Here is a 56,312-nt window from a genome sequence, read left to right on the forward strand (position 1 = left end):
AGTAAAATGGCTGTAGGACATGGTGGGTTCCTTTCCGTAGTGAGTGTTGGTCGCGCTTCACACACTACCAGAAAACCATCATGTCCTGCTTTTTTATCACGTGGTGCACTTACGAATAGAATCTACCTGTGAAAATCGGACGGTACTATTTCACCCATGCCAAGAATAGCCCGCATCATAGCACCCGGCTACCCACATCACATAACGCAACGCGGCAATAATCGCGCTACAGTATTTTTCGATGATGAGGACCGGCTGACATATTTAAAGTTGCTGGCAGATTACACTCAGAAGCATCATGTGCAGATCTGGGCTTATTGCCTGATGAGCAACCATATTCATCTGCTCACCGTTCCCGAAACGGAAACCTCTCTGTCGCGTGGTATCGGCCTTGCTAACCAGATGTATACCCAGTATCTCAATCGAAAGCTCAACCAGTCAGGCCGCATCTGGCAAAATCGTTTTTTTTCTTGTGTCGTCGAAAACGAGCGCTATCTTTGGGCCGTTGCACGCTACATTGAGCGCAACCCGATTAAAGCAGGACTCGCTGCAAAAGTTGAGGGGTATCGGTGGTCCAGCGCCAAGGCCCATGTGTCAGGCACACATGACCCATTGCTTGCGGCAGAATTTTGGCTTTCACCGCAGGAACAGAATGCGTATCGGGAATTTGTGGCCTTTGAAGATGAAGAAATGGATAACGCCATCCGCAAGGCCACTAACTCCGGCCGGCCTTTTGGATCGGAGTCTTTCGTTGATATGCTGGAATATAGGTTGAATCAGGTACTCAAACCAAAGAAACCAGGACGACCTAGAAAGAAAACCGGGGAGTGTCCCTAATTTTTCATTCCGATGCGCCGCTCTTCCCGCTCAAGAATCCGGGCATCGTCTCGGTGCCGATCGGCTTCCTGGTCACGATTGTTGCCACCCTGCTCTTCCGCAACAAGCGTGAGGAGGAGATGTTCGAAGAGCTCTTTGTCCGCCAGACCACCGGTTATGGGGTAGCCAAAGCAGCGAGGCATTGATTCGCCACTATTGCATTGTCATGGAATGTGATGCAGGGGCAGGAATTCCCGTGGGTTCCTGCCCCTTTCTCTTCGATCTTGGAACTTGCGCTCGGCAAAGAAGCGGGCAGATACATATCAGGAATGGGTGGAAGGATCGATTCCGGAAGGCGAATGGGAGCTAATCCGGCAATCCCTTCAGCGAGGACAGCTAACCGGCAGCATTAGATTTGTGGATGAGATTGAGCAGAAGATCGAAAAGCGGGTGGAGTCTCGGGGACAGGGGCGCCCGAGGAAGATTATAAAATAAATCTTTCCCCTTTTTCCCAAATGAAAGTCCAAAATCAAGAAGCCGCCCGAAAAGGCGGCTTCACAAAGACAAGGATTACGAGTGCTGCGGCACCAGCTTTATCTCCAGTTTGCAGTTGACAGCGGCAGCGTACTTGCGAAGCATCTCAAGAGACGGGGAATGACGGTGAGAGCCAAGTGAAGCTTCTACCCTCGCCAATGATGGTTGAGAAACACCCATTTTTGCCGCCACCTGTTCTTGAGTAAGCCCCGCTTGCTTGCGGGCCGCAAGAAGAGCATCCAGAGCAGCAAATTCATCATCCAAGGCTTCCCATGCTTTCTTGAAATCGGGGTCTTGAAGGTCTTTCTCCAATTTTTTCTTGGGGTGATACGAAACCGGTTTATAGCTCATGATTCATTACCTCCTTTTGCCGGGTGAGCGCTATATCGAGTTCCCATTTTGGTGTCTTGTCCGTCTTTTTAATGAAACTGTGAAGAATAACGATCTTTCTTCCGACCATAGTGCAGAAAAACGCTCTACCGATTCCTTCTTCTGCCTTGGCACGGATCTCAAAAAGGCCATTACCAAGCGCACGTGTATGCGGCATTCCCAAGTTGGGACCGTATTCTTCCATGCGTAAGGTCAATGCTCGAAATCGAGCACGCAAGCCAACAGGCCAAGCATCAAGCTCATCCTCAACAGCTTCGTTGTAAAACAAAAGACGGAAAGTCATGGCATCAATATACCACACATGTTATAAATGTAAAGAACTTTGAAAGTGCAGCCCCAACCATCGGCAAAGCATCACTGGGCCTTCTAACGACAAAAAAGCACCCTCCGAACGGAAGATGCTTTTTTTGCATCAAAAAAATCCCTCAGCGTCAACCCATCACCGGCAGCAGCTGCAAAGCTGCACCTCTCCATCCTGCACAGCCTCGTTGCGCAACCGGTAATAATCCTCCAGAGTATTGATATTGGCGAGGAACAGAACTCAGGATCAAACCGCGCCGCTTCGGTGGCCGTCACCTCCCGAACCCTGACCTTGGGGAGCAGCGAGATCACCCGTTGCTCCCCCTTCTGCATGAGATCTTCTAGCACCGGCAGAGCGCACAAGATCAGTTCATAAGGTCAATCCGCCTTCCTGATGCTGCACAACAGCCCCTTCCACTGGGGGTAGCCCATGATCGGCTCCCGACAGTTGCAATCGGTCAGGCGGTTGCAGTTGGCCTCCCTGGGCCAGCCGTGGGGCACCAGCACCACCCCTTCCATGGTCCGGTCGCTCACCTCCGCCTTCATCTTCACCCACCCCCGGTCGGTCTCGATGATCACGTCATCCTGATGGGCAAGGCCATATTTGGCCGCCGTCTCTGGACCCATTTCGGCGCGGGGATAGGGGTCGAACTTGCGCATGGACTCCACGTTGTGCATCTGAGAGCCGTTGTAGTGGAGGTAGCGGGTACCGGTGGAAAGCACCAGGGGGTATTTTTCTCCCAGTTCCGCCCAGCGTGACCCCTGGGGGCTCTTTTCCGGCTCCTGGTAGGTGGGGAGCGGACTGGCGCCGACCTTGGCGAAGGCCTCGCTGTAGATCTCGATCTTGCGCGTCGGCGTGGCAAAGGAACGGTCATTCAACGTGTAGTTCTTCTCCTGATAGACCCCCCCCTCCGGATTGTCCCGCAGGTAATCGAAGGAGAGGCTGCAGGGCCCCAGCTCATGGGCGACCAGCTCTTCATCGGTCTGCCAGGGAAACTGCTCGCCGAACCCGCACGCCTCGGCCAGCCCCTTGTAGAATTCCAGGACCGTCTTGGTCTCGTGGAAACGGTCGGCTGCCGGCGGCCGCAGCATCAGGTACGGCAGACAATGGCAGACGTTGTAGTTGTAGCCGAGCCCCCAGAATTCCAGCTGGTTTGCAGCCGGAAGCACATAGTGGGCATGCTCTGCCGTCTCGGTCATGAAGAGATCGTAGACCACCAGCAGGTCCAACTTTTTGAAGGCATCGGTGAGGGCGTTGGAGTCGGGCATGGTGACCAGCGGGTTGCCTCCGGCGACGATAAAGGCCTTGATCTTGCTGGGGATGCTCTCCGGCACCAGGTTCATGACCGCGTAGGGGCTGGTCCGGTCCCAAAGCTCGTAGAAGAGCGGATATTCATCGGCCCCGAGGGGCTTGCCCGGGAAGGGGAGGCTCACGTCGGCCAGGCTTAGCCGGGGGCTGATCACCCAGCCGCCGGGGACGTTGATGTTGCCGGTGATGGACTGGAGGATCGCCATGGCGCGGTCGGTCTGGCTGCCGTTGGCCTGCTGGTCCTGGGTGCAGGTGCCGTGGCAGATGCTCGCTCCCTTGGTGCTCGCGAAAAGCCGCGCCAGCTTGCGGATGTCGTCGGCCTTGACCTCGGTGATCGCCTCGGCCCATTCAGGTGTGTACTGCTGGATATGGGGCACAAGCTTATCGAAGCCGTAGGTCCACTTCTCCACGAACTCGTGATCGTAGAGGTCCTCGTTGACGATCACATGGATGAGGGCCAGGGCGCCGTCGGTGCCGGGCCTGATGGGCAAATACATCTCCGCCTGGTCGGCAATGGCGATTTTGCGCGGGTCGATGACCACGACCTTTGCACCCTTCTTTAGGTTTTCCTGGATGGCCAGGGCGAGGGCGAAGTCCGATGCGGCCGGGTTGTGGCCCCAGAGCACGTAGAGGTTGGAGTCCATTTCCTCCACCGGATACTTGCCGAAGGTGATCTGCCTGGCCCGGATCCTCATGCGGAAGCAGATGCTCTCCACGGAAAAGAAATTTGGGGAACCGAAGGCGGCCTTGAAGCGATGGGTGAGCGAGCCCATCTCCAGGTTCTCCACGCCGATAGAGCCGCAGAAGAAACCGAGGGATGACGGGCCGAACTCCTCCTTAAGACCATTTAGCTTGGCGCCGATCTCGCTGTAGGCCTGCTCCCAGGAAATCTCCTGCCATCCCCAGTCCACCTTTTTCAACGGGCGCTTGATCCGGTCTTTATGATAGAGATGCTCGATCATGGCCTGCCCCTTGGCGCAGATCTTTCCCTTGTTCATGGGGTGGGAATCCTGCCCCTTCACCCCGACCACCTTGCCGTCTTCAACTGTTACCTCCACACCGCAGCTCTGGTAACAAAGACAACAGGCGGTATAAAACGTTTTCCTTTCTTTCTCAGCCATCTTTTCCCTCCAGTTTTGTGGTGTGCATGCCTTTCATAACATCATCAATGCCTGATCTGCTCCTTGTATCCGACCTCCGTTTCCGTGGATTGTTTTCAATGTCCCTCCCTGTTCATTCCCGGCAATCCTTGATCTGCCTCTTGCCGGTGCCGGTGGTGAACCAGCCGGCGGTGTCGAAGGTAATGCTCCGCAGGACCAGGGCCTTCTGCCGGAAGAGGGGAGCCACCGGCTCCTTGCGCAAAAGCATGGCAACCGCCTCCCTGGCGATGCGCTCTTCCTCACCGCCACTAACCTGCAGGCAGAGGTGGAGCTGATCCTGGTCGGCAAACCTGCGCACCTCGGCAGCAAAGTTGAGCACACCGTCGATGGCGAAGAGGGCCTCATCCAGGATGGGCATGTTCAGGCTCAGCCCTTGGGCAAGGGGCACGGCCGCCTCGAAGCGCCCCCGGACCGGTCCCAGTCGTCGCAACACCGAACCGCACGGGCAGGGCTCGGTAAGCATGCGCGCCCGGTCCCCGGTACGGTAGCGAATAAGGGGCATGCCGGTCCGGGTCAGGGTGGTGAAGACCACTTCCCCTTCGACGCCATCAGCGACCGGCTGGCCGGTGAGGGGATCGACAATCTCCGTGTAAAGATCCGCCTCCCGCAGGTGATACCCTCCCCGCGCCTCGCACTCGACCCCGCCACCAAGGCCGGTTTCGGTCATACCGTAATGGGTGAATACCCGGCAGCCCCAGCGTTTTTCCAGCCGTTCCCCAATGGCCGCCGGTACATAATCGGTGGACAGGAGCACGCTTTTCACCCAGCCGGCCGGGATTACGTCGCTCCCAGCGCCGCAGGCCAGGGAAAGGATCTGGGTGGGTATGCCCACCAGGCATGCCCCCCGATGGCGCATAATTTCAGCACGGGCAGCTGCGTCGTCCCGCACCGGCCCGTGGATGACCACTTTCATGCCGGTACGGTCAAGACCCCGCGACAGCAGATCCCCGACGCTGTCCGGTTGCTCCCCCGGCAGGAAAATGATGACCGTCTCCCCCGCCTCCACCATGGTGGACATGCCGTTGCTGAAGAAATCGATGGTCGATTCCAGGTCCCCGCCGGTGAAAAAGAGCCGTTTCGAGGCGCCGGTCGTCCCCGAGGTCTGCAGGGTGACGATCCGCTTGATCTCCCCCAGGGAGGTGCAGACCATGCGCATCCCCTGTTCCCGGACATGGGCAGGGGTCGTGAAGGGGATCCGCTCAAAGTCCGCGAGACTATTCATGGGGCCGATGTGGGCAAAAAGCTCGCGATAGAAGGGGCTCCGCTCCCGCGCATAGGCCACCACCTCTTTGAGCTTCTCCAGCTGGTATGCGGCGATGGCCGAAGAGGTAAGCGGCGCATGCACCGCCAGCCGTTGCCTGATCCAGTTTTCCAGGGGGGTCTTTGTTATGACCTGGTTCCCTGCCGGCTCCGGCCGGATACCACGGAAGATTTGCTCCTGTTTTCGGGCCTGTTCAAGGATTACCATGGCCCACCTCCTTTGGCCACGCCGGCTGTGGATGCCAAAATCTCCCGGACCTTTGCCAGCGTCGCGATGAGGAGCAGGGCACAGGCCCGCTTGTCTGGGCTGGCCGTGAGGATCTCCCCACAGGTGATGCCACCGTAGGAGCGCTCCGCCTCCAAGGCGAACCAGCCGTTAAGCTCATCCAACAGCAGGGGAAGCTGGCTGTCCGACAGGTCTTGCTCCCTCCCCTCTACCAGACCGTGGGATAATGCGCAGGCGGCAGCGGTGAGGATGCCGCAGATCCCGGCCGATTGGCCGCCGCCAAAGCAGAGGGCGGCCATGGACCGCACCAGTCCCGGGTTGTCCTGCCCCTGTTCCTGCAGGAGCAGTTTCACCAGTATCTGGCTGCAGCAATACCCCTGATGACGCAGGGACAGCATCTCCAGGTAGGGGCCGTCCAGTTGAATCGGATTCGTCGGTTTGTCATTCATGGCAGCTCTCCTGCATAAAAAATTTCACCCCTCGCTATTTGTCTTCCAGCATCCGCTCCGCCATGGCCATTTTCACCACGGCGTTTTCCTCGCTCACCAGCACCCGCTGGCAGGCCGGGCAGGCAGGCAAATCGGCAACGAAGGTCTCGTCCAGGTAGGCCAGTTTCACCGCTGCCCACTCCAGGGGCAGGTCGCAGGCTGCACAGATCCAGTCCACCTTTTCCCCTTCTTTGCGGGGGGGCATGTTGAAGCCTTCCAGGATCTTCATCCGATGTGAATAGGCGGTAAAAATCCGGTAACCACCATCTTCCTGAACATACTCCACCCAGTAGGTAACCTTGCCCGGAGTGGCATGGGCCAAACGATGCCCCGTTGTCCGATGGCTGTGGAAGCGCCCCTCCCCTTCGGCAACCGCCAGCACCTGGCGCAGATCCTCTTCCCGGATCCCCCGATCCTCCAGCAGCTTGCGCACCGCCGGTTCCATATACAGTTTCCTGTTGTCATCGTTGTTCATGCTTTCCATCCTTTCCCCTAAAAACCCAAAAAGGCCTTTCACATGGAAAGGCCCCGCGACGGTCCCGGATACTACCGAGCCGTTGGGTCTCCTTTGCATAATGGAAGGCAGCGCCGTTTCCCGCGCTACCCATAGGCCGGACCGCCGTGAGGAGTTATCCTTTTAGGCGCCGCGGCTCGGAGATCGTTTTATTCGGTTTTGCGGAGGAAAACCTCCGGTGTTTCACAACGGGCTTCAGTTAGCCCTATCAGGTTGTTGAAAAACGTCATGAGGAGGTTGCTATGCAAGGCTCAAGCGAGCGAGGGAACGAGGCGTACCCACTGTACGTTGAGTTTCCGAGCGAGCGGCAACGCAGCAGAGCGACCCCGCAATAGTTTTTCAACAACCTGTTATTCCCCGTTCGGGTCGCTGTACCTCAGCCGATAATAGTCCTCAGGGGTATTGATGTTGACGAACGAGTCGAACCCCGGATCGAAGGCCGCCAATTCTTCCGCCTCCACCTCCACTACCCTGACCTGGGGGAGGAGTGCCAACATTCGTTTCTCATCCCTTTGCAGCAGCTCTTCCAAAGCGGGCAAACACCCCTTGCCGTAGATGGCGTGGATCGGTTCAAACCCTCCGGCGCTTCTGGGGATGACCACATCCTCCCCCTGGTACCGTTCGGCCAGATGCCTGATCAGTCTCGGGTTCAAATGTGGCATGTCACAGGCAACGGTGAAGATGGCCGGCTCGCGACACTGGCTGAGCGCCCCGTGGATGCCGGCGGGCACCCCTTTTCCCGGGTAGAGGTCGGGCACTTTCCGGCAGGGGAGGAACTGGTAGACCTGCGGCGTGTTGGTGACGATGATCACCTCGTCGAAGAGTGCGGCGAGGGTGTGGTAAATCCCTTCGATCATCCGCCCCCCCCGGTGCATGAGGAGCGCCTTGTTGTTGTTCCCCATCCGGCTCGATGCCCCACCTGCCAGGATCACCCCGGTAATTCCCTTTATTTTCCCGCTCTTTTTGGAACATTGACCGGCGGCATACATTACCTTATCTTCCCTTAAGGCGACGTTCACGACGACCTCCTTCCGTTGCAGGTTGTTATCATGCAGCGGCAGAAATCTTGCGCACCGAGCACATGAGTGATTTCACGTCCGGATAGCCGAGGATCTTTTCCCGGCAGTCGGTATCGGTAAGCAGGTTGGCATTGGCCTCTCCCGACCAGCCGTGGGGAACGAAGATGCATCCCTCCGCCACCCGCTCGTCCAGGTTGACCTTCATCTGGATGCTACCCCGGTTGGTTTCGATGAGGATGTCGTCGCCACTGGTAAGGCCAAATTTCGTACCAGTGGTGACCCCCATCTCGGCAACCGGGCCGGGAGCCTCGGCCTTGAGCTGGTCGATGCTGCGGAACTGGCTGTGCACGTAGTAGTAGTTGCGATGGCCGGTGGAAAGGATCAGCGGGTATTTTTTCAGGAACTTGTCGTTGCTGTTCCTGGGGCTGCGCTCCGGCTCGATGTATTCCGGCAGGGGATTGGCACCCACCTTGGCCAGGGCGTCGCTGTAGATCTCGATCTTGCCGGTCGGGGTGGCGAACATGCCATCCTTGACCACGTATTTCTTTTCTCCGTAATAGAGCCCTTCCGGGTGGCCGTGGAGCATTTCTTCAAAGGTGATGCCGGTCGGCCCCAGTTCGAACTGGATCAACTCCTCTTCGCTCTGCCAGGGAAACTTATCGCCGATGCCGAGACGCTTCGCCAACTCGGTGAAGACCTTCCACTCCGACCAGCTTTCGCCGATGGGCTCGATACACTTCTTGCGCAGCATCAGGTATGGCAGACAATGACAGACGTTATAGGTATAGGCGAGCCCCCATTTTTCCAGGTGGGAGCAGGCAGGAAGCACGTAATGGGCCTCTTGAGCGGTCTGGGTCATGAACATGTCGTGGACCACCAGGAGATCCAGGCGGCGGAAGGCCTCGCGGAAGGCGTTGGAATCAGCCATGGAGACGAGTGGATTGCCCCCCACCACGTAGAAGGCCTTCAGCTTGTCGGGGATCGCCTCCGGCACCATGGTGATGACGCCGTAGGGGCTCTTTCTTCCCCAGACCTCGATGAAGAGCGGATACTCGTCCATGCCGAGGGGGTCCCCCTCCACATTGAGCCCCACATTGCCGAAATTGGGGCGCGGACTGATCACCCAGCCGCCCGGGACGTTGATGTTGCCGGTGATGATCTGTAGAACGGCAAAGGCGCGGCTGTTCTGGGTGCCGCCGGCGGTCTGGTCCTGGGTGCAGGTACCCTGGAAGATGGAGGCACCCTTGGTGGTGGCGAAGAGCCGCGCCAGTTCCCGGATCTTGTCTGCAGGCACCCAGGTGATCGCCTCGGCCCACTCGGGGGTGAACTGCTCCACGTGGGGAATCAACTTCTCATAGCCCATTGTGAACTTGTCGATGAAGTCATGATCCACCAGGTCTTCCTTGACGATCACATGGAGCATGGCCATGGCCATGGCGCCATCGGTACCGGGGCGGATCTTCAGGTACATGTCCGCCTGGTCGGCCAGGGGGATGCGCCGGGGGTCGATGACCACCAGCTTGGCCCCCTTGGGCAGGTTGCGCTCCAGGGCCAGCTTCAGGGGAAAATCGCTGGCGTCGGGGTTGTGCCCCCAGAGGATATAGAGCTTGGAATCCAGCTCCTCGGTTGGATACTTGCCGAAGGTGATCTGCCGGGTGCGGATGCGCATGCGGTAGCAGATGCTCTCCACTGAGAAAAAGTTGGGGGAACCGAAGGCCGCCTTGAATCGCTGAGTGAGCTGGGCCATCTCCAGATTTTCCACGCCGATGGAACCGCTGAAGACCCCGAGTACGCTGGGGCCGAACTGTTCCTTGAGCTTGAGGAGCTTGGCGGCGATCTCGTCCAGGGCCTGGTCCCAGGAGATGGGGACGAATTGCCCGTCCACCTTTTTCAGCGGCGTCTTGATGCGGTGGGGGGAATAGACATGGGTCAACGCCGCTTCACCCTTGGGGCAGAGCTGGTCGGAGTTGATCGGGTGCCCCGGCAGCCCCGCCACCTTGACCGCCTCGCCGTCCTCGATGGTAACAGTGGTGCCGCAGCTGTGATAACAGAGGGTACAGTCGGTGAATACCTGCATTGATGAAGTCATAGGTGCTCCTTCTCCGGTAGTATCGGCATCGGCATGTCCAGCAAGAAGCGATGCGTACCAAAGGAAGAGCAACGGTTGTGCCAAATAATGTTTTAGCTATTGAACACATAAAGGCAAGGCGGAGTTAGTGGAATTTGCAGCGCTTTTCGGGAAAAACATAGGGGCAGGATAAAACGATGGTGTGTTTCTGTGGTGGACGAGTTGTCCGAAATTAGGACAAGTGTCTGTTTTCCGGACAAACAACCGGATAACTAGCGGTCGGCACCCAGCTTTTCGTAGAGCTTGGAGCGGCTGATCCCCAGAAGCCGTGCCGCCTTGGACTTGTTCCCCCCCGCCTCGGCCAGGGCCGCCTGGATCGTCTCCATTTCCATAGCCGCCAGGGTCTGGGTATTCTTTGCCGCCGCTTTGCCGGGGCGGCCGACAATCTCTTCGGGAAGGTCCTGCAGTTCTATAAGGCCGCTTTCCCGGTAATTCAGCATCCGCTCGACGACATTTTCCAGCTCCCTGATATTGCCGGGCCAGTAGTACCGGGTTAAGGCCTCCAGTGCCTGGTCGGAGAGCCCCTCCACCCGCCGGGTAAGGAGATTGTTGTATTTTTTGATGAAGGTGTCGGCAAGGAGCGGGATATCCTTGCGCCTGTCACGTAGAGGGGGGATCTTCAGCTCGACCACGTTGATGCGGAAATAGAGGTCCTCCCTGAACGTCCCTTCCGCCACCATCCGTTTCAGGTCCCGGTTGGTGGCGGCGATAATCCGCACGTCCACCTTTCGGGATTTGACGCCGCCGACCCGCTCGATCTCCTTGTCCTGAATCACCCGCAAGAGCTTGCTCTGCAGGACCAGGGGCATGTCGCCGATTTCGTCGAGAAAGATCGTACCCCCGTCGGCCAGTTCGAATTTCCCAGGTTTCCCCTGCCGTCGCGCGCCGGTGAAGGCACCGTCCTCGTAGCCAAACAGTTCCGCCTCGGCCAGCTCGGCGGGAATTGCGGAACAGTTGACCTTGACGAATGGTTCCTTGCGCCGATTGGAGGCATTGTGGATGGAGTGGGCGAAGAGCTCCTTGCCGGTGCCGCTTTCGCCGGTGATGAGCACAGTGGAGTTGCTCCGCCCCACTTGCAGGACCTGGGATTTAAGAGTGGCAAGACGCTCGTCCCGGCAGACGATGCTCCCCACGGTGTAGCTGGTGCCATTGACCTTGTAGAGCTCGTCCTTGTAGTAGTTCAACTGGATATTGATGCGGTTGATCTGCTGGACGAGATCGGTCAACTGGTCCAGGTCTTCGTAGATCTTGACCACCGAGCCCTTGACGTTTCCCCCCTGGGTGATGGGGAGGGTCGAGACGACGCACGGCGTGCCATTTACCTCCAGAACACCGATGGGGGGCCGGTCAGGGGCCACAGGGATGAAACGGTCGATTTTCGTGCCAATGACCCGTTCTTTCCCCTCCCCCACCTTGTTGCAGAAGCGGCCGTTGGCCAGGGTAATTATGCCTCCCTCGTCCACAACCGCCACCCCCTCGTAGGCCACCTCCAGTACCGTCTCCAGGGTCATCTTCAGCTCCTTGACCGTTTCAAGCTCGTGGGCAACCCCCTCCACAGCGGTCATGTCCTGGATGACGAAGATGGCTCCCTTATTCCTGGTGTGCTGGTAAATGGGAACGGCGGTGGCGATCAGTTTCAGGGCGTTGTGCTCGATCTTGCGGGGCAGCATCCAATCGCCGCTGCTGACGGGGGAAAAATCCCTTTCCAGTTCGCGGAGATAGTCGCCGATGTAGCGCCCTGTTTCGATTCCGCCGAGGATATCCTGGGCGTAGTGGTTGGCCATGGTGACCAGACCCGTGTTGCTGGTGGTGAGGATGCCGGCCGGCACGTTCTCCACGACTCCGGAGAGCTCGCGGAAGAGATAATCGGTCCGGTCCAGGAGCTCCAGCACCGTTCCCGCCTGGGTGGCGACACCGATCGGCTCGTTGTCCCGGTTGACGACGATGGTCTGTCCCACCCGGCAGGACTGCAGCCACTTGGAGAGAGCTTCAAGGCTGTCGTAGGAGGTATCCTCGCAGGCGCTCACCACCTCCCGGATGTAGTACGGTTCGATGGGGGCATTGATGTCGATCCCCTTGAGGAGGCATTCGTAGAGATGGGACTTGGAGAAATAGCCGATCAGCTTACCCTGGTCATCGACCACCGGCACCCCATTCAGCCGGGACGCCTGGAGCAGCTCCACAGCCCTGCGGATGGTGTCGCCGGGCCGGATCTGCACCCTGGTTGCCAGCATGATTTCGCTAACCCGCATGGATCTTTTCTCCCTCTTTGTATCGCGTCGATTTGTTCGCAGAACATAGTTATACCATGTATCTATGAATAAGATAAGAGTTACCTGCCTGGCAGCTCCAGACAGTCGCGACATCGTCCGTTCGCTCTGTCGCCACAGCTGCGGACCTTGCGGTGCCGCCCGCGTAATCATCGACGACGCTGCAATCGGCGGCTTCTCACCGTTCCACATGCGGCGGGTGTCCGCTCGCCGCTGTGGCTCGTCGCTCTCTCCCGATGCCACGACTGCCTTCCCAGAAATGCCTACTGAACGTAAAAAAGGCGGAACACTGCCATGTCCCGCCTGACCACATCACAACAATGATCAAGTTACTTAAGATATATAGGCCGCCAAAGCGATGGTCAGCAGCATGGTATCCGCCGAATCGGACCGGGAGGTGAGGACGATGGGCGCCTTTGCCCCCATGACCGCCGTGGCGATGCGCTGCTGGGTGTAGTAGACCAGGCACTTGCGCAGGGGGTTGGCCGAGAGCAGGTTAGGCATCATGATGACATCCGCCTGGCCGGCCACCTCCCCCTTGATCTTCTTGTATTTGGCAGACTCGAGGGAGATGGCGTTGTCGAAGGCCAGAGGTCCTTCGATGAGGCACCCTTCGATCTGACCGCGCTCGGCCATCTTGCTCAGGGCCGCCGCCTCGATGGTGTCGGGCATGGCCGGGTTGACCACCTCCACCGCCGAGATGACCGCCACCTTAGGCAATTCGTTCCCCAGCTTGTGGGCCAGGCCGACGACGTTTTCGATGATCTGCTTCTTCTCGTCCAGGGTCGGCGAGACGTTGATGGCACAGTCGGTAATGAAGCGGAACCCCCCTTCCTGCGCGTCAACGATCTTTTCGTAGATGGTGATCTCGCTGATGACCTTGTTGTCGTTCAGCCCCTTCTGTTTGTCGAGGATGGCCCGCATGAAGACGGCGGTGGGAAGATTCCCCTTCATGATGGCGTTGGCGCTTCCCACCACCACCAGCCGCACCGCCTCCTCGGCTGCTTCCTTCTGGTCGGGGATGTTGATGATGTTGATCAGATTCGAGTCGAAACCCACCTCTGCCGACATGGTCTTGATGACCTCTTCGTTACCGACCAGGACGAATTCCGCCAGTTTCATCTCCAGTGCCTGCTTGACCAGCTTCATCACCGTCGATCCTTCCGGGCTGACGATGGCAATCTTCTTCTTCGGTTTTTCCTGCACTGCGGCAATCAGTTCATTGAATGATTTGAGCATTTCTCCTCTCCTTTCAGTATTGTGAGAGTGCTTCCGCACCCGTAAAGTAGCGCATGGCGCCGGCCGCCAGGGCAGCCATTTCGTTTTCTCCCGGATCCAGGTGGACATCGGCAATGAAGGAGACCTTCTGCCTGAGGCTTTCGGTGAGACGCGCCGAGTAGGCGAGGCTGCCGGTGAGGGCAATGGCATCCACCTTTCCCTCCAGCACTGCCGCACACGCCCCGATCTCTTTGGCCACCTGGTAGGCCATGGCCTCGTAGACCTCTGCGGCAACGGTATCCCCCTCGACTATCCGCTTTTCTATCTCCAAACCGCTGGTGGTGCCCAGATAGGCATTCAGCCCGCCACCCCCCTGGATCAGCCTGAGCACCTCCCCCAGTGAATACTGTCCGCTGTAGCAGAGCTTGACCAGGTCCCCCGCCGGCAGCGTCCCCGCCCGCTCGGGAGAAAACGGGCCATCTCCATCCAGGGCGTTGTTCACATCCTCCACCCTCCCCTTGCGATGGGCGCCCACGGAGATCCCCCCTCCCAGATGGGCGACGATCAGGTTGACCTCTTCATACGCCTTGCCCAGCTTCGCTGCGATCTTTCGTGCCGTCGCCTTCTGGTTCAGGGCGTGGAAGCTGCTCTGGCGCCTGATCAAGGGGATACCCGAGTAGCTGGCGGAGACACAGAGCTCGTCCACGGTGGGTGGATCGACGGTCAGCGCCGGAATCTTCAGCCTCTGCCCCAGCTGATAGGCGACGATGCCGCCGCACATGTTGGGATGCTGGCCGTATTTGCCGCTCTTCATGTCGTCGATCATGGCCGGGCAGATTGCATAGATGCCACCTGGGATTGGCTTCATGTTCCCCCCCCGGCTCGCAATGCCGTCCAGTTGCTCCAGGGGGACATTTTTTTCCGCCAACACTCCGAGGACTGTTTTTTCCCGCAAATCGTACTGGTCGATGATGGTCTTATATTTTTTCAGCTCTTCTGCCGGATGGGGCACCGACTCGGTGAAGAGGATCTCTGCAGATTTACTCACTGCCACCTTGGTCGAGGTGGAACCCAGGTTGATGACCAGTACCGTTTTCTCCATTGCCGCTTCCTCCTCCTGCCGGTTGGTAGACCGGCAGCATCAGGAAATGGTGCACCGGTCATTCTATAAAATTATGTTTTGCAAAATGCGATCCACTTCTTTCGATAACCTCATCAAGGCTTTAGTTGCAGGCAATTACGTTGTTTTACCTGTGCAGCGCAGAGCATCTCTGCCGAGCACTGTTTTACCAAATGATCAAATTTTCCCGAGCCCATGTAAAATTGTGAAGTGCAGATGTAAAAAATTGAGGGGGAAGGTGCCGCCGGGAATGGGGCAATGGGGATGAGCCTAAGGGGAACAGGGGGCAGGATGGGCGGCGGCCGGGAGCCGGCAGGCAGAAATTGATTTGTTTTTAGCTCTTTTCGTCGTCCTCCAGGCCGTATTCCTTAATGCGCCGGTCGAGAGTCGGCCTGGAGATGCCGAGGATCTCGGCAGCCCTTTTCTTTTCGTTGCGGACGTAGAGCAGCACGTTCTGAATGTGTTCCCGCTCCACCTCGTGGAGCGGCTTCAACAGAAGCGGGAAGCGAGTTGCTGAGTCGTTCTCCGCCTCCAGGTGCAGCGATTCGGGCAAGAGCATGTTGCCCGGCGAGAGGATCACGGCCCGGCGCAGGGTGTTTTCCAGTTCCCGCACATTGCCCGGCCAGGAGTGGCCGAGGATCTTGTTCATGGTTTCCTGGGGAATGATCTCCACAGCTTTACCGGTCTCATGGTGCAGCTTTTCCAGGAGGAATTTGACCAGGATGGGAATATCCTCCTTCCGCTCCCGCAGGGGAGGCAGCTCTATGGAGACCACCTTGAGGCGGTAATAGAGGTCGTTGCGGAAGATGCCGTTTGCCACCAGGGTGGAGAGGTTCTTGTTGGTGGCGGCGACGATGCGCACATCAGCCTTGATGGTTTCGAGCCCCCCAACCCGTTCGAACTCCCGCTCCTGGATGAAGCGGAGCAGCTTCACCTGGATCTCCGGGCTGATCTCGGAAATCTCGTCCAGAAACAGGGTCCCCCCCTGGGCCAGCTCGAATTTGCCCGGCTTGGTACGAATGGCGCCGGTGAAGGCCCCCTTCTCGTGACCGAACAATTCGCTTTCCAGAAGGGTCGGGGAAAGGGCCGAACAGGCCACGGCAATGAACGGCCGGTTGCGGAATTGGCTATTGAAGTGGATGGCACGGGCGACCATCTCCTTGCCGGTACCGCTTTCCCCCTGGATAAGCACCGTCGCCCGTGAGTCGGCTACGGCGCCGATAGTCTTGTAAACCTCCTTCATGGCACGGGTCCGGCCGACCATGATGTTCTGCTCGAAATGGGGATCGAATGAATCGCTGAAAGCAACGCCGGTGCGGGAAAGGGCACTCATTTCGAAGATTTTGTCAATGACCTCGTCCAGGTGATCCAGATCCACCGGCTTGCCCAGGTGGTCGATTGCCCCCAGGCGAATGGCCTTGATGGCGGTCTGCATCTCATCGTAGGCTGTGATCATGATGACCGGCAGAGAGGCTTTTTCCTCCTTGATGCGTGTCAGCACCTCGAAGCCGTCCATACCTGTCAGGCGCAGGTCCAACAGGACCAGGTCGATGTTGTGACCGATGGCATTGTCGCCGAGGGCCAGATTGACCGCATCTGGGCCGTTGGCGGCGGTGACCACCCGGTAGCCCACCTCCGTGAGGTGCAGTTCCAGGGTACGGCGGATCGCCTTGTCGTCGTCGGCAATGAGGATCGTCTTCATGGTGCTGTATCTCCTGTTTCGGAAGGTCCCTGCAAGGGCAGGGTCACCGTAAAGGACGCCCCCTGCCCCGGTTCGCTCTCCACGGCCACCGTCCCCCCATGGCGCAGAACGATGGTCTGAACGATGGAAAGGCCGAGCCCGCCGCCGGATGCCCTGGTGGTAAAGAAGGGATCGAAGAGCTGCTCCAGCTTGTTCTGCGGGATTCCCGCACCGGTGTCGCTGACCGTGATCTGGGCCATGCCATCGGCACTGCGGGCATGGATGGTCAGATGCCGCTCTCCTGCTGTATCCCCCATGGCCTCCATGGCGTTGAGGATCAGGTTCAGGAACACCTGATGGATCTGCTCCGGGTCGCAGATCAGCTGAATGGGCGACTCCATGCGGACGGTGGTCCTGATCAGCTGCTCTTCCAGCCGCTGGGACAAGAGTTGCATCAGACGGCCGATGAGTTCTTTCAGTTCCGCCTGCTGCAGATGCAGAGAGCGGGGGCGGGCGAAATCCATGACATTCTTGAGCAGCCGGTTGAGCCGCTGGATCTCCCCATCGACAATGGCGAAATTTTCCCGCAGGGTCCCCGCCAGATCGATCTTTTTGCGGATCATCTGCATGTTCATCTGAATCGCCGAGAGGGGATTACGGATCTCGTGGGCCAGCCCCAGGGCCAGATGCCCCACCGCCGCCACCTTTTTCGCCACCAAAAGCTCATGGAAGGTCGATTCCAACCGGGAATGGGCCTCACTCAAGGCACCGGTGTGGTGTTTGACCTGAGCCGAAAGGACCCGGTTCCAGTTGAGGAGCAGCCCCAAGAGCAGTGTTGCTACGCCGATAACGGTCACCAGCAGCGTATTGGCAAATGTCTCCTGTCGGTGCAGAAAGGTGGAGAGCATTTCATCCACCTCATGTTCGGGAGTGGAAATGCCCAATGCCCAGAGGCGGTTTTCGATGCGGATCGGATGGTAGCTGCCGATCTTGCGCACCTGGTGCTGAAAGGAGCCCGGATCCAGGTAATCGTACCAGTCGCTTCCCGGTTGGCCGTTTTCCATGGAAAGGAGCAGCCGGTAGAGGCGCGGCCAGCGGGGGAGAAACGCCTCCTCGAAGGTGAGTCCCACCAGGCGGCCGCTGGGACCGACGAGCATGGTCCGGTTGCTGATGTCGGCCAGCCAGGCATGCCCCTCCTTGCCGATATGAATGGGGAGGATGTGCTTCTTCGCCAGGACATCGAAATCGATGGCGCAGATGACGACACCGAGAAAGGTCTCGCCGGGTCCGTAAATCCCCTCGGCAACGATGACCGCCTTGTTGCCGCGCTGCACCCCCCCCTGGAGCCGGGCATAGGGGGAGAGGTACATCTGCCCGGGGCGCCCCATCTCCCTGGCCCAGTGATAGTAATCCCGCCAGGCGTAGCTGCGCCCCAAGGTGTAGGCATCGTAGGGTTCGACGCCGATGGCGATTCCCCTGTTGTCGAAGATCACCATGTCGATAACCGGGGTATTGGCCAGGGAGCCGTAGATCTTCTCCAGACTCCCCTTCACCTCCCGGGCCCGCTCCCTCGTCACCGCTTTCCCCTCGAAGAGGTTGACCACCAGGTCCAGGTTACGGTGATAGGTGGCGAAGAGCTCCTCCAGGGTATGGGAAGCGAGTTCGGCCATCAGCGATTGCTGACGGTTGTATTGCTCGATGAAGCGGGCGCGCGCCTCGGCCCGCACATCCCTGCTCGCCCGCTGGATGAGCAGCAGGGCGGCAACGGCACCGATCAGGACCGCCACCAGGGCGAGCGGCAATTTATGTCTGCGTAAAATAAAGATCATCTTAATCACATGGCAAGTTTCATGGTACCTTTATCGCCTTGGCTGCCGCCTGCCTGGCGATGGAACCTTTTCCAAGGCTTATAAAACAAGGTTATACTATCATCACAAGGCGCCACTTGCAAGCGGCAAAATGGTACTTCAATACTACAAGGTACGCGAATAACATCGTCTCTCAATGCCAAAATATCTGAAGCATAGAAGGCTGTCATCAGCCGGAGGAGCATTCACACAAGATATTAAAAAACATTGACACCGGCTCACAGAAATGGTAGCAATGCCGGAAATTATTCGACGATAGACGATAATACTTAACCATTTGCAAGAATGGGGCGGAAAGCCTATAGGGTCTCACCGAGACAGCCGGGTTGCCGAAATATCACAGGATATTCGGTCCCGGCTTTTTTTGTAGTTCAAACACTGTCGAAAGGTGTCGCATTTAACCACATGTGCCGAACAGTTGACCTGTCATTCTCAGCCAGTTTCCCGCTCCGCCTCATGGCACTATGCATGGTCATCGGATCGCTCACCGGATGCGTTGCCATGCAAAGGGCCCCGGACGCGCCACTTCCTTACAACCTGGAACAATCTTCCGTCCCGGCAAGGGAGATTGAAAAGAACAGGTTTCGCGTTGCCCGGGGCGACGAAGTCATCGGCCGGTTGGGCGTCATCAAGCTTGAAAAGGGGGATACCCTGCCGGATGTGGCACGGCACTTCAGTCTGGGTGTCACGGCAATCAGTGCCGCCAATCCGGGGGTGGACATCTGGGTGCCCAAGGCAGGGGAGCAGGTGGTTCTGCCGCTGCGCTTCCTCCTGCCCGACGCCCCCCGCAAAGGCATCGTCGTCAACCTGGCCACCATGCGGCTCTTCCACTACAAGGAGGATAAAAACGCACTGGTGGTCACCACCTATCCGGTCGGGATCGGCACCAAAGAGCGTCCCACCCCCATGGGCCAGATGTTCGTGCAGCGCAAGGTAAGCCGGCCGACCTGGTATGTGCCGGCATCGATAGCAGAGGATCATCGGAAAAAAGGGGATCCTCTGCCCGCCAAAGTTCCGCCAGGACCGCTCAACCCCCTGGGGGAATGCGCGCTCTATTTGAACAAACCCAGTTATCTGATTCACGGCACCAATAAACCGGCCAGCATCGGCCTTAATGCCTCCAATGGCTGCCTGAGACTCTATCCGGAAAACGTCAAGATGCTCTACGACGACACTCCGCTCAAGACGCCGGTTGTCATTGTCAACCAGCCCTATCTCGTCGGTCAGGATAATGGGGTCCTTTACCTGGAGGCCCATAAGCCCCAGGAAGGGACGGGCGCCCTTGAACTGGAAAAGATCTATGCAAAACTAAAAGCCATGGAAAAGAAAGGGGTACGCAGCCTGGACTGGAAAAAAATCAGTGAAGTTCAGGCAGAGGCCCGGGGCATTCCTGTCCCCATCGAGATGGGTCAAGGAGATGGAAAAGAGGCTGAGAAGCCGGTAGCTGTCGAACATCCGGCCAAGTTGTACGGCAAGCCGGAAGTTCCCGAACTGAGACCTGACGCCTGGTATGTCCTGGCTGCCAAGACGAAGGATGAAACCGAAGCGCTGCGCCTTGCCGCCATCATAAATCACCAGGGGCCGCCGATTCCGGCACTGGTGTTGTCGAAGAGCGAAGGCCACCGGGTCCTCGTCGGCCCCTTTGACAGCAGCATTGCTGCCAAAGAAGCTGCCAGAAGGCTGAAAATCGATCTGGAGATCGACGGCATAGTGATAGAACCAGACAAGAAGATATAGCGATCCCATCCCCCGGGTGGGAGTTGTGCATTTGTGAGTATTCCCTCTTCTTGCAGAGGGAAATTTCAACAAAAAAGGAGGAGTTGGCAATGGGAAAACGTCTTTCGATTATCGCAATAGGGCTCGCTTTTGCCGCATTGACGGGATGTGCAACAACCGGCGAGCTGGAGAAGGTGCAGTCCCAGCAACAGCTTGACAGTGCCAAAGCTGATCAGGCAGTTCGCGATGCACAAGCCGCCAAGGCGGCAGCCGATGCTGCCAAGCTGCAGGCCGATGCTGCCGCAGCCCGTGTCGAAAATGCCATTAAACTGGCGGAGGAAAGGGAAAAGGCTGCTGCGGAAAGGGAAAAGGCCGCAGATGAAAAAGCGGCAAAAGCTGAAGCCATTTTCCAGAGATCCATGAGGAAGTAAGTCTACGGATAAAGAATTGGCAGGGTCGCAAAGCCCTGCCAGTTCTTTATCTATCATGTTGGTTTAGAGGTCTGGATAGTGGAACCCTGCAATTCAAGTGTAAAACCAAGGCCGGGCAGGATGTGTTATCTCTGCATCTGCATTATTATGATGCTGATCTGCGGCTGCAGTCATTTCAGCGAAGAATACAAGGCCAGGCCCACCTTCGCAGAAGCGAACAAGCTGTTCAGCCAGGGGAGTTACCCCACCGCCCTCGGCAAGTACAAGCAGATCAAGGAACAGTATCCCGCCATGGGGGACAGGGCGCTGTTCGAGATGGGCATCATCCATGGGCATCCGCAGAATGCGCAGAAAGATTATGCTAAAGCCCTGGAATGCTTTCAGCAACTGGTCAGGGATTACCCTGGCAGTGGCTACCGGCAAAACAGCGAGATGATGATCTTTTACATCAACAATGTCACCCTCAAGGACCGGACCATTGCCACACAGCAGCAACAAAACGAGTCCCTCCGGCAGGAGACTGCAACGCTCCAGCGCCAGGTGAAGGACAAGGAAAACGAGATTGCCCTGCTGCAGAAAAAGATCGAAGGGCTGGAACAGAAGATCTCCAACCTGGCCATGCAGAAAGCGACGGCAGACAGGATTCTCATAGAAAAGAAACAGCGACGTTTGACCTTGTTCTCCAAGGGGGAAGTGCTGAAAACGTACCGGATCGCCCTGGGTGGGAACCCGGACGGCCCAAAAGAACGGCTGGGGGATAACAAGACCCCGGAAGGTGTCTACGCCATCGATTCAAGGAACAGGGACAGCCGCTATCACCTGGCTCTGCATCTTTCCTATCCAAACGAGCGGGACAAAAGGCGGGCAAAGGAGCTGGGGGTGGATCCGGGAGGAAACATCATGATCCACGGCCTCAAAAATGGTTTCTCCTATGTTGGCGACCTGCATACCAAGGCCGACTGGACCAAAGGCTGTATTGCCGTAACCGACGAGGAAATTGCGGAAATTGCCAAGGCAGTGCCGAACGGTACGATTGTGGAAATACGGCCATAGAGGGCCTCTTTTCAGGCTCTGGAAATTCAGCCGGCCTGTACGATGGCAGGAAGACTCTGGTGGGAGGAAATCAGGCGGTCGGGATAATGGGACGACAGGGAAGCGCTATCGCCGGCCCCGGTAAGCACACCCACAGCATAGACGCCGGCGGCGCGGCTTGCCATGATATCGATGGGCGCATCACCCACGTACAGGGAGGCGGTCGGTGGGACGTCGAGTTGGCTCAGGCATTTCAGGATGCCCGCCGGATCGGGCTTTCTCGTGGAGACATCCGGGCCGAGCACGACCGCGTCGAACCGGTCCAGGATGCCATTAGGGCGCAGCAGTTCCAGCACTTCCTGCCGGGCTCCGCTGACGATGCCGAGTTTGATCCCTAGCCCCTTGAGGACATCGAGGGTCTGCAGGACCCCGTCAAAGAGCCTGCCCTGCTCCCGAAGGATTTGCGGCCACTCTCTGGCGGCCTGGGCACCTATGGCTTTGACGACGGCATCCACATCACTCCGCTCCTTGGATACGGCTCCGCGCCAGAAGCTGGTACCGGCGGCCAGCGCCGCACGCACCTGCTCCTCCGTCACTTGGATACCGAAGGGTGCGGCTGCGACCTGCGCCAACTTGATGTACGCCTCGACGGAATCGACGAGGGTGCCGTCAAGATCGAAAAGCACCGCCTTTACGGAAATGGGGCGGCACAATTCCACGCTGAGATGCGCTGCCGGAGCAAGGGTGAGATGCCTGCGGATCGGCAGCGCGGCAACCAGCTCGACCTTGTTGTGTGGATAGTTTGCAACTTCCGGTAACAGCACTGCGGCCGGAATACGCCCCATCACCTGTACTGGGTAGCAGTGCGCCCGGCAGAAGGCCGCAGTCACTGGCTCAAGGGGGTAACCCGGCATATCCTGCCACTTTCGCCATCGCGCCAGATTGATCTCATCATCCAGGGTCAGATTGAGAGTGCCGGGAAAGGGATCGATGCCGACAGTATCCATGAGCCGGCAACGCACCCAGTCGAGCCCGGTAAATGCCGCACCCCGCCCCAGCCCGTCAGCCAGGCGACCTTCAAGCACCATGGCGGTTCGTATCCTTTCCGGCCGAAGTTACATCCACCTCCTCCCGATGGCCTAGACCGAGGGAATTATCGATGAAGTAGAGGCGGCGGGGGGTGATCCTGTACCAGCGTACTTTGGCCAGAGCCTTGACAATTGCCGCGGGAGCGTGATCGAGCATGCCAACCAGGGGAAATTTATTGCCGTAGAGGCGGCGGGCGTGTTCCTCTTCGGCTCCGGCCAGCTCCCGGGCCTCCCCTTCCATCTGCACCCCCTTGATCTTCAGCCAATCGGTCTGGTTCTCCTGGATCGTCACCGCCACGCGAGGATCGACGGCCAGTTCGAGCGCATGCCGGCTTGTGGGGGAGGAGAGAAAATAGAGGGTGTAGCCGTCACTGGCATAGAATACCGCCGCTCCCAACGGCCCTTCGCTGCCGAATGTGGCCAGTGTGGCAACATGGTGGTCCTCCAGGTAGCGCGCCACCTTCATGCCCAAGGCGTCCATCACTGCGCGGCACCTGCCGCCGCTTCCATGAGCGGCGCCGCTCCATCCTCCCGCCGGGGCTCTTCCCCCTGCAGGCGCTTCAGCCGGTAGGCCAGTTGCGGCCGGGTCACGCCGAGAATGCGGGCCGCCGCCGAAAGATTCCCCTTTGCCTTCTGTACCGCTGCCTCGATAAGCCTTGCTTCCGCCTGATCCAGGCTCACGGTGCCGTTCAGGACCTCGTCCTGAAGGTTCATCCCCCCCTCCGCCTGATCCATACCCAGACTGCCGTTGCTCTGCAGCCCGAACTCCATGGCATGTGCATTTTCGCTGGCGGAAAACATCTGCTCCAGCTCAATCCTGCCCCCATTGGGAGTGAGGATCACCCCCCGCTCCACCATGTTCATCAGTTCCCTGATATTGCCCGGCCACTGGTATGCCAGGAGTCCGCGCATCGCCTTGTCGGTGAAGCCGTTGATCTTCTTCCCATGCACCGCCGAATATTTCTCCACGTAGCGGTTGGCAATGAGGGGAATGTCCTCCTTGCGCTTGCGCAGGGGAGGGATGTCGATCTGGAAGGCATTGAGCCGGTAGAACAGATCAGAGCGAAATTTCCCCTCCTTGACCAGCTGCTTCAGGTCCACGTTGGTTGCCGCCACCAGCCGCACATCGATCTTCCTCACCTTGTCGTCTCCAAGCCGTTCGATTTCCCCCTCCTGGAGGACGCGCAGCAGCTTCGCCTGGGCCGAAAGAGGCAGATCACCTATTTCGTCGAGGAAAAGGGTACCGCCATGGGCACGCTCGAACCGTCCCGGCCTGGAGTTCAGGGCGCCTGTAAAAGCCCCCTTCTCCACGCCGAACAGTTCCGACTCCACCAGGTCGTGGGGAATGGCGGCACAGTTGATGGCGATGAACGACTCGTTGCGGCGGACTCCCCGGTTGTGCAGGGCACGGGCGAAAACCTCCTTGCCTGACCCGGTCTCCCCCAGGAGCAACACGGTGATCTGCGTGGCGGCGGCCTGCTGACACAAGTCATAGGCAGCCCGGAAGGCAGGGGAGTTGCCGATGATATCGGAAGGGATTTTCTCTTTTTCCCCAATTGCCGAGCGGAGCTGCACCACCTGGGTCTGCAGGTCGATCAACTGCTCGGCGATGGATTCCTTGTTGAAAAAGCGGCTGTATTCGGCAGCATCCTCCCACTCCTCCAAAGGTTTGCCGATGATGCGGCACTGGCTTCCCCCCGTGCCGGCGCATTCCACCTCTTTGTAGAGAATCGGCTTGCCCATGAAGGCCGAGGCATAGGCGCAGGCATAACCCACCTGGCTCCAGCAGACCGGCTCTGTGTAGGTGCCGTGGTAGTGCTTGTGCCACTCGCTCTCCCAGGAATAATCCCAGATAATATCGGCGTAAAAGGTCCCTGCGCTGCGGTCATATTCCAGGGCGATGATGGAGGAGCGGGCAATTCCCTCCAGCATGTGCAGTTCGGGACCCGCCATGAATGCCCCCACATCCCCATCGCTGCCGGCCCGGGTACGGGCAAGTTCGAAGTCGCGCAGGCCTGCCGCATATCCCATCCGGGTCAAAAGTCCCCGCGCCCGGTCCATGCCCAGCGTGTCGATCAACTCCCGGCGCAGTGAACCCTGGGCCTCGGCGTGAACGAGCAGCATGCGATGCTCATGGAGCCAGATCTGTCCGGTTTCGCTGCAGAAGCGCAAACGCGCCCGCAAATCCTCCGTATTCGTTTCGCTGATCGGCCTGATCTTGCCACTGTATTTGTACATAGGCTCACTTTCCCCATGTTTAATGCATAAAAGCAGATGTCCGACCTGAAATCGGGGACCGTTACACAGATAAGCAAATTGTCAAGATTGTTTTAAAATATAACTAACATTGTTATATTACATCGCCTAACCGCCCCATGCAAGGAAGAAATATTTCTTCGACCTCCCTCTCCCGGATCAGCCGTAAGATTGCCCAATTTCACCAAATGATCAAAAAAACCTCCCCCCTCCCGGGCCAATTTAACCAATTCGTCAAAAATGGGCCCGACACTGACACCTTGGAATCACGACCCACCTCGGACGCTTTTCCGGAATCTTGATAAATTTACCCAGTCAATCCAAGAAGTTGTAATTTTTTTCACAATAATACAACAGTGTTTTGGCATATGCCGTGCTTTTTACAAGACAAGAAGACAGGGAGTTGATCATTTCGACAAAAACAAGAGAACATTGTTTTATCGGTTCAGAATGACAGATACCTACCCCTTTCGGAGGTGAATTGAATGGCAACAGTTGAAGGAAATTCAAGTTACCGATGGCTTGTTCTGCTGGCAGGCTGCATGGCGATCTGCTCCATCTATATGGACATGATCGCTTACGCCCCCATTCTCGGGGACATTGCCAAGGATCTCCGCATCGAGATGGGTGCGGCCACCAACCTGATGATGGGCTTCGTCCTCTCAGTGGCCTGCGTGCTCATCTGGGGCGGAGTCGTCTGTGACAAGTTCGGCATCACCACCGCCCTGGTCTTGGGCCTTTTGTGCTCGACGGTGCCAACAGCGCTGATTCCCCTGATCGGCAACAATTTCGGGGCAGTAATGGTTGCCCGCCTGGTACAGGGGGCATCGGTAGGCTTCGTTTTCGCCACCATCGGTCCCATTCTCGCCCTCTGGTTCCATCCCCGGGAGCATGGCATGGCCAGTGGGCTCCTGATCGGCTCCATTTCCCTCGGCTGCGCCATCGGCGTCTTCGTCTCCCCGGCAATTCTGGGCATGACCGGCAGCTGGCAGAAAACGATCTTCACCCTCGGCATCCCCGGCTGGGTGGCCATTCTCCTCGCCGCCATCGCCACGAGGAAAAATCCACCGGCTTTGGCCGCGACAAATGCGGGTGCACCCGCCGAAATTCCGGCAGCAACCGGCAGCTTTGCCAGCGCCGTTGCTTCCCCCATCACCTGGCTCGGCTCCCTGATCGTCTTTTGCAATGCCTGGGCCATGTACGGCCTCTATAACCTGGTTCCACCCTATCTGGCTGCCGAGGCGCCCATGGGGCTCGGCCTGGGACCTGCCATGTCCGGCAAGCTCTCCATCGCCGTCACCATCATCGGGCTCTTCGCCACCATCTTCGGCGGCCTCTTTTTCGACAAGATCGCCAAGGGGAACTCCCGCATAGCGGCTATCATCGGTTTTCTCATCTCCGCCTGCGTCATCGTCATTCTCTTGCCGGCGGTCTCCAAAAGTATCGTCGTCCTGGCGCTCAGCCTGCTGGTGGTCGGCTGGGGCATTCCCTTCATGGGTCCGTCCCTGAGCGCCTTCATCGCCATGAACTACCCGCCGCAGATCGTCGGCCGGATGATCGGCTGGTGGTTCGGCTTCGGCACCTTCGGTGGCGCGGCCGGCCTCTATCTGGGAGGGATGAGCATCAGCAAATCGGGCAATTTCTACCTGGCAATCGGCATGATTTCCATCGCCTCCATCATCGGCGTGCTGCTCTCCATATTCCTGAAGAGCAAGTTGCAACCGGCTGCCGCACAGTAACCCAAGCCACCAAGAGGAGGAAACGATGGCAAACCTCAACGGCAAATATCAGGTACGCGTTCTGGGACTCGAGGACTACCAGGCCCTGACCGCCTGCCAGAACGCCTGCCCCCTGGGCACCGACACCAAGCGCTATTTAAAAGCCATCACCGAAGGGGACTACGAGAAGGCCTTCCTCATCGCCCGGCAGACCAATCCCCTCGTCTCGGTTTGCAGCAGGGTCTGCACCGCCCCCTGTGAGAAAAACTGCCGCAAGGGTGCGGAAGGAAGCCCGGTGGATATCCGCGCCCTGAAGCGCTTTGCCTGCGACCAGCATGGTGTGGCCTCCCCCCGGGACGTGGCCCAAAGGCTCGACGAGTACACCCGCAACGATGAATTGCTCAGCGACCGAACCGGCAACCATATCCTGACCATCTCCAAATGGGTGCAGAAAGCCAGGGAAAAAATGGTAGCGGATAAACCGTCGCCACGGGTGGCGGTCGTCGGTTCGGGTCCCGCCGGTTTGGCTGCTGCCCACGACCTGGCCCTGCTCGGTTACCGGGTGACCATTTTCGAGGCGGCACCACAGCCCGGCGGCCAGCTGATGACCGGCATCCCCGGTTTCCGTCTGCCGAAGGAGATCGTCATGCAGGAAATCGATGCGATTCTCAAGCTGGGCGTAGAACTGAAGCTGAACAGCCCCATCGGCGGGAATGTCTCCCTAGAGGACCTGCGCAGCCAGGGCTACGAATCGATCTTCATCACCGTCGGCCTGCAGGACCCGTTGAAGCTGGCCCTGGAAGGGTCGGACCTGAAGGGTGTCTACACAGGCATCGAGTACGTGCGGGAGCATGACCACATGATCGTCGGCAAACGCTGCCTGGTCATCGGCGGCGGCGGCGTCGCCATCGACTGCGCCCAGCATGCCATCCGCCAGGGAGCGGCTCAGGTTTCCCTCGCCTGCCTGGAATCCTGGGACACCATGCCCGCCAGCCTCGCCGACAAGGAAGACGCCCAGGAAGAGGGCATCGCCTTTTTCCCTTCCCTGGGGCCCCAGCGAGTCATCGGCCAGGACGGCTCGGTGACCGGGGTGGAGTTTCTCCGGGTCAGCTCCGTCTTCGATGCCGACGGCAAATTCAACCCCACCTTCATCCCTGACAGCAAGACCATCCTCCTGGCCGATACGGTGATCCTGGCAGTGGGGCAGGCTTCCACCATTCCCTCCCTCAAGGGGATGTCAGGGCTGGAACTGACCCCCAACGGGCTGATCCGCGCCCACGACGATCTCTCCACCAATCTGCCCGGGGTCTTTGCCGGCGGGGATGACCGCTGGCGCTTCGGCAGGAACGCCACCGACGCCATCGCCGACGGGCAGAAGGCAGCCCGGGCCATCCATGGCTATTTGAGCGGAAACAAGGTCCAGGTCAGCAAGAAGGGCTTTTTGCGGCCGGTATCGTCGGATTTCGTCAACACCCGCTGCGAAACAATCCCTGCGGCCAGGATTCCCAAGCGTGAACCGGGGGAGCGGATCAGAAGCAAGGAGGAAATCACCCTGGGCTTTGCCGAGGAAGAGGCTCGGCACCAGGCGGCACGCTGCCGCCAGTGCAACATCCAGACGGTCTTCGACCCATCCCGTTGCCTGCGCTGCGGCACCTGCGTCGACACCTGTGCCAACGGCGCACTTAGGCTGGTCCGACTGGCGGACATCCAGGGAGACGACAAGGTGGCCAAAGTGGCCGGCAGCGTCGCCAAATCAGCTGCCGGCAAGGGTATGACCGCCATCATCAAGGATGACAGCCGCTGCGCCAGTTGTGGCATGTGCGCCCGGCGGTGCCCTGGCGGGGCAATCGTCATGGCCGAGTTTTACTGCCAAGAGGAATGGGAATAGCCAACCAGTCACGTGCTGTGCACGACATGGAGAAAAACTATGAACGATGCAACCTACAGCGTCAAAGACGCCATCAAGCAACTGCCGACAAACATCAAGCAATCCTTCACCCGGCGTGAAGCGGGAACCGCGGAACAGGAACAGGCAGCCACGGTCTTCGGCAACCTCTTCCTCCACCTGCATCCGGTACGGGTCCACGCCAACGCCCTGCGCCCCTCCTACACCATGGGACTGGGACTGATCTCCTTCTTCCTGTTCCTCATTCTGGTCGTCTCGGGAATCCTGGTGATGTTCTACTACACCCCGTCCACGGAACTGGCCTACCGGAATATGAAGGACCTGGAATTCGCCGTCTCCTTCGGCATCGTCCTGCGCAACATCCACCGCTGGTCGGCCCACGCCATGGTGGCCATGGTCTTCCTGCACATGTGCCGGGTCTTCTACACCGGTGCCTACAAGGCTCCGCGGGAATTCAACTGGGTGATCGGCGTCTGTCTCTTGCTCGTGACGCTCTTCCTCAGCTTTACCGGCTATCTGCTGCCCTGGGACCAGCTGGCCTTCTGGGCCGTTACCGTCGGCTCCAACATCGCCTCCTACATGCCGTGGATCGGCGACAAGATCCGCTTCCTCATGCTCGGCGGCAACGAGGTGGGGCAGATGGCGCTCCTGCGTTTCTACGTCATGCATGTGGCGCTGCTCCCCCTGGTTGCCGTGGTCCTGGTGGGGGTGCATTTCTGGAGGATTCGCAAGGATGGCGGGTTGTCCCGGCCAACTGAAGAATAGAGAAACAACGGAGGAGGATCAGCCATGCAATTAGCGAGAAAAGAAGAAATATTTGCCAAGGACGGCAACAAGACCTATTCCCTGATGGCCATTGTCGAGGGGGAATCCCTCCATGTGGAGCGAGGACCTGAAAATACCGTGCAGACCTGGCCGCACCTGATGGTGCGGGAACTGCTGCTCTTCCTGGTGGTGCTGCTGGCCATTCTCGGCGTGTCGCTCCTCTTCAATGCCCCACTGGAGGAGGCCGCCAACCCGCTCCACTCCACCAATCCGGCCAAGGCCCCCTGGTATTTCGTCGGCATCCAGGAACTGGTGAGCTACTCGGCCTTCCTCGGGGGAATCCTCGTTCCTGCTGCCATCGTCGTCGGGCTCCTGCTTCTCCCCTACCTGGACCGGAGCCCCAAAGGGATCGGCGTCTGGTTCTCGGCGGACCGCAAGCTCGCCAATACGCTCTTTACCGTTTTTGTCGTTGCCATGGTGGTGCTGATCTTCATCGGCCAGTTCCTCAGGGGGCCGAACTGGATCATCCGCTGGCCCTGGTAACTCCAAAACCTTTGAAAAAGGAGAAAATGATATGGAATCGGGAAGCTCCAACGTAACGGCATTGCCTCTTAAAGCCGCAGGCGAGGCGGCAGATGAGAATCGCCGCGGTTTCGTCAAAAAATTCACCCTCTCGGCACTTCTGCTGGGGATCGGCGGTTCGGTCCTCCAGTTCGGCCGCTTCCTGAAGCCCAACGTGCTCTATGAACCGTCCCAGACCTTCAAGGTCGGCGAATTGAGCAAGTTCCCCTACGGCAGCCGCACGGTCATCGAGGGACGGGGCATCGAAATCGTCAGGGAAAAGGACGGCATCCATGCGGTGTCACTGGTCTGCACCCACCTGGGCTGTTTGGTGAAGCCGGTGGATAACGATTCGGAGATCGGCTATGCGTGCCCCTGTCACGGCTCCACCTTTGCCCTCAAGGGAGAGGTCCTGGGCGGCCCAGCGCCGAAAGACCTCCCCTGGTATGAAGTCTATGTGGACAATTCCGGAACCCTCGTGGTGGATACATCCAAGGTGAATCAGAAACGGACCAAACTCGTCGTTTAGTTTGCGGAGAAACGGAGGATCGAATGGAAAAAGCAGCTTTGCAAAAACTTACCGTGCTCTGCCTTATCTGCGCATTTGCCGTGGTCGCCCTGCTTGGGGTAACGGCTTTCAGCGACGGGAAGCGGGAATGGAAGGATTATCAGCTCCAGTACAAGGACGAGCTCCTGAAAAAGATGACCCGGGAGCGTAACCCCGCTTATTACGATCGGATTGCGGGGATGCAGCCGGAAATCAAACAGGTGACCGTGGACGAATGGAAGACAGTCGACCGCTGCATGAGCTGTCACATGGGGACGGAAGACCCCCTCTTTGCCGATGCGGCGTCCCCCTTGAAGACACACCCCTATCCGGAGCTCCTCAAGAAGCATCCAGTGGAAAAATACGGCTGCACCATCTGTCATGGCGGCCAGGGGCTGGCAACCACCTACCACGGCGCCTCTCACAAGACCATCGCCAACTGGCCCTTTCCCATGGTGCCCAAGGGATTGATGCAGTCCCGTTGCGGCTACTGCCACAAGGATTTCGAAGCCATCGGCGCCGACAAGCTGGTCAAAGGACGGCAGCTCTACCAGGAAATGCACTGCTCAGGCTGCCACCAGATCGACAACCAGGGGGGCGCCGTCGGCCCGGATCTGAGCAACTTCGCCGACAAGGACCCGAGCAACTTTTCCTATGACAAGCTCGACGGCAATCATTCCAAACAGGTCTGGGTCATGGAGCACTTCAAAAGCCCGCAGAAGGTCAGCCCCGGCACACCCATGCGCACCTACGCCTTGAACAACGAGCAGATCGAATGCCTGAGCAGCTATGTCCTGAGCCTGAGCCAGCGGAATCTGCAGCGGCAGTATACTCCGGCGGTGAAGGCGGGCTTCGTGGCACCCAAGGTGGACGTTACCGTCCCCGAAGCCGACCTGTCCCTGGAGGATGGTGGGGAAGAGGAGTAGTTTTCCCCCTCGACCTGCCCATGTGGGAAACGACCTTACAGTGAGGAGTGAGCAATGAACGGAAAAAAATCGATAGTCACGGCAGCGCTGGCCCTGGGAATCTTATCGGGGACAATCGTCCGGGCCCAGGAGCCGCCGAAAATGCCCTACGTCTTCGGCATGTACTGCTTCATGTGTCACAAGGAAGGGGTGCAGATCGGCCCCATGGGCATGTTCGACATGCTCTCCAAGTCGGGCAACCCCCTGCACGAGCAGTTTATCCGCAACAACGTCCGCTTCGGCATCAAGGCCATGCCCGCCTTCCGCCTCTCCGAGGTGAGCCCGAAGGAGTTGGACGGCATCGTCAGGTACCTGAAGGATTTGGCCGCATACCGCAAGACGCATCCCAATTACAAGCCCGCACCGGCCCAGGAAGGAGGGGCAAAATGATGATTAACCAGAGCAGAAGAGCGTTTTTCAAAACCGTCTTCACGGCGGGGGCGGCCATTGCAGCCTCCGGGATCGCCACTCAGACCGGTACGGCCGAGGCGGTCAATCCCTGCCGGATCAAGGGGGTCTGTCTGTTCGTCCCTTCTCTGGGCAAGGCAAATGAATTCGTCGCCGAAATGAACAGCAGGGCACCGGGGGAATGGACGGCCCATCCCCTCAAGGGAGAGATGATGGACTGCTATCTGGAAGCCGGTCGCCTGTACGAAGAGGCGAAGGGGACTGCCAATACCTTTGTCGGGGTCGTCGATCCTGCCACCTTCGGCGTAGTCCACGAGGCCATAACCAACAACGGCGGCAGCTTCCATTATATCAAATACGAAGAACGGAACAGGGTGACCTTTTCCGCACAGCTGTAATCCGAATTCCGAGGAGGTAGAAAATGAGTCGTTTCGTTGCCCTTCCCCAGGGAGTGTCGGAAGCAACCTTCGCCAAGGCGATCCAGGAGTATCGCGCCCTCCTGGGCGAGGGGAGGGTCCGCACCGACCCCGCTTCCCTGCAGTCCTATATGAAGATCATGATCCCGGAAACCGAGGAACTGCACAAGCCTTCGGCGGTCATTTATCCGAAAACGGTCAAGGAGATCCAGGCGATCGTCACCATCGCCAACAAGTACAAGACGCCGCTCTGGACCGTCAGCACCGGCAAGAACATGGGCTACGGTTCAGCCGCACCGGCGACGCGCGGTCAGATCGTCCTCGATCTGAAGACCATGAAAAAGATCCTCCATGTGGATGAGGAGCTGGGCTATTGCCTGGTGGAACCCGGGGTGACCTACTACGACCTGCAGCAGTACTTCAAAAAGCACAAGATGAACCTCTGGGTCGATGTGCCGGCTCCCTCGGCCATGGCCAGCCCCATGGGGAACACCGCCGACCGCGGCGTCGGCTATACCCCCTACGGCGAACATTTCCTCTTCTCCTGCGGCATGGAGGTGGTGCTGGCCAGCGGCGACGTGGTCCGAACCGGCACCGGCGGGGTGCCCAATACCACCAGCTGGCAGGCCAACAAGTGGGGCTACGGCCCCTATGTGGACGGCATCTTCACCCAGTCCAACTACGGCATCCTGACCAAGCTCGGGGTCTGGCTGATGAAGGGACCTCCCCCGGGGGGCTATTTCCCCTTCCTGATGAAATTCCCCAAGGTGGAGATGCTCGCCGACATCATCAAGACCCTTATGCCGCTCCGCCTTGCCCAGATCATCCCCAACGCCTGCATCGTCGTCAATGCCGGCTGGGAGGCAGCCGGTTACTTCACCTACGACAAGAACGGCAAGGGGACCAACCGGGAAACTTTCTACAAGGGGAAAGACAGCCTCCCCCCCAAGGTCTTCCAGCAGATCATGGACAAGTACGGCGTCGGGGCCTGGAACTTCTATGCCGCCGTCTACGGCTCGCCTGAACAGGTAGCCCTCAACTGGAAATACGTCTCCGGCTCGTTTAAACAAAAGTTCGGCGACCAGGTGAAGATCATCACCCAGAAGGAGGCCGGGGACGATCCGATCTTCGAATACCGGCGTCAGCTGATGATGGGGGGCAGTACCCTGCAGGAATTCGGCCTCTACAACTGGCGCGGTGGTGGCGGTTCCATGTGGTTCGCCCCGGTGGCGGCAGCCCGGCCGTCGGAATGCGACCGGCAGATGCGGCTGGCGACCGACGTGCTCAACAAGTATGGCTTCGACTACGTCTCGGAATTCATCGTCGGCTGGCGGGACATGCACCACATCATCGACCTTCTCTATGACCGCACCGACATGGAAGAGATGAAGAAAGCCTACCGGTGCTTCGATGAACTTTTGACCGTCTTCACCAACAACGGCTGGGGCACCTACCGGACCAACACCGCCTTTATGGATAAGGTCTCCCATTCCTACGGCCCCGGCATGCGCGATATCCACTACCGCCTGAAGCGGGCCTTGGACCCCAACAACATCCTGGCCCCAGGCAAATCGGGAATCGACCTCAATCCACGCAATCCGGGGTATGCCTTCAACGAGGGGCTGAACCGGGGCAGACCCCTGGATATCCCCTGACGGTACCGGAACAGGTGATGAAAACCGGAGCGTTCCCGGTCGGCAAAGCCGAACCGGCATTGAGGCCGGAAAAGAGACGCAACCAGTCGAGGAGGCATTGATATGAGCAGCTTTATTGCACTTCCCCAGGGAATGAATGAAAACACCTTCACCAGAGCCATCAAGGAATACCGTGCTCTGCTGGGGGACAGGGTCCGGACCGATCAGGCCTCCCTGCAACCGTATATGCGAAGCAGCATTGCCGATAGCGGTTCCCGCAAGCCCTCGGCGGTCGTCTATCCTTCGACACCCGCCGATGTCCAGAAGATTGCCAAGATCGCCGTCAAGTACCGGACACCGCTCTGGACCTACTACGGCGGGGAGAACGAAGGCTACGGCTCCGCCACTCCCGCAACCAACGGTCAGATCGTCCTCGACATGAAGAACATGAAGAAGGTCATCGAGGTGGACAAGGAATTGGGCTACTGCCTGGTGGAACCGGGGGTCACCTACGGCGAGCTGCAGGACTACCTGAAGAAAAACAACATCAACCTCTGGCTCGATGCACCTGCCGCTTCGGCAGGGATGAGCGTGGTCGGCAACATCCTCGAACGGGGGGCCGGCTATACCCCCTACAGCGAGGATTTCCTCTTCTCCTGCGGCATGGAGGTGGTCCTTGCCGACGGCAGTCTCCTGCGCACCGGCATGGGGGGGATTCCCAAGTCCACCAGTTGGCAGGTCTTCAAATGGGGCTTCGGCCCCTATGTGGACGGGCTCTTTTCCCAGGGGAACAACGGCATCGTCACCAAGCTCGGGACCTGGCTGATGGGAGCACCCCCTCCGGGCGGCTACATGCCTTTCTGCATTAAATTTCCGAAAGTGGAGATGGTCGGCGAGATCATCAAGCCGCTCATGTTCCTCAGGGAAACACAGATCGTCCCCAATGCCGCGGCGCTGGTCAATGCCGGCTGGGAAGCGGCCACGATTTTCAGCGCCAAAAACGGCAACGGCAGCTTTTTACGGAACGGCGGCAGTCCCCTGCCCGTAAAGAAGCTCATGGACAGCTACCGGGTCGGGGCCTGGAACCTTTACGGCGCCGTCTACGGTTCACCTGAGCAGGTGGCCCTCAACTGGATGTATGTCTCCGGCACCTTCAAGCAGGCCTTCGGCAACAAGATCCAGATCATCACCGAGAAAGAGGCCAAGGGAGATCCTGCTTTCGAATACCGCAAGCAGCTGATGATGGGGGGGGTCACGCGACAGCACCCCCTGGACAGGTGGCGCGCCGGCGGCGGCTCCATGAAGTTCTGCCCTACAGCGGCGGCACGGCCTGCCGAATGCGCCAAACAGGTCAAGGTGGCGACCGAGATCGTCAACCGCAACGGCTTCGACTATCTCAGCGAGTTCAGCTTCTTCTGGCGCGACGCCCGCCATGTCATCGACCTGCGTTTCAACAACGGCGATGCGGCGGAACGGAAGCGCGCCATGAAGTGCTACGACGAACTGGTGAGCGCTTTCATCAAGAACGGCTGGGCGATCAACCGCACCAACCCTGCCTTCATGGCCAAGGTTGCCAAATCGTACGGTCCGACCATGGGAAGACTTAACCGGACCATCAAACAGGCGCTCGACCCGAAAAACATCCTGGCCCCCGGCAAATCGGGCATTAACTTGGTGTAATTATTCAGGGACTTACCTACAGGAGGCAACAATGAAGCTGATTACTCGTTTGATACTGAGCATCTGCCTGACCCTCTCCCTCTCCGCCGGCGCCTGGGCGTTCAACTCCAGCTCCTTCAACGGCACCGCCGATTTTTATGCGGGGGCCGCGCCGCCGCCGGGGATACACCTGATCGACTACAACGTCTACATGGACATTCGTAAGGTTGAAAACAAGGGCCAGGGACTGGTCGATGGCAGCGGCACCCTCACCGCTCTCGCCTTCCGTCCCATCTATGTTTCCGAAAAGGGGCTTCTGGGCGGCAATCTCCTCTTTCACTCCATCATCCCCCTGTTGAGCGTGGAAGCCAAGGTAACAGCCAATACGCCGGGTGGGCCGATCACCGTAGATGGGCATGACGGCGGCCTCGGCGATGTCTACTTCGGCATCGGCAACGCCTGGCATACGCCCGTCTGGCATTGGCTGACGGTCCTGGACGTCATCACCCCCACCGGTCGTTTCGACCCTAACAAACCGATCAATGCCGGCAACAATGCCTTCATCATCGAGCCGGTGGTGGCCGTGACCGGGCTCTTCCCCAACGGCTTCGAGACCAGCGCCAAGTTCATGTACTCCATTCCCACTAAGAACGGCGACTACGTGGAAGCGGGAACCGGCCTCAAGGGCTACAAGACCGGCCAGTCATTCCATATGGACTACAACGTCAACTACGCCCTGACCAAAGATCTTAAGCTGGGGGTCACCGGCTGGCTCTGGCAGGGGCTGCAAAGCGACGAGATCGGCGGGGTGAGACGCCACGACACGAAGGACTTCGAATTCTCCATGGGTCCTGCAATGCGCTACCAGAACGGCAAGTTTGGACTGGTGGGCAAATATGTGGTGCCTTTAGCCGCCGAAAACCGTATCGAGGCAAACCAGCTCTGGGTCGACCTGGTTTATTCCTTCTAACAAGACAACTCGGCCCTTATTTCAACAGGCACCACAGGGGGGAAAGACATGACATGGGATAAGAAAATACTGATCGTCAACCCGGGCTCGACCTCAACCAAGATCGGCGTTTTTACCCAGGGAAAGATGATCGTCAATCAGTCGGTCAAGCATGACGATGCCGAGCTGCGCAAGTTTCCCACCATCTGGGACCAGTACGACTTCCGCCGGGACGCCATTTTCAAGGTCCTGCAGGACAATGACCTCTCCATGGGCGAGATGGACGCCATCGCCTGCCGGGGAGGCAACGTCAGGCCGCTGCCCGGTGGCATCTACCGCATCTGCCCGAAGATGATCGAGGATATGAAGAGCGGCATCTACGGCGGTCACCCCATCAACGTGGGGGGGCTTGTCGCTTTCGACCTGGGCAATCAGTTCAATATACCGGTGCTCACTGCCGATCCCCCCATGACCGATGAACTCTGCATCTCGGCCCGGTACAGCGGCATTCCCCAGATCAGCAGGCAAAGCAGCTTCCATGCCCTCAACCAGAAGGCGACCGCCAGGAAGATCGCCGCCGAGCTGGGTAAAAAGTACGAGGAAATCAACCTGATCGTCACCCATCTGGGTGGCGGCATATCCGTGGGTGCCCATCGACGGGGAAAGATCATCGATGTGAACAACGCTCTGGACGGGGACGGGCCATTTTCCCCGGAACGGGCCGGGTCGCTTCCCGCAGGTGACCTGGTCAAGCTTTGCTTCAGCGGCGAGTACAGCAAGACGGAGATTCTGAAAATGCTCACCGGAGGTGGTGGTCTCTATGCCTACCTGGGGACAACCGATGCCCAGGAGATCGAGCGGCGTATTGCCGCCGGAGATCAGAAGGCGGCGGCGGTCTATGAAGCCATGATTTATCAGGTGGCTAAGGAGATCGGCGCCTGCGCTGCAGTGCTGGAGGGGGAAGTGGATGTTATTGCTCTCACCGGCAGCCTGGTCTACTCAAAGGTGCTCCTGAACAGCCTGCAGAAGAAGATCGCCTTCATCGCTCCGGTCATGCTCAATCCTGGTGAAAACGAGATGGAAGCCCTTGCCGATGCGGCCATGCGCTATCTCAACAATGAAGAGGCACTGTCCATCTATAGCCAGGAGCAGGCGGCATAAACCGAATTACTGGCAAGAATTCAACAAAATAAAGGAGATGCATCATGGGAAAATTATCAGGCAAAGTAGCAATCATCACCGGCGGGGCACAGGGAATCGGCGCAGCATATGCCGTGGGGCTGGCCAAGGAAGGGGCAAAGATCGTCATCGCCGATGTACTTGACGGAACAAAGGCGGTGGAAGCGGTGAAAAAGGCAGGAAGCGACGCCATCTACGTCAAGACCGACGTCAGCAACCAGGAGCAGTGCGACGCCATGGCCAAGGCTGCACAGGAAAAGTTCGGCTCGGTTGATATCCTCCTCAACAATGCCGCCATCTTCGGCAGCATCGTCCTCAAGCCCTTCACCGAGTGCACTCCCCAGGAATTCATGAAGGTGCTGGAAATCAACGTCCTCGGCCAGTTCAACTGCATGAAGGCGGTTTTCCCCCACATGAAGGCCAAGGGGGGCAAGATCATCAACATCGGCTCCTCCTCCATCAACGAAGGGGTGCCAGGCATGCCCCACTACGTTGCATCCAAGGGTGCGATCATGGCCCTGACCCGCTCCATGGCCCGCGAACTGGGGGATTACAAGATCAACGTCAACACCATCGCCCCCGGCTTCACCCACTCCGACGGAGGGAACAACTTCGACAAGAACAAGAAGCTGGACCTGCCCCCCCTGGAAGAGCTGCAGCTCAATGCCCGCTGCTTGAAGCGGGAAGCGGTGCCGGAAGACCTGGTGGGGCTGGCCCTTTTCCTCGCCAGCGACGACAGCGCCTTCATCACCGGTCAAATGATCGTCCACGACGGCGGGCTTTCATTCCACTAAGGAGGAGTCCATGCAAGAGGTTCTTGAGATGCTGACCATCCCCTGCTTCGGCAATCTGGCCACGGTGGAGGACGGCAAGCCGCGGGTAAGGCCCTTCGCCTTCATGTACGAGGAAAAAGGTAGGTTCTATTTCCTCACCGCCAGTGACAAAAAGGTCTACCGGCAATTAACCGCCACCCCCTTCATCGAGTTCACGAAGCTGACCGATGACATGCGCTGGGTGAGGATCAGCGGCAGAATCGCCTTCGATGACGATGTACAATGCAAAGAGAAGTGTTTTGCCAACTATCCCATGCTGAAGGATATCTACCAGGCGCCGGACAACCCGGTCTTGAAGGTGTTTTACCTGGAACACGGCGCGGCATCCATCGACAGCATGAGCGGTGACCCGCAAAAGTCGTTTACCTTCTAAGCGTCCAGCGGACGCGCAATAAAGTCTCCGAGCCTCCATTGCCTAAAGGGCCGAAAGCCCCACGGCATGGAGGCCTGCAGGCCGGTCCGGAAACGGCTGGACCTCCCTTTCGGAAAGGAGACTGAAAATATCACTGAAAGGGAGAACCACCATGAACAAGATACTTCGCGTCAACATGACCACTCTCACCACCGGCACCGAAGCCGTACCAAAGGAGTGGGCCGCTCTCGGCGGGCGCGCCCTGACTTCAACTATTGTGGCCAAGGAGGTCATCCCCACCTGCCACCCGCTCGGCGAAAACAACAAGCTGATCTTCGCTCCCGGGCTTTTGAGCGGCACCACGGCCGTCAACAGCGGCCGCCTTTCCGCCGGCGCCAAAAGCCCCCTCACCGGCACCATCAAGGAAAGCAACGCCGGCGGTCTGGCAGCACAGATGTTCGGCCGGCTCCGCATCAAGGCACTGATCATCGAGGGGCTCCCCAAGGGAAACGCCTGGTACAGCCTGCACGTCTCCAATAATGGAGTGACTATCGCCGAGGAAAAGGAGCTCATCGGCAAGGGAAATTTCGCCGTTGTCGAAGCTCTCGAAAACAGGATCGGCAAGAAAGTCGGCGTCATCACCATCGGCCCGGCCGGAGAGATGAAGATGCTCTCAGCCAACATCTCAGTCAAGGACGTGGACAGCAAACTGCGCAGCCACGGCCGGGGCGGCCTCGGCGCAGTTATGGGCTCGAAAAGGATCAAGTTCATCTCCATCGATGACAGCGGTGCCCCCGGCATCAAGCCTGTCGATCCGGAAAAATTCACCGCGTCGGCCCGGATTTTCGCCAAGGCGATCATGGAGCATCCCGGCACCGGCCAGGGGCTCCCCACCTTCGGCACGGCGGAGATGGTCAATCTCGTCAACGAGGCGGGGGGGCTTCCGACCCGCAACTTCTCCCTTGGCCGCTATGAAGGCCATGAAAAGATCTCCGGCGAAACCCTGCGCGAGACGATGATCGAGCGTGGCGGTAATCCCAGCCACGGCTGCCAGCCCGGCTGCATCATCAAGTGCTCCCAGGTCTATGTGGATAAAAAGGGCAAGTACATCACCTCCGGCTTCGAATACGAGACCATCGAAATCCTCGGCGCCAACGCCGGGCTGGGCAACCTGGACCAGATTGCCGTCGCCGACTCCATCATGGACGACATCGGCGTCGATTCCATCGAGACATCCATCGCCATCGGAGTCGCCATGGAGGCGGGTGTGCTTCCCTTCGATGACGGCGAAGGGGTGCTGCGCCTTCTCAGGGAAGATATCGGCAAGGGAACACCATTGGGGAGAATCATCGGCAGCGGTGCTGGTCATGTGGGCAAGGTTTTCGGCGTCACCCGCGTACCGGTGGTAAAAAACCAGGCAATTCCCGCCTACGATCCCCGCGCCATCAAGGGGATCGGCATCACCTACGCCACCAGCACCATGGGTGCCGACCATACAATGGGCTATGCGGTCGCCACCAATCTCATGGGAGTCGGTGGCGGCATCGTCGATCCGCTGAAGAAGGACGGTCAGGTCGAACTGTCCCGACACCTGCAGATCGTCACCGTCATGCTCGATTCCATCGGCCTCTGCCTCTTCATCGGTTTCCCGGCTGCCGACATCCCCACCTGCGTTCCGGCCCTGGTGGACATGCTCAATGCCTGCTTCGGCTTCGAACTCACCCCCGAATGGATCGGCGGGCTCGGTGTCAATACCTTGAAGACCGAGAGGGCATTCAACCTGGCGGCCGGTTTCACCAACAAGGATGACCGCCTGCCCGAGTTCTTCAGGGAGCCGCTTCCCCCACACAACGCGGTCTGGGACTTTACTGATGAAGAAATCGATGAGTTCTGGAATTTTTAAGGGAAGGGACTGCGCCATGAACATCACCGTCAGATTGTTCGCCACCTTCCGCTTCGGTCGTTTTGCCTCGGCGACACGGCAGTATCCGCCCCAAACCCGGATCAGCGAGATCATCCGGGAACTGCAGATACCTGACACGGAAATCAGCATGATCATGCTTAACGGCAGACATGCCGATCCCGAGCAATGCTTGTGTGAAGGTGACAGTATCGCCCTCTTTCCAGTTGTGGCAGGAGGATAGCCATGGCAGAGCTTGGCCAGTACCTTGTGGAGTTGGCACAGGATGGGCTTATCACTTGGACCGAGCAGCTTGCTGCGGCAGAACGCTTTGACTGCACCCTTGCAGAAGTGGAGGAGGCAGCGCTGGTGCAGGGGATTCTTCCTGCCCGTTACCAGCGCAACCGTCAGGCAATCAGTTCTGCCCAGCAGCTTGCTCTTTTTAAAGGACGGGTCGCAGTAGTGGGCTGCGGCGGGCTCGGCGGCTATGCCATCGAGGAGCTGGCGAGACTGGGAGTTGGAACCATCGTCGCCATCGACCCGGATGTGTTCGAAGAGCACAACCTCAACCGTCAGCTGCTCTCCAGTCCATACAGGCTCGGGCAGGCCAAGGTGGATGCTGCGGCTGCCCGGGTTGCCGAGATCAACCCGGCGGTCGCCCTTGTTCCTGTTGATGCAGCCTATGCACCGGAACGAGCAGAACTTTTTTTCCGCAATGTAAACGTAGTCGTTGATGCTCTGGATTCGGTGGCGACCAGGCTTGCCCTGGCCGATAGTTGTGAAAATCTCGGCATCCCGCTGGTGCATGGCGCCATCGGCGGGTGGTTCGGCCAGATCGTCACCCAGTTTCCCGGCGACGGCACCATCCGCCAGCTCTATGGCCGCTGGGTGGCGGGCAAGGGTCTGGAACAGAGGCTGGGGAATCCATCCTTCACCCCGGCCCTGGTGGCCAGCATCCAGGTTGCCGAAGTGTGCAAGATTCTCCTGGGCACCGGAAAGGTCCTGCGCCACCGGAAACTGAGCATCAACCTTTTGGATATGGAATTCGAAGAAATCGTGCTCGACCGGCAGGACGCCGCCGTCGGGCAGTAACAGCAAAGGAGCAGCTATGTTTGGATTCGGTCTTCCGGAACTCATGATCGTTATGGTTATTCTGCTGGTCGTCTTCGGACCGGCCAAACTCCCCCAGCTGGGCTCGGCCCTTGGAGGAGCTATCAAGAATTTCAAGAAGGGGGCAGAGGATCCGATGGTCATTGCCGAGGGGGGCAAAGCAAAGGATGACGGCGGCTCTCCCGCCCCCTGATGTTGCAAGAACGATGTTTTATTTTTATTGACAACTTTTCCCCGGTAGGTTATCTTGTATACAAGAGGTTTATACGATGATTTCCTATCGGGACAACATAGTCTTTATCCTGGCAAAAGCCCATCAACGTGCCCAAGCCTCCCTCAAGGCACGGCTACAGCCCTTCTCTCTCACCCCCATGCAGTGCCTGTTCATGGAGGCACTCTGGGAAGAGGACGGGCTTTCGGTCGGGGAAATCGGTCGGCGCATCGCCTTGGATACAGCCACTCTTGCAGGCATACTTGACCGCCTGGTGACGGCAGGATGGGTCCGGCGGGAGGTAGATTCCCAGGACGGCCGGGTGGCACGGGTTTACCTGACTGAAAAAGGGACAGGAGCTATCGGCACGCTGGCGGAAACAATGGAACAGACCAATGACGATCTGCTGAAGGGGTTTTCCCAGGAGGAGCGGCTCCTCCTAAAGCGATTACTCAAGGATTTCAGGGATTAGGGTACGAAAAAATTTTTCTCGAAATAGCTTGTATGCAAGATAATACGCGGGTTGCACCTGTAAACGACCCGACAGCCTGAGGAGACGAACCATGTACATGCCCGATTTCGATTACCATGCCCCCCAGAGCCTGGCCGAGGCCTGCGGGCTGTTGGCAGAGCTGGGGAACAAAGCCACGGTGCTGGCGGGCGGAACCGACGTCCTGCACAAGATGAAGGTGGGAAAACTTGCCCCGGAACACCTGGTTTCCCTGAAAAACCTGGATGAGCTGCGGCAGATCCGCCATGAAGCCGGGCGCGGCATCGTCATGGGGGCACTGACCAGCCACAACACCATCTATACTTCCAAGCTCCTCCAGGAACGCTACCTGTCGCTTCCCATGGCAGCCCACACCATGGCCTCCAACCAGATCTGCAATATGGGAACCGTCGGCGGCAACATCGTCAACGGCGTCCCCTCCGCAGACCTCCCCCCCATCTTGATCGCCCTCGGCGCCTCCATCCGCCTGGTCTCCACCAAGGGTGAACGGACCATGCCCCTGGAAGATTTCTTCCATGGCGCCGCGGAAACGGTCATTGCACCCGGTGAACTCCTCGCCGACATCACCATCCCCGACCAGGCTACCACCGGCAGCACATATATGAAGTTCGGCCTGCGCCGCTCCGGTGCACTGGCGGTCGTGGGTGTTGCCGTGTCGGTCAGGGTCGCCGGAGGTGTCCTGGAGGACGCACGTATCGTCCTAGCTTCCGCAGCCCCGACGGTAATGCGGGCCAAGGGAGCGGAAGATTTCCTGCGCGGGAAGAAGATCAGCGATGAGTTGTTGGCCGAAGCGGGTGAGAAAGCAGCCGGAGAAAGCCGACCCCGCGACAGTATCCGCGGTTCTGCCGAGTACCGGCGGAATCTGGTAGGGGTATTGACCAAACGGGCACTGCGCAAGGCCATCGACGAAGGCCACGTCTAAGGAGGAAGAAAATGCCGCAAGCAATAACCGATAAAGATGGGGTGAAGCGTTACCTGATCACCCTCAAGATTAATGGGGACGAAAAAACGCTGCTGGTGAAAGGGAATGCCATCCTCACCAACGTGCTGCGCGACCAGCTTGACCTGACCGGCACCAAGAAGGGTTGCGAGTTGGGGGACTGCGGTTCCTGCACTGTGCTCCTGGACGGAAAGCCTGTGGATTCCTGCCTGATGCTGGCCATTGAAGCTGACGGCCGGGAAATAACCACCATCGAAGGGGTCGCCGCCAACGGCAGGCTGGACGCCATCCAGGAATCCATGATCAACCATGCCGCTGTCCAGTGCGGTTACTGCACCCCCGGCATGGTGCTGTCGGCCAAGGCGCTTCTGACCCGCAATCCCCACCCGACCGAGCCGGAGGTGCGGGAGGCAATCGCCGGCAATCTCTGCCGCTGCACCGGCTACGTCCATATCGTCGAGGCGGTGCTGGCCGCCTCCCAGGGGCAAACGGCGCCTGAAGACAGCCATTAGGGAGAATAAAGATGAGCGACAACCATAAAGTCATCGGCCGCAGCGTTCCCCGCATCGACGGCCCGGACAAGGTCACCGGGGCGGCCAAATATACCGGCGACCTTAAGTTCCCCAACATGCTCTACGGCAAAATCCTCACCAGCCCCTACGCACATGCCCGCATCGTCTCCATCGACACGTCGGCGGCCGAGGCGCTGCCGGGGGTGAAGGCGGTCATCACCCACAAGGATGTGCCGGAGCTGAAATACGGCCTGAGCCCGGCCCGCTGGGACGAGAACATCTTCTGCATCGACAAGGTCCGTTTCGTCGGCGACAAGGTGGCGGCGGTTGCCTGTGTTGACGAAGAGACCTGCTATAAGGCCATGAAGTTGATAAAGGTGGAGTATGAGGAACTGCCGGCGGTGCTCGATTTTCGTCACGCCATGGATGAAGGACAGCCCCTGGTCCACGAGGAGTATGCCCGCAACATCAATACGGAGATTCACCAGGAATTCGGCGATGTGGAAAAGGCCCTGGCAAAGGCGCACCACGTGCGCACCGACGTCTTCGTCGGTCAGCGCACCTACCAGACCCCCATCGAACCCCACTCCTCCATCTCCATGTGGGAAGGGGACAAGCTGACCATCTATGCCAGCACCCAGTCCCCCCACTATTTCCAGTACTACATCGCCAGGGAATTCGGCATGCCCATGGGTGATGTGCGCATTATCAAGCCTTACCTGGGGGGAGGCTTCGGCGGCAAATTGGAGCCGACCGGCCTGGAGTTCGCCGGGGCGGTGCTGGCAAAGCGGACCGGCAGGCCGGTGCGCACCTTCTACGACCGGGCCGAGATGTTCGCCCACAACCGGGGACGCCACGCCCAGTATATGGAAATCACCACCGGCGTCGACAAGGAAGGGAAGATCCTCGCCGCCAAGGCCAATTTCATCATGGACGGCGGCGCCTACACCAGCCTGGGGATCGCCAGCGCCTACTATGCCGGCGCCCTCCTCCCCATGACCTACGAGTTCGACAACTACAAGTTCGACATGTTCCGGGTCTACACCAACCTCCCCGCCTGCGGCGCCCAGCGTGGCCACGGCGCTCCCCAGCCCAAGTACGCCTTCGAAAGCCACCTGGACAACGTGGCTGCCGACCTGGGGATCGATCCCATGGATATTCGCCTCAAGAACGCCCGCCGCCCCGACACGGTCACCCCCAACGATTTCCAGGTCAACTCCTGCAAAATGAAGGAGTGTCTGGAGCGGGCCAGGGAAATCTCCGGCTGGGACGAGAAAAAGAAGAATCTCCCCCACGGGCGCGGCATCGGCGTCGCCACCGGCAGCTTCGTTACCGGCGCCGGCTATCCCATCTACCGCACCGACCTCCCCCACGCCGCCGCTTTCATCAAGGTCCACGAGGATGGTACTGCGGCAACCCTCTACACAGGATCGGTTGACATCGGCCAGGGTTCCGATACCATACTCTGCCAGATGGCCGCCGAGGCCATGGGCTACCGCTATGAGCAGATGAAGATCGTCGCCGCCGACACCGAGATCACCCCCCTGGACTTCGGCGCCTATGCCAGTCGCCAGACCTACATGTCCGGCGCCGCCGTCAAACAGGCCGGGGAAGAAGTCAAGAAGCAGCTCCTGGAAATGGCAGCCACCATGCTTTCGCTTCCCGCCGATGACCTGGACTGCGCCGAGGGGTTAATTTTCTCCAAATCCCGTCCGGGCAAGACCGTCACCTTCGAGGAAGTAGCCCGCAAGCACTTCGTCCTCAAGGGACCGCTTTTGGGCCGTGGCGCCTACACCCCGCCCCGCCTTGGAGGAACCTTCAAGGGAGCGGCAGTCGGCACCTCCCCCGCCTACAGCTTCGGCGCCCAGGTGGGTGAGGTATCAATCGACAAGGAAACGGGAGAAATCACCGTGGTCGGCATCTGGGACGTTCACGACTGCGGCAAGGTCATCAATCCGCGCCTCCTGCACGGCCAGGTCCACGGCGCCCTCTACATGGGGATGGGGGAATCGGTCTGGGAAGAGGTCCTCTTCGACGACAAGGGGCGGATCAAGAACGCCGAGCTGGCTAACTACCGGCTCCTGACCGCCATGGACATGCCCCCCATCCAGTCGGAGGTGGTGGATAGCATCGAACCGACCGGACCGTGGGGAGTGAAGGAGATCGGCGAAGGCTCCACCAATCCAACCCTGGGAATGTTCTCCAACGCCATTTTCGACGCCATGGGGGTGCGGGTCAACAGCCTGCCGCTTACCTACGAAAAGGTCTGGCGGGCGTTGAAGGAGAAGCGGGAGCAGGAAGAGGCAGCAAAGGCATAAAAACCCAATTAACCACGAATAACACGAATGGGCACGAATGATTTTAAAAGCAAAAGCGGGTTTTTTGTTATATTCGACTTATTCGTCAAATTCGTGGCTAAAGGTTTTAACGACAAACGGAGTCTGTCATGTGGGACTGGATCGGCAAACTGGATGAACTGCGGCGCAGCAATCAGCTGGCGGTGCTGGTGACGGTAACCAAGAGCAGCGGCTCGACACCACGCAAGGGAGGGGCGAAGATGATCGTCCTCCCCGACGGAACCTTCTACGGCACCGTCGGTGGCGGCACTCCTGAGTACTATGCCCTTGAAGACGCCCGCAAGTGCTTCGAAAGCATGCAGGGGGGCACCGGCAGCGTCCCCCTGAAACCGAGGGGCGAATTTCCCGCCTGCGGCGGCACCATGGAGTACCATATGGAACTGATCAACGACAATCCGGTCCTCTATGTCTTCGGCGCCGGCCATATCGGCCAGTCCCTCTCCCATGTCCTTGACGGCACCCCCTTCCGGGTCCACCTCATCGATGAACGGGACGAGTGGATCAATTCCCCCGCCCTCCCCGGCAGTGTCATCCGCCACCAGTGCCACTACAGTGATTTTATTCAGAAGATGAACTGGTGCGACAAACGCTCCTTTGTGACCATCATGACCTATAGCGGCACCATGGACCAGCAGGTGCTCGAGGAGGTGCTTCCCAAGGCAACCCGTTACGTGGGGATGGTAGGGAGCAAATCCAAATGGGCCGGCATCAGGAAGAACTTGGAGGAAAAAGGGCTCGATCTCTCGGCAGTCCGCTGCCCCATTGGCCACGACAACGGCGGCAATTCCCCGCGGGAGATTGCCATCAGCATCGCCAGCCAGCTGCTTGCCACCTATTATGGCCGCGAGTGATGACAATGAAGCCGCTTAAGGAACGGACGATCATCATGAAAGGGGCCGGGGAAATGGCGAGCGGCATTGCCTGCCGACTCCACCGCTCCGGTTTTTACCACCTGCTCATGCTGGAAACATCCTTTCCCCTGGCGGTACGCCGGGAGGTCTCCTTCTGCGAGGCTGTCCACGACGGACAGAAGGCGGTGGAAGGGATCGAAGCGGTGCGGATCGATGACGGCGCGGGCCTCTCTCAAACCTGGGAAACGGGAAGGATCGCCCTCATGGTCGATCCGAAAGGGGACACGGTGCGTCGCATGCAACCCGATATCCTCATCGACGCCACCATTGCCAAACGCAATCTGGGCACAGCCATTGCCGATGCGCCGCTGGTCATCGCCCTCGGTCCAGGCTTTACCGCCGGCACCGACTGCCATGTGGTAGTTGAAACCAATCGGGGACATAACCTTGGGCGATTGATTACCGCAGGGCAGGCCGAGCCCAATACCGGCATTCCCGGCAATATCGGCGGCTTTACCAGCGAGCGGGTTTTGCGCGCTCCCGCCAGCGGCTTGTTCACCACCGGGAAAACTATAGGCGACCCGATCGTCAAAGGCGAGTGTATTGGCCAAGTTGGCACGGAAGCGGTAGTCGCAGCCATCGACGGCATCCTGCGCGGACTGATCCGCCCCGGCTCCCAAGTTACCACCGGCCTCAAAATCGGAGATATCGACCCGCGCGGGGAAGCTGCCTATTGTCATTCCGTTTCAGAGAAGGCCCGGGCCCTTGGGGGCTCGGTGCTGGAGGCGATCCTCGCGGCCTACAACCGGTGAATCATGGAATCTTTCGCTGAAATAGTGGGAATCGGGCCGGGCGGCGTTATCAGCATCGTCGGTGGCGGTGGCAAAACGAGCCTCATGTTTCACCTGGCCCGGCAACTGGCCTATGCAGGCAAGAGGGTCTTGACAACGACCACCACCAAGATCCTCATCCCTTCCGCTGAGCAGTCCGAGACGCTCCTCGTCTCACAGGATCCGCAGGTTATCCTCCGCCAAGCCAGAGCCCACGGGTGCGCCGGAGTCCATGTTTCCGCCGTATCGTCCTACCTTCCCCACACAGACAAACTGCAAGGCTTTCCCCCCGAAGCGATCCGGACCTTCGAAGACTCCGGGCTGTTCGACTGGGTGGTCGTGGAGGCCGACGGTGCAGCCAGAAAGCCCCTTAAAGCTCCGGCAGCCCATGAGCCGGTCATTCCCGAAAACACCTCCATTGTCGTCGCCCTGGCCGGGCTGGAGGTGCTCGGCAGGCCCCTGGGGGAGGAGATGGTCTTCCGCTCGGAACTGGCAGGGGAGTTGATGCAACTCTCCCCCGGGGAAACAATTACCGTGCCTGCCCTGGCCCGACTCCTGGCCCACCCTTCCGGTGCCTTCAAGGGGGCGCCAGCCCAAGCGCGGCGCTTCGTCTTCCTCAACAAGGCGGACTCTCCGCAAATGCAGGAAGAGGGTGCCGCCGTCGCACTCCAGCTCAGCGGTGCATCCCCCCCTGTTGTCGAAGCGGTCATGGTCGGACAGCTGTTGCAAGGAATCAGCGTTCACCGGGTCTACGCGGTGGAAAAACCATGAACCCGCAACCGAAGGTTGCCGGCATCGTCCTCGCCGCCGGCAGCAGTACCCGCATTGGACAGCCGAAACAGCTCCTTCCCTTCCGCGGCAGGACCGTCATCGAACGGGTGGTGGACAATGCCCTGGAGTCCGCCCTGCAGGTGGTGACCGTGGTGCTCGGCCATGAAGCGGACAGGATCAAGCCTTTGCTGGAGCGGCGGGAAGTGACGATCGTCGTCAACGATGCTTACCGGGCTGGCCAGAGCACCTCATTGCAGGCGGGATTGAAAGCACTTCCCGGAAATGCCGATGGTGCCCTCTTTCTCCTTGGTGACCAACCCCTCGTTACCGCCACTACCATCGACACCATCATCGAAGCCTTTGCCGAAACACGCCCCCCCATCGTCATCCCCTCCTTCGACGGCCGGCGGGGCAACCCTGTTCTCTTCAGCCGGGAGACCTTCCCCCGCATGAAAACCCTGCGCGGCGACTGCGGCGCCAGGGGGCTCTTCCAGGAATATGCATCTCAAATCAAGAGCGTGGAGGTACACACCCCCGCCATTCTCATGGATCTGGATACGGAAGAGGACTACCGGCGTCTTCTGGCAAGGCTCTAATCCTCTATAATCCCAAAATTCTCGCTGCATTGCCCCCGAGGACATTATCCGCCCCTTCACCGGGGACCAGTTCACCGACAGCCTTCATATTGCCACTCAGAGAGGGGACCGCCGGCCAATCGCTGCCGAAGATGATCTTGCCGGTATTGCGGGCAAATTCGGGAAAGTAGGTGGTCAGTTTCGCCGGGGGGAGACCCGAGATTTCCATGTAGAGGTTGGCGTGTAGCTTGGAGAGGAAAAAGGCCCGGTCATACCAGAAGCCGCGCCCGGCATGGGCCATGACCAGGTTCAGCGAGGGGAAATCCCCGGCCACATCGTCCAGGTGGAGAGGATCGCCGTACTTCATGCGAGACCCGGTGAAGACCGATGAACCGGTATGAATAAGCACCGGGATACCCAGGTCCTCGGCGGCCCGGTAGAGGGGATACATCCTCGGATCATTGAGGTAGTAATGCTGGTAGGTGGGGTAGAGCTTGATTCCCCGAAAGCCTTCGCTTTCCACCTTGCGGTGTAGTTCCGCTCCCAGATCGGTATAGAGGTGGGGATTGAGATCGCAGAAGGGAATGAGCCGCTTTCTCCCGGCACAGAACTCCCGCACCTGCTTGTTAGTGCAGACGCCGGTGGTGACGTAGCTTAGTTCGGCAAGGATGCAGGCGTAATCCACTCCTTCCATCGAGAGCAGTTCCTCAAACGCGCCCGGGTCGCTGAACCGGCGGATGAATGCCTCATACCCTTCCGGATGCTGGCGGCTCATCCACTCCGTTACCCATGGTTTATGGTAGGTGTACAGCGAAAGATGGGCATGGAAATCGATGCGCGGTTTTTGTATTTTTTCAGACATAACCACCCCCAATAAAAAATCTTCCTACATTTTCGGGGTAAGACAGTCGTGGCATCGGGAGAGAGCGACGAGCTACAGCGGCAAGCGGACACCCGCCGCATGTGGAACGAAGTCGATCTGCCACTTCAAGCAAAGTGCACCATTACTCGGGCGGCACCGCAAGGTCCGCAGCTGTGGCGACAGAACGAACGGACGATGCCACGACTGTATTTTATTACCATTACCCTGATGAACCTCAAAAAAAACAGGGCGTGATTTCCCACGCCCCTATGGTTCAAAATTCATCCAACACTTGGATACTTAGGCCGTTACACCCGCTCGAAGAGCGTTGCAATCCCCTGACCGACGCCGATGCAGAGGGAAACGATGCCGTAGCGGGCGTTGCGACGCTTCATCTCGTGCACCAGGGTTGCGGTAATGCGGGCGCCGGTGGAACCCAGAGGGTGGCCGATGGCGATGGAGCCGCCATTGACGTTGACCTTCGCAGGATCGATCCCCAACTCCTTGATGCAGGGGATGGACTGGGCGGCAAAGGCCTCGTTCAGCTCGAAAAGGTCAATATCCTCGATCTTCAGTCCCGACCTTTGCAGTACCTTCTGGATGGCCGGAATGGGGCCGAGACCCATGTAGGAAGGGTCGCAGCCGACAACGGCACTGGCAACCACCCTGGCCAGCGGCTTGTAGCCCAGCTTTTTGGCTGTCTCGGCCTCCATGAGGAGGACTGCTGCAGCGCCGTCGTTGATGCCGCTGGAGTTACCGGCGGTCACGGTGCCGTCCTTCTTGAAGGCAGGACGTAGCTTGGCCAGTTCCTCCATGGTCACATCACCACGGGGAAACTCATCCTTGGAGACCATGATCGGATCGCCCTTTTTCTGTGGAATGGCGACAGGGACGATCTCATCCTTGAATTTGCCGGCTGCATCGGCGGCTGCCCATTTTTTCTGGGTATCGTAGGCAAACTGGTCCTGCTCTTCGCGGGTCAGGCCGTAGCGCACCGCCACGTTCTCTGCGGTGTCGCCCATGCCTTCCTTGGCATAGGGCTCGGTCATCTTCGGGTTAGTGAAGCGCCAGCCGATGACGGAGTCGAAGACCTTGACATCGCGGGAGAATGGCGATTCGGCTTTTGCCATGACAAAGGGGGCGCGGGTCATGGACTCGGTACCGCCGGCGATGAAGACATCACCCTCCCCCACCTTGATGGCATGGGCGGCGCTGTTGATGGCGTTAAGGCCGGAAGCGCAGAGGCGATTGATGGTCTGACCGGCAACCGAATAGGGAAGCCCGGCCAGAAGTGCCGCCATGCGACCCACATTGCGGTTGTCCTCACCGGCCTGGTTGGTGCAGCCGAGGACCACGTCCTCGATGAGGTTGGGGTCGATCTTGGTCCGTTTGACCAGCTCACTGATACAATGTGCAGCCAGGTCATCGGAACGTACATTTTTCAAAGCGCCACCAAATTTGCCTACCGGTGTTCGTACGGCATCTACAATTACTGCTTCACGCATTGGAACCTCCATAAAACTGCGAATGTTGATTGGGATGTACCCTTGCTTAACCCCTCCCGACCTCCCCTTAACTTAAGGGGAGGAGAATATCCAGGGGGGAGTTATGACCCGACCGACGCTAAGGTCAGATATACTGTCCGCCGTCCACCTTGATGCACTCGCCGGTGATGTGCCGGGATTTTTCGGAACAGAGGAAGGTGACCAGCCAGGCCACTTCTTCCGGCTGCCCCATGCGACCAAGAACGATGTCGGCCAGGGACTTCTGCTTCACATCTTCCGGCAGGGCTTTCATCATCTCCGTCTCGATAAGGCCGGGAGCGATGGCATTGCAGTTGACGTTGGATTTTGCCAATTCCCGGGCCAGGGCCTTGGTCAGGCCGATAATACCGGCTTTGGCGGCGGAATAGTTGGTCTGGCCGAACTTGCCGCGCATGCCGTTGATGGAGGTGACGTTGACTATCTTGCCGCTCCCCTGCTCCTTCATCAGTGGAGCGACGGCGCGGCAGTAGTTGAAGTAGCCTTTCAGGTTGATGGCGAGGCACTCGTCCCACTGCTCTTCGGTCATTTTCCAGATAACGGCGTCGCGATTGACCCCGGCGTTGTTGACCAGGATATCGACACTGCCCAGTTCGGCAGCGACCTTGTCCACCATGGCCTGGGCATCCTTGAAGCTGGCCACGTCCGCCTGAACGGCGATGGCTTTCTGCCCCATCTTCTGAATTTCTGCACAGATGGCATTGGCCTCCTCACTGTGCTTGCGGTAGTTGATGGCCACATTGGCGCCGTTTTTCGCCAGGTCCAGCGCGATAGCGCTGCCGATTCCCAGGCTGGCACCGGTAACTATTGCATTTTTCCCCTTCAGATCCATGTCTTCCTCCGTTTTATCTTATTGTTGGTGTTGTCCCTTACCGGTCCTGCCAGACAGCCTGGCGTTTTTCCACGAAAGCCTTCAATCCTTCCACCGCATCATGGGTTGCCATCAGTTCTTCCAGATACATCTTTTCCACGGCGGTGATCTTTGCCCTGATCCGCTGCATGGCGTCTCCCCGGGCAGCTTTTACCGCAAAGCGCAGGGTACTGGCGCTGACAGTCGCCAGGTGCTTGTCGAAGTAATCAAGTGCCGCCTGGTCCGGGTCCTCAGCCACAGCGGTAACGAGTCCGATGCGTAGCGCCTCTTCGGCGGTAATGCTTCTGCCGGAGAAGAGCAGATCTTCGGCCTGGGCCTGGCCGATCCGCTCCGGCAAGAGGCAGGAAGCGGCCGGGGCAAAGACCGCCAGCTTTATTTCCGGCTGCCCCATCATGGCGCCGGGAGCGGCAAAGAGCAGATGCCCGGCTGCAGCAACTTCCAATCCCCCTCCCAGACACTGACCTTTTATGGCAACCAGTACCGGCACCGGGCTCTCAACCAGCTGCAGCACCAGGGCATGGAGTCCCTTCAGCATATCGGCGCAACAATCGGGCATGTGCTCTTCGACGCTGGCGCCGAAGCTGAAATGGGGACCTTCCGCCGACAGCAGCACCGCCCGAAGCTTCGGCTTGGGCAGATGTTCGCTGAGAGCCGAGCGCAGCGCCGCGATCATGGCGGCATCAACAATGTTCGCCTTGGGTCTTGCCAGGGTCAACCGGAGCAGCATGCCATCCCGCTCCAGGGATACTTTCAGTGGACTTTCGCTCATCTTCTTCTCCTTTATCGTTATGGTTCAGACTGGGTCTTTATTTTTTGGGCATAAGGATCGCACGCCTGGTCAACTTATGGGCGTGGGCCTCGGCAAAGACCTCGTTGATCTGATCCAGAGGATGCTTTTCAATAAATGGAAGAAGGGCGATCTTTTTCTCCAGAACCAGGTCCAATGCTGCCGGATAGAGTTCGGTGAGGCAGCCCCAGTTGCCCAGAGCCCGGGCATGGAAGGCCATGAGATTGGAGAGGCGCAGCTCGATCTTGTTCATGGTGAAACCGACTACGGAGAGGGTAGCGCCGTAGGTCAACAAGCCGAAGGCGGTGTCCTGACCGGGAACAGAACCGGAGCACTCGAAAATCTTCCAGCAGGTCTGGGGCAACCCCTTTTCCTTGACGAAGTTCTGGATTGCCTTTTTCAGGTCCTTGCCCTGCACTTCTCTGGAATTGATGGTCAAGGCAGCACCATACTTGGCCATGTTGTCCAGTTTTGCCTGGTCGACATCGATGGCGATGACCGTGGCGCCGAAGGCATTGGCCACCTGCACCGCATAGCTGCCGACGCCGCCGATACCGACAACGATCGCCAGGTCACCCTTGGTCACCTCCGCCTGTACCACCGCTTGATAGGGGGTGGTGACGGCATCGGCGACGACAGAGATATCCGCCAGCTCAAAGCCTGCCGCTGCCAGCTTTTTCTCATCCACCGGACAGAGGCCCCGGGCCGGCACCGTGATATGGGATGCAAAGCCCCCCTGGATATCATTACCCGGCATGAGCTGCTGCCGGCAGATCGTTCCATGGCCGGAAAGACAGAGATCGCAGGTTCCGCATGGAATGACGGCAGGAATGAGGACCGCCTTCCCCTGCCACTTTTCCGCACCGGCACCGACGGCAACCACCCGGCCGCTGATCTCATGCCCCAGGGTCAAGGGTGCGGGGTGATTGAAGCGGACCCCATCGTAATAGTAGCCGAGATCTGTGTGACAGACACCGCAGCCTGCCACCTCAACGACGACTTCCCCGGCAGCCGGGGCTGCTATGGTAAATTCGGACCTCACCAGGGGTTCCCCCACGGCGGTCATTGACCAGCGAAAACCTGCTTCGGACATTGTGCCCTCCTTTATCATCCTCTTTTTATGTGAGTAAACGAGTACTTTAATACCTATTTGTATTTCGGAAAAAGGCAAACAGCTGTGACGCCGTTTGCCCAATCCTGCTAACCCTGAAGCTTTGCCGTCAGAGCAGGGGCAAACTGCAGCACGTCGGCCACGATCAGTACGTCCGCCACTTCACCGATGGGCGCATCCTTGTCCTTGTTGATGGCGACGATGAAATCGGACTTCTTCATGCCGGCCAGGTGCTGAATAGCGCCGCTGATGCCGCAGGCCACGTAGAGCTTTGGGCTGACCGTCTGGCCGGTGGTGCCGACCTGGTGACTGTGCTCGACCCACCCGGCATCGACAACCGGACGGCTGGCGCCGAGCTCGCCGCCGAAGGCTTTGGCCAGCGCAGCAATAACGGGGATATTGTCTTTCTTGCCGATACCGCGCCCTGCACTGACGATAATCTCCGCCTTTGTCAGGTCCACGTCCTTTGCTTCGGCAGGTTCATAACCGATAAACTCCACATCGGCTGACCCGGTCACCTCCAAAGGGGAAATCGTCGGCGTTCCCTGCTGCTCCCCTTGATAGGAAAAGGCACCCGCCTGAAGGGTTACGACAACCTTACCGGCTGCAGGCTTGACCGTCCGCCGCATCTTGGCATTGCAGGAACCGACTTCCAGGTTGCCGTCGTTCAAGCCCACCACCTCGGAAACCTGGGCAACCTTCAGTTTTGCCGCCACTCGGGGAGCCAGGTCCCAGCCGTAGGATGAATGGGGGAAAACGATGTAATCGGGATTTTCCTTCTGCACCGCTTCCACCACCAGGTCCCGATGGGCGCTGGGGTTATATTCGCCATACTTGCCCACATCTGCCAAATGCAGGTTGCCGTTCACCTTGGGTACGTTGGCGGCATCGCCGACCAGGACCATGGATACGTCGGCCCCCAGCTTGCCTGCAAAGGCAACGAGTTCATAAATATTGTCGAGAAGTTTTCCTTCCCTGTATTCGCCAATGAGCAATGCTTTCATGATGGTCTCCTATCGCAACACTGCGGTTTTTTCTTTGAGTATGCTGATCAGTTTATCGCTCAGGTCCGCCACATCCCCTTCCAGGACAATGCCGCCCCCCTTTTTGGCCGGGGGATAGAAACTGGCCGTGACCGACAACGGCTGCTCGCCGAGCAGGCTGGCTACGGGGACAGCTTCTATTTCCTTCTTCTTCGCCTTCATGATGTTGGGCAGGGTCGGGTAGCGGGGAATGTTGAGTCCCAACTGGCAGGTGACCAGGGCGGGAATCTTCAGGCGGACTACCCCTTTGACCCCTCCTTCCAGTTCACGCTTCGCCTTGACCGCTCCATCCGCATACTCGAAGCCGACCAGAGTGGTGGCGCAGGCATGGCCGAGGAGTTCGGCTACAGTGACGCCGACCTGGGCCGAGCCCCGGTCCTGGGACTGCATGCCGGTGAAGATGAGGTCGTAACCCTTGCCTTTGGCGTAGGCGGCGATGATCGAAGCGATCTGCCAGGGATCCTTCTTGTGCACATCGTTGTCCTGAATATGGACCCCCCGATCGCACCCCATGGCCAGCGCCTTCTTGATTGCCTCCTGGACCCGATCCGGACCGATGGAAAGGACGGTCAGCTCGCAGCTGTCTCCCTGCTGCTCCCGCAACTGCACGGCCTGTTCAACGGCGTATTCGTCATACTCGTTGATGCGGAAGGCAAGGTCCGCATCGGAATACCAGTCACCGCTGCTGTTGACCTTGAACCGTGATTCCATGTCCGGAACCTGTTTGATACACACCAGAATTTTCATGTTCTCCTCCCCGTTGGTACCCTTTTCTAGAATCTTGCTTCACTATTTTTTGCGCCATATCAGAGA

56 protein-coding genes and 3 riboswitches are annotated in these 56,312 nt (G+C 58.8%); of the genes, 32 read left to right on the forward strand and 24 right to left on the reverse strand.

What is annotated here, in order from left to right; genetic code table 11:
* Positions 1-156: 156 nt before the first annotated feature.
* Positions 157-837 (forward strand): transposase, encoded by a 681-nt coding sequence (locus tag ML541_RS09925; RefSeq protein WP_243372641.1) that lies wholly within the window; start codon positions 157-159, stop codon positions 835-837.
* Positions 828-1,022 carry a hypothetical protein gene (locus ML541_RS09930; RefSeq protein WP_243372907.1) on the forward strand — a complete coding sequence of 65 codons (195 nt, stop codon included), beginning with the start codon at positions 828-830 and terminating at the stop codon, positions 1,020-1,022. Before ML541_RS09925 ends, ML541_RS09930 begins: the two co-directional genes overlap by 10 nt.
* A 364-nt stretch (positions 1,023-1,386) precedes the next feature.
* On the opposite strand, the gene ML541_RS09935 is transcribed toward ML541_RS09930, so the two are convergent.
* The 10 genes from ML541_RS09935 to ML541_RS09980 all read right to left on the reverse strand — a co-directional run bounded on the left by ML541_RS09935 (position 1,387) and on the right by ML541_RS09980 (position 12,396).
* Complete coding sequence (locus ML541_RS09935) at positions 1,387-1,701, reverse strand: helix-turn-helix transcriptional regulator (RefSeq protein WP_243372642.1); 315 nt, start codon at positions 1,699-1,701, stop codon at positions 1,387-1,389.
* Positions 1,691-2,023, reverse strand: a complete 333-nt coding sequence (locus ML541_RS09940; protein WP_243372643.1) for a type II toxin-antitoxin system RelE/ParE family toxin — start codon at positions 2,021-2,023, stop codon at positions 1,691-1,693. Before ML541_RS09940 ends, ML541_RS09935 begins: the two co-directional genes overlap by 11 nt.
* 83 nt (positions 2,024-2,106) lie before the next feature.
* The gene (locus tag ML541_RS09945) at positions 2,107-2,373 is read right to left on the reverse strand and encodes a hypothetical protein (RefSeq protein ID WP_243372644.1); all 267 of its coding nucleotides are present in this window, start codon (positions 2,371-2,373) and stop codon (positions 2,107-2,109) included.
* 45 nt (positions 2,374-2,418) lie between these two features.
* Entirely contained in the window at positions 2,419-4,470 is a 2,052-nt protein-coding gene (locus ML541_RS09950) for a molybdopterin-dependent oxidoreductase (RefSeq protein ID WP_243372645.1), read from the reverse strand.
* 112 nt (positions 4,471-4,582) lie between these two features.
* The gene (locus ML541_RS09955; RefSeq protein ID WP_243372647.1) at positions 4,583-5,977 is read right to left on the reverse strand and encodes a DVU_1553 family AMP-dependent CoA ligase; all 1,395 of its coding nucleotides are present in this window, start codon (positions 5,975-5,977) and stop codon (positions 4,583-4,585) included.
* Positions 5,971-6,444 carry a DVU_1555 family C-GCAxxG-C-C protein gene (locus ML541_RS09960; RefSeq protein ID WP_243372649.1) on the reverse strand — a complete coding sequence of 158 codons (474 nt, stop codon included), beginning with the start codon at positions 6,442-6,444 and terminating at the stop codon, positions 5,971-5,973. The genes ML541_RS09955 and ML541_RS09960 overlap by 7 nt, the downstream gene beginning before the upstream one ends.
* Before the next feature lie 34 nt (positions 6,445-6,478).
* On the reverse strand, positions 6,479-6,958 hold the full coding sequence (locus ML541_RS09965; protein ID WP_243372650.1) for a DVU_1557 family redox protein: 480 nt from the start codon (positions 6,956-6,958) through the stop codon (positions 6,479-6,481).
* A 72-nt stretch (positions 6,959-7,030) separates the two neighbouring features.
* Positions 7,031-7,152, reverse strand: a riboswitch (molybdenum cofactor riboswitch).
* 195 nt (positions 7,153-7,347) lie between these two features.
* A complete protein-coding gene (locus tag ML541_RS09970) occupies positions 7,348-8,016 on the reverse strand; it encodes a molybdenum cofactor guanylyltransferase (RefSeq protein ID WP_243372652.1) in 669 nt (222 codons plus the stop codon).
* A gap of 28 nt (positions 8,017-8,044) precedes the next feature.
* Complete coding sequence (locus tag ML541_RS09975) at positions 8,045-10,105, reverse strand: molybdopterin-dependent oxidoreductase (protein WP_243372653.1); 2,061 nt, start codon at positions 10,103-10,105, stop codon at positions 8,045-8,047.
* Positions 10,106-10,356: 251 nt separating this feature from the next.
* On the reverse strand, positions 10,357-12,396 hold the full coding sequence (locus tag ML541_RS09980) for a sigma-54-dependent Fis family transcriptional regulator (protein WP_243372654.1): 2,040 nt from the start codon (positions 12,394-12,396) through the stop codon (positions 10,357-10,359).
* 64 nt (positions 12,397-12,460) lie between these two features.
* Between ML541_RS09980 and ML541_RS09985 the strand changes: the two genes are divergently transcribed.
* On the forward strand, positions 12,461-12,721 hold the full coding sequence (locus ML541_RS09985) for a hypothetical protein (protein WP_243372655.1): 261 nt from the start codon (positions 12,461-12,463) through the stop codon (positions 12,719-12,721).
* 26 nt (positions 12,722-12,747) lie between these two features.
* Here the strand turns inward: ML541_RS09985 and ML541_RS09990 are convergent, their stop codons facing one another.
* The 4 genes from ML541_RS09990 to ML541_RS10005 form a co-directional block, all read right to left on the reverse strand.
* The gene (locus tag ML541_RS09990; protein WP_243372656.1) at positions 12,748-13,653 is read right to left on the reverse strand and encodes a bifunctional enoyl-CoA hydratase/phosphate acetyltransferase; all 906 of its coding nucleotides are present in this window, start codon (positions 13,651-13,653) and stop codon (positions 12,748-12,750) included.
* 13 nt (positions 13,654-13,666) lie between these two features.
* Positions 13,667-14,734, reverse strand: coding sequence for a butyrate kinase (buk, locus tag ML541_RS09995; protein WP_243372657.1), 1,068 nt, complete (start codon positions 14,732-14,734; stop codon positions 13,667-13,669).
* Between the two features lie 352 nt (positions 14,735-15,086).
* The gene (locus ML541_RS10000; protein ID WP_243372658.1) at positions 15,087-16,454 is read right to left on the reverse strand and encodes a sigma-54 dependent transcriptional regulator; all 1,368 of its coding nucleotides are present in this window, start codon (positions 16,452-16,454) and stop codon (positions 15,087-15,089) included.
* The gene (locus tag ML541_RS10005; RefSeq protein WP_243372659.1) at positions 16,451-18,262 is read right to left on the reverse strand and encodes an ATP-binding protein; all 1,812 of its coding nucleotides are present in this window, start codon (positions 18,260-18,262) and stop codon (positions 16,451-16,453) included. Before ML541_RS10005 ends, ML541_RS10000 begins: the two co-directional genes overlap by 4 nt.
* Before the next feature lie 296 nt (positions 18,263-18,558).
* Positions 18,559-18,635: riboswitch (cyclic di-GMP riboswitch) on the forward strand.
* 71 nt (positions 18,636-18,706) lie between these two features.
* Between ML541_RS10005 and ML541_RS10010 the strand changes: the two genes are divergently transcribed.
* The 3 genes from ML541_RS10010 to ML541_RS10020 all read left to right on the forward strand — a co-directional run bounded on the left by ML541_RS10010 (position 18,707) and on the right by ML541_RS10020 (position 21,501).
* Positions 18,707-20,038, forward strand: a complete 1,332-nt coding sequence (locus ML541_RS10010) for a L,D-transpeptidase family protein (RefSeq protein ID WP_243372660.1) — start codon at positions 18,707-18,709, stop codon at positions 20,036-20,038.
* Positions 20,039-20,127: 89 nt separating this feature from the next.
* Positions 20,128-20,448, forward strand: a complete 321-nt coding sequence (locus ML541_RS10015; protein WP_243372661.1) for an Lpp/OprI family alanine-zipper lipoprotein — start codon at positions 20,128-20,130, stop codon at positions 20,446-20,448.
* 150 nt (positions 20,449-20,598) lie between these two features.
* The gene (locus ML541_RS10020; protein WP_243372895.1) at positions 20,599-21,501 is read left to right on the forward strand and encodes a L,D-transpeptidase family protein; all 903 of its coding nucleotides are present in this window, start codon (positions 20,599-20,601) and stop codon (positions 21,499-21,501) included.
* Positions 21,502-21,527: 26 nt separating this feature from the next.
* On the opposite strand, the gene ML541_RS10025 is transcribed toward ML541_RS10020, so the two are convergent.
* From ML541_RS10025 to ML541_RS10035, 3 genes are read right to left on the reverse strand one after another with little or no spacing between them, the layout of a single operon-like run.
* On the reverse strand, positions 21,528-22,568 hold the full coding sequence (locus ML541_RS10025) for an HAD-IA family hydrolase (RefSeq protein WP_243372663.1): 1,041 nt from the start codon (positions 22,566-22,568) through the stop codon (positions 21,528-21,530).
* Positions 22,558-23,049: a pyridoxamine 5'-phosphate oxidase family protein gene (locus ML541_RS10030; RefSeq protein WP_243372896.1), complete on the reverse strand. Its 492-nt coding sequence runs from the start codon at positions 23,047-23,049 to the stop codon at positions 22,558-22,560. The genes ML541_RS10025 and ML541_RS10030 overlap by 11 nt, the downstream gene beginning before the upstream one ends.
* Entirely contained in the window at positions 23,049-24,806 is a 1,758-nt protein-coding gene (locus tag ML541_RS10035; protein ID WP_243372665.1) for a sigma-54-dependent Fis family transcriptional regulator, read from the reverse strand. The genes ML541_RS10030 and ML541_RS10035 overlap by 1 nt, the downstream gene beginning before the upstream one ends.
* A gap of 503 nt (positions 24,807-25,309) precedes the next feature.
* Here ML541_RS10035 and ML541_RS10040 point away from each other — a divergent pair.
* The 26 genes from ML541_RS10040 to mocA all read left to right on the forward strand — a co-directional run bounded on the left by ML541_RS10040 (position 25,310) and on the right by mocA (position 49,305).
* Positions 25,310-26,563, forward strand: coding sequence for an MFS transporter (locus ML541_RS10040; protein ID WP_243372667.1), 1,254 nt, complete (start codon positions 25,310-25,312; stop codon positions 26,561-26,563).
* A gap of 25 nt (positions 26,564-26,588) precedes the next feature.
* Positions 26,589-28,430, forward strand: coding sequence for an FAD-dependent oxidoreductase (locus tag ML541_RS10045; RefSeq protein ID WP_243372669.1), 1,842 nt, complete (start codon positions 26,589-26,591; stop codon positions 28,428-28,430).
* A 39-nt stretch (positions 28,431-28,469) separates the two neighbouring features.
* The gene (locus ML541_RS10050) at positions 28,470-29,213 is read left to right on the forward strand and encodes a cytochrome b N-terminal domain-containing protein (RefSeq protein WP_243372671.1); all 744 of its coding nucleotides are present in this window, start codon (positions 28,470-28,472) and stop codon (positions 29,211-29,213) included.
* A gap of 24 nt (positions 29,214-29,237) precedes the next feature.
* A complete protein-coding gene (locus ML541_RS10055) occupies positions 29,238-29,756 on the forward strand; it encodes a menaquinol oxidoreductase (RefSeq protein ID WP_243372673.1) in 519 nt (172 codons plus the stop codon).
* A gap of 31 nt (positions 29,757-29,787) precedes the next feature.
* Entirely contained in the window at positions 29,788-30,303 is a 516-nt protein-coding gene (locus ML541_RS10060) for a ubiquinol-cytochrome c reductase iron-sulfur subunit (RefSeq protein WP_243372674.1), read from the forward strand.
* 23 nt (positions 30,304-30,326) lie between these two features.
* Positions 30,327-31,247: a cytochrome c gene (locus tag ML541_RS10065; RefSeq protein ID WP_243372675.1), complete on the forward strand. Its 921-nt coding sequence runs from the start codon at positions 30,327-30,329 to the stop codon at positions 31,245-31,247.
* A 54-nt stretch (positions 31,248-31,301) separates the two neighbouring features.
* Entirely contained in the window at positions 31,302-31,676 is a 375-nt protein-coding gene (locus ML541_RS10070; protein ID WP_243372676.1) for a cytochrome c, read from the forward strand.
* On the forward strand, positions 31,673-32,092 hold the full coding sequence (locus ML541_RS10075; RefSeq protein ID WP_243372677.1) for a twin-arginine translocation pathway signal protein: 420 nt from the start codon (positions 31,673-31,675) through the stop codon (positions 32,090-32,092). The genes ML541_RS10070 and ML541_RS10075 overlap by 4 nt, the downstream gene beginning before the upstream one ends.
* A gap of 23 nt (positions 32,093-32,115) precedes the next feature.
* Positions 32,116-33,765 carry an FAD-binding oxidoreductase gene (locus tag ML541_RS10080; protein WP_243372678.1) on the forward strand — a complete coding sequence of 550 codons (1,650 nt, stop codon included), beginning with the start codon at positions 32,116-32,118 and terminating at the stop codon, positions 33,763-33,765.
* A gap of 102 nt (positions 33,766-33,867) precedes the next feature.
* Positions 33,868-35,424 carry an FAD-binding oxidoreductase gene (locus ML541_RS10085; RefSeq protein WP_243372679.1) on the forward strand — a complete coding sequence of 519 codons (1,557 nt, stop codon included), beginning with the start codon at positions 33,868-33,870 and terminating at the stop codon, positions 35,422-35,424.
* A 31-nt stretch (positions 35,425-35,455) separates the two neighbouring features.
* Positions 35,456-36,373 carry a transporter gene (locus tag ML541_RS10090; RefSeq protein WP_243372680.1) on the forward strand — a complete coding sequence of 306 codons (918 nt, stop codon included), beginning with the start codon at positions 35,456-35,458 and terminating at the stop codon, positions 36,371-36,373.
* A gap of 48 nt (positions 36,374-36,421) precedes the next feature.
* Positions 36,422-37,513, forward strand: coding sequence for a butyrate kinase (buk, locus tag ML541_RS10095; protein WP_243372682.1), 1,092 nt, complete (start codon positions 36,422-36,424; stop codon positions 37,511-37,513).
* 44 nt (positions 37,514-37,557) lie between these two features.
* Positions 37,558-38,325 carry an SDR family oxidoreductase gene (locus ML541_RS10100; protein ID WP_243372684.1) on the forward strand — a complete coding sequence of 256 codons (768 nt, stop codon included), beginning with the start codon at positions 37,558-37,560 and terminating at the stop codon, positions 38,323-38,325.
* A gap of 10 nt (positions 38,326-38,335) precedes the next feature.
* Positions 38,336-38,737 carry a pyridoxamine 5'-phosphate oxidase family protein gene (locus ML541_RS10105; RefSeq protein WP_243372686.1) on the forward strand — a complete coding sequence of 134 codons (402 nt, stop codon included), beginning with the start codon at positions 38,336-38,338 and terminating at the stop codon, positions 38,735-38,737.
* A 13-nt stretch (positions 38,738-38,750) separates the two neighbouring features.
* Positions 38,751-38,875: riboswitch (molybdenum cofactor riboswitch) on the forward strand.
* Positions 38,876-38,888: 13 nt separating this feature from the next.
* Positions 38,889-40,619, forward strand: a complete 1,731-nt coding sequence (locus ML541_RS10110) for an aldehyde ferredoxin oxidoreductase C-terminal domain-containing protein (protein WP_243372688.1) — start codon at positions 38,889-38,891, stop codon at positions 40,617-40,619.
* Positions 40,600-40,860 (forward strand): MoaD/ThiS family protein, encoded by a 261-nt coding sequence (locus ML541_RS10115; protein ID WP_243372691.1) that lies wholly within the window; start codon positions 40,600-40,602, stop codon positions 40,858-40,860. Before ML541_RS10110 ends, ML541_RS10115 begins: the two co-directional genes overlap by 20 nt.
* A gap of 2 nt (positions 40,861-40,862) precedes the next feature.
* Positions 40,863-41,708, forward strand: coding sequence for a HesA/MoeB/ThiF family protein (locus ML541_RS10120; protein ID WP_243372692.1), 846 nt, complete (start codon positions 40,863-40,865; stop codon positions 41,706-41,708).
* A gap of 16 nt (positions 41,709-41,724) precedes the next feature.
* Positions 41,725-41,919 carry a twin-arginine translocase TatA/TatE family subunit gene (locus ML541_RS10125; RefSeq protein WP_243372694.1) on the forward strand — a complete coding sequence of 65 codons (195 nt, stop codon included), beginning with the start codon at positions 41,725-41,727 and terminating at the stop codon, positions 41,917-41,919.
* A 76-nt stretch (positions 41,920-41,995) separates the two neighbouring features.
* Entirely contained in the window at positions 41,996-42,409 is a 414-nt protein-coding gene (locus ML541_RS10130; RefSeq protein ID WP_243372696.1) for a MarR family transcriptional regulator, read from the forward strand.
* A 91-nt stretch (positions 42,410-42,500) separates the two neighbouring features.
* A complete protein-coding gene (locus tag ML541_RS10135) occupies positions 42,501-43,370 on the forward strand; it encodes a xanthine dehydrogenase family protein subunit M (protein ID WP_243372698.1) in 870 nt (289 codons plus the stop codon).
* 11 nt (positions 43,371-43,381) lie between these two features.
* Positions 43,382-43,900 carry a (2Fe-2S)-binding protein gene (locus tag ML541_RS10140; protein ID WP_243372700.1) on the forward strand — a complete coding sequence of 173 codons (519 nt, stop codon included), beginning with the start codon at positions 43,382-43,384 and terminating at the stop codon, positions 43,898-43,900.
* Between the two features lie 11 nt (positions 43,901-43,911).
* Entirely contained in the window at positions 43,912-46,218 is a 2,307-nt protein-coding gene (hcrA, locus tag ML541_RS10145) for a 4-hydroxybenzoyl-CoA reductase subunit alpha (RefSeq protein ID WP_243372701.1), read from the forward strand.
* Positions 46,219-46,346: 128 nt separating this feature from the next.
* On the forward strand, positions 46,347-47,108 hold the full coding sequence (locus ML541_RS10150; RefSeq protein WP_243372702.1) for an XdhC family protein: 762 nt from the start codon (positions 46,347-46,349) through the stop codon (positions 47,106-47,108).
* 5 nt (positions 47,109-47,113) lie between these two features.
* Complete coding sequence (gene yqeB, locus ML541_RS10155) at positions 47,114-47,920, forward strand: selenium-dependent molybdenum cofactor biosynthesis protein YqeB (protein WP_243372703.1); 807 nt, start codon at positions 47,114-47,116, stop codon at positions 47,918-47,920.
* 3 nt (positions 47,921-47,923) lie between these two features.
* Positions 47,924-48,709 carry a selenium cofactor biosynthesis protein YqeC gene (yqeC, locus tag ML541_RS10160; RefSeq protein WP_243372704.1) on the forward strand — a complete coding sequence of 262 codons (786 nt, stop codon included), beginning with the start codon at positions 47,924-47,926 and terminating at the stop codon, positions 48,707-48,709.
* Positions 48,706-49,305 carry a molybdenum cofactor cytidylyltransferase gene (gene mocA / locus ML541_RS10165; RefSeq protein ID WP_243372705.1) on the forward strand — a complete coding sequence of 200 codons (600 nt, stop codon included), beginning with the start codon at positions 48,706-48,708 and terminating at the stop codon, positions 49,303-49,305. Before yqeC ends, mocA begins: the two co-directional genes overlap by 4 nt.
* A 4-nt stretch (positions 49,306-49,309) precedes the next feature.
* Here the strand turns inward: mocA and ML541_RS10170 are convergent, their stop codons facing one another.
* The 7 genes from ML541_RS10170 to ML541_RS10200 form a co-directional block, all read right to left on the reverse strand.
* Positions 49,310-50,146, reverse strand: a complete 837-nt coding sequence (locus tag ML541_RS10170) for an amidohydrolase family protein (RefSeq protein ID WP_243372706.1) — start codon at positions 50,144-50,146, stop codon at positions 49,310-49,312.
* Between the two features lie 308 nt (positions 50,147-50,454).
* On the reverse strand, positions 50,455-51,651 hold the full coding sequence (locus ML541_RS10175) for a thiolase family protein (protein WP_243372707.1): 1,197 nt from the start codon (positions 51,649-51,651) through the stop codon (positions 50,455-50,457).
* Positions 51,652-51,775: 124 nt separating this feature from the next.
* The gene (fabG, locus tag ML541_RS10180; RefSeq protein WP_243372708.1) at positions 51,776-52,519 is read right to left on the reverse strand and encodes a 3-oxoacyl-[acyl-carrier-protein] reductase; all 744 of its coding nucleotides are present in this window, start codon (positions 52,517-52,519) and stop codon (positions 51,776-51,778) included.
* 37 nt (positions 52,520-52,556) lie between these two features.
* Positions 52,557-53,327 (reverse strand): cyclohexa-1,5-dienecarbonyl-CoA hydratase, encoded by a 771-nt coding sequence (locus ML541_RS10185; protein WP_243372709.1) that lies wholly within the window; start codon positions 53,325-53,327, stop codon positions 52,557-52,559.
* 37 nt (positions 53,328-53,364) lie between these two features.
* The gene (had, locus tag ML541_RS10190; RefSeq protein WP_243372711.1) at positions 53,365-54,438 is read right to left on the reverse strand and encodes a 6-hydroxycyclohex-1-ene-1-carbonyl-CoA dehydrogenase; all 1,074 of its coding nucleotides are present in this window, start codon (positions 54,436-54,438) and stop codon (positions 53,365-53,367) included.
* Between the two features lie 107 nt (positions 54,439-54,545).
* On the reverse strand, positions 54,546-55,460 hold the full coding sequence (locus ML541_RS10195; RefSeq protein WP_243372713.1) for an electron transfer flavoprotein subunit alpha/FixB family protein: 915 nt from the start codon (positions 55,458-55,460) through the stop codon (positions 54,546-54,548).
* A 9-nt stretch (positions 55,461-55,469) separates the two neighbouring features.
* Positions 55,470-56,246: an electron transfer flavoprotein subunit beta/FixA family protein gene (locus ML541_RS10200; RefSeq protein WP_243372715.1), complete on the reverse strand. Its 777-nt coding sequence runs from the start codon at positions 56,244-56,246 to the stop codon at positions 55,470-55,472.
* Between the last annotated feature and the right edge of the window lie 66 nt (positions 56,247-56,312).

Origin of the sequence: Geotalea sp. SG265, assembly GCF_022808985.1 — a bacterium.
Classification (GTDB): domain Bacteria; phylum Desulfobacterota; class Desulfuromonadia; order Geobacterales; family Geobacteraceae; genus Geotalea.

Bases quoted from the DNA above. Each gene is read 5' to 3' on its own strand.
- ML541_RS09925 (WP_243372641.1), top strand. From the start codon at position 157: ATGCCAAGAATAGCCCGCATCATAGCACCCGGCTACCCACATCACATA.
- ML541_RS09935 (WP_243372642.1), bottom strand. From the start codon at position 1,701: ATGAGCTATAAACCGGTTTCGTATCACCCCAAGAAAAAATTGGAGAAA.
- ML541_RS09940 (WP_243372643.1), bottom strand. From the start codon at position 2,023: ATGACTTTCCGTCTTTTGTTTTACAACGAAGCTGTTGAGGATGAGCTT.
- ML541_RS09945 (WP_243372644.1), bottom strand. From the start codon at position 2,373: ATGCAGAAGGGGGAGCAACGGGTGATCTCGCTGCTCCCCAAGGTCAGG.
- ML541_RS09950 (WP_243372645.1), bottom strand. From the start codon at position 4,470: ATGGCTGAGAAAGAAAGGAAAACGTTTTATACCGCCTGTTGTCTTTGT.
- ML541_RS09955 (WP_243372647.1), bottom strand. From the start codon at position 5,977: ATGGTAATCCTTGAACAGGCCCGAAAACAGGAGCAAATCTTCCGTGGT.
- ML541_RS09960 (WP_243372649.1), bottom strand. From the start codon at position 6,444: ATGAATGACAAACCGACGAATCCGATTCAACTGGACGGCCCCTACCTG.
- ML541_RS09965 (WP_243372650.1), bottom strand. From the start codon at position 6,958: ATGAACAACGATGACAACAGGAAACTGTATATGGAACCGGCGGTGCGC.
- ML541_RS09975 (WP_243372653.1), bottom strand. From the start codon at position 10,105: ATGACTTCATCAATGCAGGTATTCACCGACTGTACCCTCTGTTATCAC.
- ML541_RS09980 (WP_243372654.1), bottom strand. From the start codon at position 12,396: ATGCGGGTTAGCGAAATCATGCTGGCAACCAGGGTGCAGATCCGGCCC.
- ML541_RS09985 (WP_243372655.1), top strand. From the start codon at position 12,461: ATGAATAAGATAAGAGTTACCTGCCTGGCAGCTCCAGACAGTCGCGAC.
- ML541_RS09990 (WP_243372656.1), bottom strand. From the start codon at position 13,653: ATGCTCAAATCATTCAATGAACTGATTGCCGCAGTGCAGGAAAAACCG.
- buk (WP_243372657.1), bottom strand. From the start codon at position 14,734: ATGGAGAAAACGGTACTGGTCATCAACCTGGGTTCCACCTCGACCAAG.
- ML541_RS10000 (WP_243372658.1), bottom strand. From the start codon at position 16,454: ATGAAGACGATCCTCATTGCCGACGACGACAAGGCGATCCGCCGTACC.
- ML541_RS10005 (WP_243372659.1), bottom strand. From the start codon at position 18,262: ATGATCTTTATTTTACGCAGACATAAATTGCCGCTCGCCCTGGTGGCG.
- ML541_RS10010 (WP_243372660.1), top strand. From the start codon at position 18,707: ATGTGCCGAACAGTTGACCTGTCATTCTCAGCCAGTTTCCCGCTCCGC.
- ML541_RS10015 (WP_243372661.1), top strand. From the start codon at position 20,128: ATGGGAAAACGTCTTTCGATTATCGCAATAGGGCTCGCTTTTGCCGCA.
- ML541_RS10020 (WP_243372895.1), top strand. From the start codon at position 20,599: ATGCTGATCTGCGGCTGCAGTCATTTCAGCGAAGAATACAAGGCCAGG.
- ML541_RS10025 (WP_243372663.1), bottom strand. From the start codon at position 22,568: ATGGTGCTTGAAGGTCGCCTGGCTGACGGGCTGGGGCGGGGTGCGGCA.
- ML541_RS10030 (WP_243372896.1), bottom strand. From the start codon at position 23,049: ATGGACGCCTTGGGCATGAAGGTGGCGCGCTACCTGGAGGACCACCAT.
- ML541_RS10035 (WP_243372665.1), bottom strand. From the start codon at position 24,806: ATGTACAAATACAGTGGCAAGATCAGGCCGATCAGCGAAACGAATACG.
- ML541_RS10040 (WP_243372667.1), top strand. From the start codon at position 25,310: ATGGCAACAGTTGAAGGAAATTCAAGTTACCGATGGCTTGTTCTGCTG.
- ML541_RS10045 (WP_243372669.1), top strand. From the start codon at position 26,589: ATGGCAAACCTCAACGGCAAATATCAGGTACGCGTTCTGGGACTCGAG.
- ML541_RS10050 (WP_243372671.1), top strand. From the start codon at position 28,470: ATGAACGATGCAACCTACAGCGTCAAAGACGCCATCAAGCAACTGCCG.
- ML541_RS10055 (WP_243372673.1), top strand. From the start codon at position 29,238: ATGCAATTAGCGAGAAAAGAAGAAATATTTGCCAAGGACGGCAACAAG.
- ML541_RS10060 (WP_243372674.1), top strand. From the start codon at position 29,788: ATGGAATCGGGAAGCTCCAACGTAACGGCATTGCCTCTTAAAGCCGCA.
- ML541_RS10065 (WP_243372675.1), top strand. From the start codon at position 30,327: ATGGAAAAAGCAGCTTTGCAAAAACTTACCGTGCTCTGCCTTATCTGC.
- ML541_RS10070 (WP_243372676.1), top strand. From the start codon at position 31,302: ATGAACGGAAAAAAATCGATAGTCACGGCAGCGCTGGCCCTGGGAATC.
- ML541_RS10075 (WP_243372677.1), top strand. From the start codon at position 31,673: ATGATGATTAACCAGAGCAGAAGAGCGTTTTTCAAAACCGTCTTCACG.
- ML541_RS10080 (WP_243372678.1), top strand. From the start codon at position 32,116: ATGAGTCGTTTCGTTGCCCTTCCCCAGGGAGTGTCGGAAGCAACCTTC.
- ML541_RS10085 (WP_243372679.1), top strand. From the start codon at position 33,868: ATGAGCAGCTTTATTGCACTTCCCCAGGGAATGAATGAAAACACCTTC.
- ML541_RS10090 (WP_243372680.1), top strand. From the start codon at position 35,456: ATGAAGCTGATTACTCGTTTGATACTGAGCATCTGCCTGACCCTCTCC.
- buk (WP_243372682.1), top strand. From the start codon at position 36,422: ATGACATGGGATAAGAAAATACTGATCGTCAACCCGGGCTCGACCTCA.
- ML541_RS10100 (WP_243372684.1), top strand. From the start codon at position 37,558: ATGGGAAAATTATCAGGCAAAGTAGCAATCATCACCGGCGGGGCACAG.
- ML541_RS10105 (WP_243372686.1), top strand. From the start codon at position 38,336: ATGCAAGAGGTTCTTGAGATGCTGACCATCCCCTGCTTCGGCAATCTG.
- ML541_RS10110 (WP_243372688.1), top strand. From the start codon at position 38,889: ATGAACAAGATACTTCGCGTCAACATGACCACTCTCACCACCGGCACC.
- ML541_RS10115 (WP_243372691.1), top strand. From the start codon at position 40,600: ATGAGTTCTGGAATTTTTAAGGGAAGGGACTGCGCCATGAACATCACC.
- ML541_RS10120 (WP_243372692.1), top strand. From the start codon at position 40,863: ATGGCAGAGCTTGGCCAGTACCTTGTGGAGTTGGCACAGGATGGGCTT.
- ML541_RS10125 (WP_243372694.1), top strand. From the start codon at position 41,725: ATGTTTGGATTCGGTCTTCCGGAACTCATGATCGTTATGGTTATTCTG.
- ML541_RS10130 (WP_243372696.1), top strand. From the start codon at position 41,996: ATGATTTCCTATCGGGACAACATAGTCTTTATCCTGGCAAAAGCCCAT.
- ML541_RS10135 (WP_243372698.1), top strand. From the start codon at position 42,501: ATGTACATGCCCGATTTCGATTACCATGCCCCCCAGAGCCTGGCCGAG.
- ML541_RS10140 (WP_243372700.1), top strand. From the start codon at position 43,382: ATGCCGCAAGCAATAACCGATAAAGATGGGGTGAAGCGTTACCTGATC.
- hcrA (WP_243372701.1), top strand. From the start codon at position 43,912: ATGAGCGACAACCATAAAGTCATCGGCCGCAGCGTTCCCCGCATCGAC.
- ML541_RS10150 (WP_243372702.1), top strand. From the start codon at position 46,347: ATGTGGGACTGGATCGGCAAACTGGATGAACTGCGGCGCAGCAATCAG.
- yqeB (WP_243372703.1), top strand. From the start codon at position 47,114: ATGAAGCCGCTTAAGGAACGGACGATCATCATGAAAGGGGCCGGGGAA.
- yqeC (WP_243372704.1), top strand. From the start codon at position 47,924: ATGGAATCTTTCGCTGAAATAGTGGGAATCGGGCCGGGCGGCGTTATC.
- mocA (WP_243372705.1), top strand. From the start codon at position 48,706: ATGAACCCGCAACCGAAGGTTGCCGGCATCGTCCTCGCCGCCGGCAGC.
- ML541_RS10170 (WP_243372706.1), bottom strand. From the start codon at position 50,146: ATGTCTGAAAAAATACAAAAACCGCGCATCGATTTCCATGCCCATCTT.
- ML541_RS10175 (WP_243372707.1), bottom strand. From the start codon at position 51,651: ATGCGTGAAGCAGTAATTGTAGATGCCGTACGAACACCGGTAGGCAAA.
- fabG (WP_243372708.1), bottom strand. From the start codon at position 52,519: ATGGATCTGAAGGGGAAAAATGCAATAGTTACCGGTGCCAGCCTGGGA.
- ML541_RS10185 (WP_243372709.1), bottom strand. From the start codon at position 53,327: ATGAGCGAAAGTCCACTGAAAGTATCCCTGGAGCGGGATGGCATGCTG.
- had (WP_243372711.1), bottom strand. From the start codon at position 54,438: ATGTCCGAAGCAGGTTTTCGCTGGTCAATGACCGCCGTGGGGGAACCC.
- ML541_RS10195 (WP_243372713.1), bottom strand. From the start codon at position 55,460: ATGAAAGCATTGCTCATTGGCGAATACAGGGAAGGAAAACTTCTCGAC.
- ML541_RS10200 (WP_243372715.1), bottom strand. From the start codon at position 56,246: ATGAAAATTCTGGTGTGTATCAAACAGGTTCCGGACATGGAATCACGG.